The organism is Mesorhizobium sp. M0437 (assembly GCF_040321335.1).
Lineage (GTDB): Bacteria > Pseudomonadota > Alphaproteobacteria > Rhizobiales > Rhizobiaceae > Mesorhizobium.
Genome location: NZ_JAMYRK010000002.1, coordinates 168,891 through 226,561 on the forward strand (window position 1 = coordinate 168,891; position 57,671 = coordinate 226,561).

Consider the following 57,671-nt stretch of genomic DNA (forward strand, 5'->3'; position numbering starts at 1 on the left):
TGGTATCGCTTGTTGAAGTAGACCGGCCCGCCGGTCGGCATCACACTCCAGATGCGGACCGGCACGGCGTCGATCATGTGCTGAAGTTGCTGCTCGCTCTGCCGCAACGCCGCTTCGGCGTGCATCTGATCGTCTATGTCGTGACAGAGGCCGTACCACTGGACGATGCGGCCAGCGCCATCGCGCATCGGCTCCGCCCGGCTCGACATCCAGCGATAGACGCCATCGGCACGGCGCAGGCGATAGCGCATGGCGAAGCTCGCACCGGTAGCGAAGCAACCACGAAGTGCATCGCCGAATGCTGCCGCGTCGTCCGGATGAACGGCGGCCTGTATCATCACCGCCAGCCGGCTCATGCCCGGTCGGTCCAGATCCGCTACATCGAGGCCGAGAAAGTCGACCATGCGCCCATTGAAGAAGATCGGCTCGCCGTCTGGATCGAGCCGCCAGATGTGACTCGGGACCATGTCCACGAACTGCGAAAGTTCCCGCTCCCGGTCACGCAATGCTGACTCGGCCCGTTTCTGGTCCTCAATGTCTATTGTCGTGCCGTACCATTGAACGATGCGCCCCTGACTATCGCGAAATGGTCGTCCTGAGCTTCGAAACCAGCGATAGACGCCATCGGCGCGCCGCAGGCGATGCTCGGTATCATAGGGATCGCCGGTTTCGAGGCAATGCCGCCATCTGGCGGCTACGGGATCATAATCGTCGGGATGGACGGCTCGACGCCAGCCGAAATCATCGTCGTCTTCGGAAGTGTTGAGATCCTCATGCATGTTGCCGAGGAACGTCAGCGTGTTTGGGCTGACATAGGTGAATCTTCCGGCGGCATCGGCTGCCCACGCGTGGCCGGGCATGCTCTCGATGATTTGCAGCGCTAGCGTTGCTTCGGGCTCGATTTCGTCAAGTGAGTTGGACGCTGCTGTCATTGGCTTCTCCTGTCGGACAAAAAAGCCTTGGGACGGTCAGCGCTTGATATAGCACTTGTTTTCAATATCTGGACAGGCGAACTCACCGCCTAAATCTAGTTCCGCCATGCCTCGGCTGCATCTCATGGAAATCCATGCATTGCGCGGAGTTATCGCGCTGCGGGGGCCCCAACGATGGCCTCGCGCGAGGAGCGACGCGGATCGATGCATCAACACCTACCACTGGGAATACGAGCCGGACAGGTAAGACGCTCGGCTGCCTCTTCGTCGGCTGCAGAGTGAAACCGGAAAAACCTCTGCATTCGTCATCCCTGTCTCGTCCGGTTAACACGGCTCATGAGATAATCTGGAAGCCTCTCCCGACCAATACATCTGTTCCAAAGTACAGGGCGTGGACGCGGTTTTAGTTCTGCGGAGCGGCTTGGCGGCCGAGCAATTGTTTGGCGACAATGAGACAGGGCGCAGCGACCGCGAACAGCAGGACGAGCGCGAAGAAAGCTTCGTCGAACGAGATCGTGGCGACCTGCTTCTCAAGCGCGCGCTGCAGCAGCGGCAGGGCGGCCTTTGTCGCCGCAGTGCTGTCGACACTGTTCGCCAGAGCGTTCGCAGTTGCTCTCAAGCGCTGGTCTACGGCTGGATCGCCATTGACGAGGTGGGACGCCAGTATCGTCCGGTTGTGGACATTCTGGTGATCAATATACGTTTGCAAGAGGGCTGTGCCGGTCAGACCGCCCACCTGCTTGCCGAAGTTGAACAGCCCGATGCCAAACGGCAACGCATTGGCGGCAAGGCCCTGCAGCGTAACCAGCGTCAGTGCCACGAACAGAAGGCCGAGGCCGAATCCTCGCAGCAGCAGAGCAAGGGTCAGGTCCGGTGATCCGCTACCGCTCGTCGAAGCGGACAGCAGCCACATGGCACCTGCGAAGAGCAGAATGCCAAATGGCGCAAGCGTGATCGGGCGCATCCCGGTCCTTTGGATGACGAAGCCGGACAACAGAAGTCCAAGCGCGAGCATGGCTCCGCTGGGCAGCAGAAGCACTCCTGCGCCCGTCGCGGTAAAATCGAGCACGTTGAGGGCAAAAGCCGGAATAAGATAGGCGCTGCCTGAAAGGGCAGAGCCGGCGACGAAGCTGACGAGAAGGCCAAAGCGAAAGTCCGGATTGCCAAGGGGCGAGATGGCCAGCAGTGAGCCTTCTGAACGAAAGCGGGTCTCCCAGACGGCCAGGAGGCCGGCAGCCGTCATACCGGTTGCGGCAAGGAAGGTGATGTCGGTGTCGTCGAACCAGTTGAACCTGCTGCCTTGCAGCAGGACGTAGGTCAAAAGCGCGGCGCTGATGCCGAGCAACAATATCCTGACGGCAGGAAACCTGGTTTTCCGCCAAAAGGTCCGATCGCCGTCCGCCGCCAACAGGACAAGGGAGACGATGCCGAGCGGAATGATGCTCAGGAATATCCACTCCCAGGTCAGATGGTCGACAAGCCAGCCCTGCAGGGCCGGCGTGACGGTCGTCGGAGCCATGACGGCGCCTACGGCAAAAACCGCCTGAACGACCGGCTGATGCCGGTGCGGTAACCGAAAGAACAGCAGTGTCTGGCTGGCGACGAGAACTGTGCCGCCAGCCAGCCCTTGGACAATGCGGCAGATGCAAATCCAGGTGAGGTCCACCGACAACGTCAAGGCCGCGGATGCCAGCAGAAGGGTGACAACCGCCGCGCGCAGGCAGGCGGTCGGCCTGGCTGCCGTCACAAGTAGCGGAGCGACAAGGAACGCCGTCAGCTTGGCGGCGATGAAAACAACGTCGATCATCGCCAGTTCGTCCAACGTTGCGTAGGTGTCGCCGAGCATGTCGATCCGGCCGATGGACAGTGCAGTGGATGCGACCGCGTCCATGAAGGCGGCCAGCACGACGCCGGTTGCTATCAAGCAAGCGCGCAATGTACCGGGATGGCGCTGCACAGCCGCCGTTTCGGCGAGGTGCATCATTGTGCTGAGCGCCCGTCCGCAATCCCGCCTGTCTGCATTTCCTGCGCTACAGCCGGAGCATCCCTGGTGCCGACGGTGATGGCAACACGAGCCGAGAGTCCCGGAACCAGGCGGCCGGGCAACGGATTGCGCGTCATCCTGATCTTGACCGGCACACGTTGGACGACGCGGATGAAGTTTCCGGTGGCGTTGTCCGGCGGCAGCAGGCTGAATGCCGCGCCGCTACCGGGAGCGAAGCTGTCGACAAGGCCGTCGATTTGCAGATCTGGATATTCATCAACCATGACGCGGACCCGTTGGCCGATCTCAACCTGCTTCAGCTGTGTTTCCTTGAAGTTGGCAACGATCCAGACATCGTTAACCGGAACGATGTCCAAGGCTGCTGTCCCTGGCGTGACATAGCGGCCGACACGGATCTGGCGATTACCGACGATGCCGCCGACCGGGGCCCTCACGACGGTGTTGGCCAGGTCGAGCATTGCCAGGTCGAGCGCTGCCTGTGCCTGGGACAGGGCTGCCTGCGCACCGGACAACTGTGCATCCAGGACACCGAGCTTCAATTTTTGAGCCAGCAGATTGGCCTCTGCACCGTCCAGCGATGCCTTTGCCTTGTCATGGCCGGCCTGCGCATCCTGCAGCTTCTGATCGCTTGCGGTCCCGTTCTTCTGCAGCGTGACGTAGCGGTTCAGGTTGGCTCGGGCGAATTGCAGGTCGGCTGCGGCAGATTGCTTCTGCGCCTCAGCCTGCGCGATCAATGCGTCCTGCAGTTCACGGGTCGCCTTGATGTTGGCGATTTCCGCCTGCCGGGCGGCGACGTTGGCTTTCGCCTGCTCTGCCTTGGCCTTGTAGTCGCTGTCGTCGATGCGAAACAGGACAGCACCCTTTGACACACTGGCATTGTCGTCTATGTCGACTTCGACGACGTAACCGGCGAGCTTCGGCGCGATGCTGGTAATGTCTCCGCGGAGATAGGCGTTATCGGTCGTTTCCTCGAACCGGCCCCGCGTGAACCATTGCCAGCTCCAAATAGCTGCCATTGGAATCACCATGAGGGCGACGATAGCGATTGCGATCTTGCGGGCTCGGCTCATGATTGCCTCGACACCCGGTCGATGCGCTCGCTATCGAAGGAGGTATCCGCCTCCCGAAGAGCGAGATGTTCGGCAAGGCTGCAAACGCACGGTGCGCAGTACAGGTTCACGAGAACGTCTCCGTCGAGCTGCGGCTCTGCAGCAAAGCAGAACTGCAGAACGATCGCGGATTTCACGCCTCGCCGCTATCACGCGGACGAACATCCCATCTGCCCTGATCGGTAGTTCGTACTGAACCTCAGCACAGGTCGTATTGTCGGTCAGCCGGATTCAGGCGCGCGAACATCCGGCGCGGATCTCCGTAGTGCCGAAGACCGCCCACGAGAAAATTCACTTTGAAGCGTTTCCGGATCATCCTGTGGCAGCAATGATCGCAGAGAGCGCCCTCGCGGCGCGCGCGCCATGCTGGAAACTCTGCATGTTTGCCGAGGGCAGCCGCTACCAGGAGCAACTCTGCGCTGTCGGCGGCGACGGAAAGATCGAATGTCTGGTTCCCGGACCAGGCCGTTTCTGGCCGACCCAGCTTGGCCCTGCGCCAGTGCCCCAGTTGATCGTCAGTCCGCGCAATCCGCCTGGACCACGCCTGCTGGAGATTCCCGTCGACCCCCGGCTGATCGAGGCAGGCGACCCTAGCGGTTCGACTATTTCGAGCACGCCCGCTTCACCGCTGCGGTGCGCGAACAAGGCAAAGTGGAAGTGACCTTGCAAGACGGCTGGTGGGCCGTCGTCATGGGTCTCGGCGCCCAGAGATCGGCCAGCGAAGGCCGCGCCATCGAACTCGCCGGTGAATTCGCGTTGCCGACCTAAGGCCGACCACGCATTCACCAGACCATTGGGTCAGATGCGCCGACCGGTTGCTGCGTCGAACAGATGCGCACATGCGCGGTCGATCTCGATCCCCACCCCTTCGCCCTGCCTGAGCGCAAGCCTTTCTCGGAAAAGGCAGGAAATTTCTTCACCGGAGCAGTCGACCCTGGCGAAGATTTCCGAGCCTGTCGCCTCGAGAAGCGTGATCGTACCCGGCACGCCTTGCCCCGTCGCCCGGATATGTTCCGGTCGAATGCCGTAGACGAGTTCGCGTCCTGCGGCATCCGCGGGCTGGGCGCCTTCCGGCAACGGCAGGACCAACCCGCCGGCGCTGCGGAACACGCCCTCCTCGATGCGGCCGGCAATGAAGTTCATGGCGGGCGAGCCGATGAAACCGGCAACGAAGAGGTTGGCCGGATGGTCGTAGAGGTCCAGCGGCGCGCCGATCTGCTCGACCAGGCCGTCATGCAGCACGACGATCTTGTCGGCCATCGTCATGGCCTCGATCTGGTCGTGCGTGACATAGATCGTCGTGGTACCCAGCCGCTGGTGCAGGGCCTTGATCTCGCCGCGCATCTGGACGCGCAACTTGGCGTCGAGGTTGGAGAGCGGCTCGTCGAACAGAAAGACCTGCGGGTCACGTACGATCGCGCGGCCCATGGCGACGCGCTGGCGCTGGCCGCCCGAAAGCTGGCGCGGATAGCGGTCAAGCAGCTTTTCCAGGCCGAGGATGCCGGCTGCCTTCCGGACCCGGCCAGCGGTGTCGGCCGGGTCGGCTTTCTTGATCTTGAGGGCAAAGCCCATGTTGTCGGCAACGGTCATATGCGGATAGAGCGCATAATTCTGGAACACCATGGCGATGTTCCGGTCCCGCGCGCGCAGATTGTTGACCATGCGTTCGCCGATGGCGATCTTCCCGCCGGAGATCGTCTCAAGGCCTGCGATCATGCGCAGCAGCGTCGATTTTCCGCATCCCGACGGGCCGACCAGGATGACGAATTCGCCGTCGGCGATGTCGACGCTGACGTCGTGAATGATCTTGGTGGCCCGAAGGCCTTCTGCACGTTGTTGATCGTTACCGATGCCATTGGATCTTTCCTGGAAAAAGAGTGATGTCCGGGCGCGCGCTCAACCGCCCTTGACGGCGCCGGCGGTCAGCCCCGCCACGATCTGCCTTTGCGCGAACATGGTCAGGATCAGCACCGGCAACGTCACCACCAGCGCCGCCGCGGCGAGCGGCCCCCAGCTCACCTGCTCGTAGGACAGCATGTTGTAGACGGCGACCGGCAGTGTGCGCGTCTCACGGCTGGCGAGCACGACGCCGAAGACGAAATTGTTCCACGAGAAGATCACGGACAGGATGAAGGCGACGACGATGCCCGGCTTGGCGATGGGCAGGGCAACCAGCCGGAAAACCTGCCAGGAGCTGGCGCCGTCGATGTTGGCCGCCTCTTCCAGTTCCATCGGCGTGGTCTCGAAATAACCGATCATCACCCACACCACGATCGGCACCGTCACCACCAGATGGATGATGATCTGCGGCCACAGCGTGCCGAGTATCCCGATCCATTGGAACAGCAGAAACAGCGGGATGAGATAGGATAGCCCAGGCGTCATGCGGGCGATCATGATGACGACGGCGGATCTCTCGGCCTTGAGCCGCGCGATGCCGTAACCGGCCGGTACGCCGATCAACAGTGCCAGTAAGGTCGCCGTACCGGTCACCAGAACCGAATTCCAGAGATAGAGCAGGAAATTGTTCTCCTCGAACACCTTTACATAGTTCGACCAGGCGAAGCGTTCGGGGATCAGGATCGGCGGATAGGCACCGTTGTCGATCTCGAATTTCAGCGACAGCGAGATCATCCAGAGGAAGAACAGGATCGCCGGCGAGACGAAAACCAGGGCAGCGAAAAACAGACCGATCTGGTTGAGCAGCCGTGAACTCATCTATTTGCCCTCCGTATCGATCCACTGCGAGCGTTGGCGCAGCATCAGCAGGACAAACGACAGGGCCACGATGACAATGAAGAACACCACGGCCATGGCCGAGCCGTAGCCGATATCGTAGTAGGAGAAGGCGGTGTTGTAGAGATAGATGTTGATGGTCTCCGACGCCGTACCCGGCCCGCCCTGGGTCATCGCGTAGATGATGTCGAAACTCTTCAGCGCATCGATGGTGCGGATGATGACCGCGATCATCAGGAACGGCGCGATCATCGGCAGAGTGAGATAGCGGAATTGCTGCCAGGCATTGGCGCCGTCGATCTCGGCGCTTTCGAAGGGCTCGCGCGGCACCGAGGCCAGCCCGCCAAGCACGATCAGCATGACGAGCGGCGTCCACTGCCAGGTCTCGACCGCAACCAGCGACGGGATGACCGTGTTGGCGTTGAATATCCATTCCTGGGCCGGGATGCCGACCAGCGACAGCAGGTAGTTGAGCACGCCAAGCTGAGGATGGAACATCATTGTCCAAACCAGTGCGACGGCAACGGGTGTCGCCATCATCGGCATGACGAAGACGCCGCGCAGCAAGCCGCGCAGCGGAAACCTGGCATCGAAGATCAGGGCGGCCAGGGTGCCCAGCAGCATCGGCGCTGCAACCGAGAGGAAGGTGTAGGTCAACGTATGAACAAGGGATTCCCAGAAACGTGGGTCGCTGGCCAGGCGGAGATAGTTTTCCATCCCGGCAAAACTCCGCGACTGGCCGAGCGTCCAGCGATTGACGCTCATCCACAGGGTGAAAGCCCAGGGGAAAACGATGACGGCGCCGACGACGACGAGTGCGGGGACGACGAATGGCCAGTAGTTGGGAGCCAGCCGGATCGTCTGGCTCCCGTCGATAACCGGCATCGTCACCCCGGTCTGTTCTGGGGTGGTGGCCGACATCAGCCCTGCTCGCTCCTGTCGAGAACCGGCTGGAACTGTTCGGTGGCCTTCTTCAGCTCCGCGGCGGGATCGGCGCCGGCAATCATGTTGGTCAGCGCCACGCCATAGATGTCGCGGAATTCCGTGACCGGGATGATGACCGGCAGTGCCAGCCGACTGATATTGCCCGAGCCGACCACGGCATCAAGCCAGCTTGCCGGCATGGTGACGCCTTCACGCACCTTGGGATCCTCCAGCACGGATTTGCGGAACGGAACACCGGCGCCGGCCTGCAACAGCCGCGCGCCCATGGTTGGCGATACCGCCCACTGGCAGAACAGATAGGCAGCCTCCTTCTTCTCGCTGGCGGCGGTAACGCCAATCCCGTCGCCGAAGGTGCCCGAGGCATGCGCCTTGGGACCCTTGGGCATCACGCCGTAACCGACCTTGCCGACCACCCTCGATTTTTCCGGATTTTCCATCGGCGGGGCAAAACCCACGCCGTCGAGCCACATGCCGATCTTGCCCTGCAGGAAGGCCGACTGTGCTTCGGCCCAGTTGAACCCGGTAACGCCCGGAGGGGCGGACTTGGTCATTAATCTTTGATAGAGCGCGGCAGCCTCGATCGCCTCGGGAGCCTCGGTGCGCAGCTTGCCCTTGTCATCTAGCGGCGTCATGTCGTAGCCGAGCATCAGCGACGTCCACACCGGCGTGTTTGCGTTCTTGAGCCCGCGGGCGACGAAGCCGTATGTATTGGTCGAGTGGTCGGTCAGCGCTTCGGCGGCTGCCACAAGTTGCTCGAAGGTCTCTGGGTATTTGAGGGCCTTGGCCTCGAACAGCTCCTTGTTCCAATACAGGATCCAGTAGTCCACCGAGAACGGTAGCGAGCGCAGCACGCCCTGGCCGTCCTTGGCAAACAGCATGCCGGCTTCGGCGAAGTCGCTTTCGACCAGCGCCGGGTCGGTGAGCGACGGATCGGCGAGATAGCCGGCGATGTCGGCCAGCCAGCCACCCTTCTCGAACTGGCGCTTCTGCACGTGGTAGCTCAGATGCACGACGTCGAAGCTCGGCTTGCCCGAGCTCAACTCGATCACCGTCTTCTGGCGCTGCTGCTGCTCGGGCGTTGCCTCGGCATTGACCTTGATGCCGGTCAGTTCCTCGAACTCGGCGAGATATTTCAGGATGGTGTCGCTGCGCGGGCTTTTCACCAGATTGACGTCAAGCGTCGTCCCGGCAAAGCGTTTCCAGTCAACGCCTGCGGCAAAGCCGGGGCGAAGCCCCACAAGGCCGGCAGCGGTTAGCGCCGCGGTTCCGGCAAGGAGTTGCCTCCTGGTTGGGTTGAACAGATTGGACGACATTTCTTCCTCCCGGTGCTGTCGTTGTGGATGCGCCGCAAACCGCGGCGCGGCTATATTTCCTCAGATCTGGAGCGCCAGCCGGCGCGCATTGTCGATATGCAGACTGATCGCTTCAACCGCTCTTTGCGGATTGCGGCTCTCCATGGCTTCGATGACCGCCAAATGTTCGCGCATCACCGGCACCACACGACCGTCGATGCGGAAACGCTCCTGGTGGATCAGCCGGATTTTCACCGAGTTGACCAGATAGGCCTTGGCGATAATCTCGTTGCCGAGCGCATTGATGAAGGTGTCGTGCATCGCCCAGTCGATGTTCTGGGCCTTGGCTTCCATTTCCGGCGTCGGTGCCTGCCCGAGAGCTTGGGCCAGCATCTCTTCATGTTCGCGCCGCATGCGGGCAAGTTCGGCATCAGAAGCGCTGGTCGTGAATAGCGCCACTGCCTCGCGTTCCATGAACAACCGAAACTGAAACGCCTCGCGGATCAGATTGATATCGATATGCGCGATCTGCATGCCGCGCTGCGGGATGGTGGTCAGCAGTCCCTCGGCCTCGAGACGCGGGACGATCTCGCGAATGGCACCCAGCGGCAGCCCGGTGAAAGCGACCAGTTCGCGCTGTGACACGAACTGCCCCGGCCGCAGATCGCGGGCCAGCAAATGCCGCGTGAAGCTGGCATAGGCCTTCTCCCGGAGAGTGATCGGTTCGCTGCCGTCTTCCACTTCAGCTCGCTTCCTTGTCGGTCAGCCCGGCCTTGTCGGTCAGGCTGCCTCTGTCGCAAACAGCCTGTCGAAGGCAGCGGCAAGCTGCCGCTGTCCCTGCGGATCGATCGGCTCCAGGGGCGGGCGGACCGCCAGCCAGCGCTCGTCGCCGGTCTTGCGCGCGACCATGACCTTCACCGCCGGCGTGACCGGGTATTTGAGCAATTCGAGCACGAAGTCTTCGACGCGTGGGTCGTCGCCCCCGTTTTCGACCATTGCCCGGATTTCGCCGGTAACAAAATTAGCCATGCCGGAAATCGCGCCCTGTCCGCCGCGGCGCACGCTTCTCGCGAGATGCCGTTCGTCGCCGATGAGGATCACCAGATCGACGTGCGCCTCAAGCAGCGCCTCACTGTAGCTCCAGTCCCCGCCGGAATCCTTCACCCCGGCCACCACAGCGGGAAAGGCGGCGCGCAGCCGGCCGATCAGCCCAAGCGGGAGCGGCACCATGGTGACTGAGGGGATGTTATAGAGCAGCACGTCGCGCGCCAGCGGACCGAGTGCGGCGAAGACGGCGGAAAACCATCCGAACAGCCCGTCCTCGCCGACATTCTTGAAGTAGCTCGGCGGAGCGAGCAGAATGTTGCGAACGCCGCGCTGCAAAGCGTGCCGGGCCTGATCGGCGGCATCTTCGGCTGCATCGACCAGCACTGCGGCGACGAGCTGATGTGGCGGAATACCGGCCGCCAGCATGGCCTCGGTGACGATCCGTCGCTCGTCGGTGCCGACCGAGGCTCCTTCGCCGGTGGTGCCGAACAGCGTCGCGCTGCTGCAGCCGGCGCCAAGGCAGGCTCGGGCATGCGCGATCATCGGCGCGAGCGCTATCTGCCCCGACGGGTCGAAGGGTGTGGTCAGGGCAACCGAAAGACCAAAGCGGGAAGCCAATACGATCTCCGTTGAAATCAATGTGGATGTAGCGTTAGCACGCTAACATGTCAGGTGTAAACGGGTGATGTTGCCAACTCGGCATCGCCGAACGGCGCTGCCGCGGCAGCGCCATCGCCGATCATTTTCCTCCGCTCGAACATCACATATGCAGCTGTCCCCGAGCCTCTGCGGGATTGGCTGCACGAGGCAGCCTAAGCTCGATCAAGTGGCGACGAGGTGGCCGTCGCCAACATCTTCGAGCTTGAGTTTCCGGGGCTCGTCACCGATGCGCCGCACAGCGCTTGGAATTTCGCTGTCCAAACGGGCGAACCGGGCGCGGCGCCGGCCTGGATCGGGAACCGGAACGGCTTCGATCAGCCGCTTTGTGTAAGGATGGCGCGGGTTGGAGAAGATCTGGTCGCGGGTGCCCATCTCGACGATCTGCCCCAGATACATTACCGCCACGCGATCGGAGATGTTCTCGACCACCGCCATGTCGTGCGAGATGAAGAGATATGCGACGCCGAATTCGCGCTGCAGCTCCTTCAGCAATCTTAACACGCGCGCCTGCACCGACACGTCGAGAGCAGAGACGCTCTCGTCGGCAATGATCAGCTTTGGTCGCAGCGCCAGCGCCCGCGCAATGCAGATTCGCTGGCGCTGCCCGCCGGAGAATTCGTGGGGATAGCGCTCCATCTGGTCAGCCGAGAGGCCGACGCGTTCGAACAGGGCGGCGATCTGGGCATGCCGTTGCTCTCTGTCGCCGAGGCCGTGGATCAGCAGAGGCTCGGCGACGAGATCGCCGACCCGCATGCGCGGATCGAGGGACGCGAACGGATCCTGAAAGATCATCTGCACATTGCGGCGGACAGCCTTGCGCTCCTTGCGGCTGAGCGCCGACAAGTCCTGGCCGCCGATTAAAATGCTGCCGGTGTAGGGCACCAGCCCGGCGATCGCCTTGGCCGTCGTCGACTTGCCGCAGCCCGATTCGCCGACCAGCGACAGGGTTTCGTGCGGCGCGATCGAGAAACTGACGCCTTCGACCGCGTGCACCCTGCGGTCAACGCGGCCGAAGAAGCCGCCGTGCAGGTCGAAGCGGACGTGAAGATCGCTGACAGATACAAGCTCGGCCGGCATGTTGGCGGCGTCTTGTCGTTCTTCGACGGTCCGTCCGCCGCCAATGCGCGGCACGGCGGCCAGAAGCTCGCGTGTATAGTCGGCCTGCGGGCGATTGAAGATGTCAGCCGCGCTGCCCTGCTCGACCATCCGTCCGTCACGCATGATGATGACGCGGTCCGCCATCTCGGCGACGACGCCCATGTCGTGCGTGATCAGGATAACACTGGTGCCGTGCTCGCGCTGCAGGTCGCGCAGCAGTTCCAGCACCTCACCCTGAACCGTGACATCGAGGGCGGTCGTCGGCTCATCGGCGATCAGCACGTCCGGGTTCAGGGCCAGAGCCATGGCAATCATCACGCGCTGGCGCATGCCGCCTGAGAGTTCGTGCGGATAGTGCTCGAGCCGCCGTTCGGCATCCGGAATTCGGACTGCCTTCAGCGCCTCGAGCGCGCTCAGCCGCGAGTTGGAGCGCGACATCGAGGTGTGTGCATCGATCGCCTCCGTGAGCTGACGGCCGATGGACAGCACCGGATTGAGCGATGTCATCGGTTCCTGAAAGATCATGGCAATACGGTCGCCGCGGATGCGGCGCATGCCGCTCTCGCTGAGAGCCGCGAGGTCCTGATCGCCGAGCCGGATGGAGCCTGATCCGATGCGTGCCGCCGGCTGCGGCAGCAAGCCCATGATGGCCAGCGCCGTCATCGACTTGCCGGAACCGGACTCGCCGGCGATGCAAAGCGTTTCGCCGCGCGTCAGGCCGAATGTCAGGTCGGAAACGACGTCGCGCTCGCCCTCCTCGCCGCGCACGGCGACGCTCAGGCCTGAGACGCTGAGTACCGGCCTGAGAGAGCCACTCTCCGCGGCGGCCTGCCTGGATCGTTTGATGTCCTCCACCTTCATTCAAAGACGCAGCGGGGGAAGTAGAACGAAACCACCCAGTTGGGCATGTCGACGATCTCGCTGATGCGCAGGTCACCGCAAACCGAGACGAGCATATAGGCATCTACCGGATCCATGCCGTAGCGGCCGGAGAGCAGGTCGATCATCTGGGAAACGGCACTCCTGGCGCCGTCCATCAGATCCGGCCCGATACCGGTTGTCACCTCGTAGCCCTTGGCGTCGAGATGCCGCGACACCGGACCGGGCGTTGTGAAACGCGGCGTCCGCAGCCGGGCATCCTTGACCAGATCGAGCGTCAGCACGGCGTTCATGGGGCTCTCGATCGCCGTGCCGCAGACCTCGCCATCGCCTTGCGCGGCGTGCGTGTCGCCGACCGAGAACAACGCGCCCGCGACCTCTACGGGCAGGTAGAGCACCGTGCCGGCGGCGAGATCGCGGATATCCAGGTTGCCGCCCACGCGCCGCGGCGGAACCACCGAATGCAGACCCGGCTCAGCCGGGGCATTGCCGATGGTGCCGGCGAAGGGCTTGAGCGGCACCCGGCCGCTCTTGCCGAACAGCGCCGGTTCGAGCGAGGCGGCGTCGTACTTCCAGATATTCAGTGCCGGTTGGGAGAAGTCATTCGCCAGCAGACCGAATCCCGGGATGTTCGCCGTCCAACCGAAGCCTGATGGCTTGAACGCCTCGATGGTGATTTTCAGGGCATCGCCCGGTTCTGCCCCGTCGACATAGATTGGCCCAGTGACCGGGTTCACCTTGGCAAAGTCGAGCAAAGCAACGTCGTCGATGGTGCTCTCCATCGTCAGCTGCCCGCCGGACGAGTCCAAGCACTGGAACTCGATCGTCGCCCCTGGCGCCACCCGTTCGGCCGGGACAAAGGAATTGTCCCAGCCGAAATGATGGTGGCGCCCGTGGATGGTGTAGTCGCAGTTATTGCACATCGGTCACATACACATTGTCGTAGTTGATCGGGATGTGGACCGGGTCGACATAGAGGTTGTCGGCGCCACCCATGCGGGTTGATTTCATGGTGAAACGCTGCTCGTTGAAGACCGGTGCCCAGGGCGCGTCTTCCATGATCTTGCCGTAGATCTCGCTCCACATCTTGGCGCGTTCGCCAGCCCTGGCCGGGTCGACGATGGAGTCGGCTTCGGCCGCCTTGGCGTCGAGCGCCTTGTTGCAATACCACGACCAGTTCCAGCCGCCCGGGACGGCACCAGCACAGCCGAGGATCGGGCCGTAGAAGTTCGACGGATCGGGGAAGTCGGCGATCCAGGCCATGCCGCCGGACCAGATCATCGGCGCACCGGCCTTGTCGCCGCCGGCGGCGATGACGTTGGCCTGCGCGAGCGACTGGATGCTGGCCTTGATGCCGACCGCCGCCAGATCCTGCTGAATGGCCTGCGCGATGCGCGGGTTGGGATCGGTGTTCATGGCAAACAGCTGCGTGTCAAATCCGTCGGGATGCCCGGCCTCGGCAAGCAAGGCCTTGGCCTTGGCCACGTCATAGGGATAGCCCTTGAATTCCTTGTCATAGCCAGGCATCGACGGCGGCAACGGCTGATTGGCCGGCACCGCACGGTTGTTGATCAGCTGGACGATGCGGTCCTTGTTGATCGCCATGTTGACCGCCTGCCGCACCTTCACGTTGTCGAAGGGCGCCATGGTGGTATTCATGGTGATATAGCCGGTGTGTAACTGGCCGCCCTCGACAACACGGGCCTTCTGCTCGGGATCGGCCATCACCTCCTGGAATTTCGCCGGCGGAATGCCGTCGCCGGGAACGTCGATCTCGCCTTTCTGGAGCCGCAGCAGCGCCACGATCGGCTCCTGGCCGATCTCAAAGGTGATCTTGTCGAGATGCGGCAGACCCTCGTGCCAGTAATCCGGGTTGCGCTCGAATACGACGCGCTGGCCGAGCGTCCATTCGGCGAGCTTGAAGGCGCCGGTTCCGACCGGATGTTTGCCGAAGTCTGCGCCGTATTTTTCGACTTCTTCCTTCGGCACCACATGCGAGAAGTTGATCGCCATGACATGCAGGAAGGTGGCGTCGGGCCGGGTCAGCTCGAACTTGATCGTGTAGGGATCGACGACGGTTATGCCCGCCAGGCTCTCCGCCTTGCCGGCAGCGACGTTGTCATAGCCTTTGATCGAGCCGAAGAAACCGGCACCCGGGCTCTGTGTCTTTGGATTGGTGACCCGGTCGAGCGAATATTTCACGTCGTCGGCGGTCATCTCGCGGCCATTGTGGAACTTCACTCCGTGGCGCAGCTTGAAGGTGAAGGTCTTGCCGTCGGGCGCAATCTCGTAGCTCTCGGCAAGGTCGGGCCGCAGGTTGGTGGTGCCCGGCTCGTAGTCCATCAGCCCGTCGAACAGGCTCTTGATCATCGACCAGTTCTGCCAGTCATAGCCGATGGCCGGATCGAGCGTGGCGACGTCGTCCTTGTAGGTGATGGTGATCGCGCCGCCCTGCTTGGCATTCGGATCGACGGCGTCTTCGGCACGTACGCTTGTCATGCCAAGCACCAGCGCAAGCGCCGATGCCGCCACGGTCGATATTAGATATTTTCTCATGTCATGTTCCCTTTCTCTGGTTTTCTTGGTTTTCATCTGAGCTTGATGCGTGGATCGATGAACGGTGCGACAGTGTCGGCCAGGAGATTGCCGAGCACGATGGCAAAGGCCGAAACCAGGGTGACCCCCATGATGATCGGAATGTCGATGCGCTGAATGGCCTGCCAGGCTAGCTGGCCGATGCCTGGCCAGCCGAACACGCTTTCGACAACCACGATGCCGCCCATGAAGATGCCGATATCGATGCCGATCATGGCGATGACCGGCAGGATGGCGTTGGGCAGCGCGTGCCGGAGGATAATGGCGCTGCGTGCAAGACCCTTGGCACGCGCGGTACGCACGTAGTCCTGGCGCAGCACGTCGATCATCGACGAGCGCATCATGCGGGCGTACCAGCCGGCGCCGAGAATTCCCATGGTCAGCGACGGCAGCACCAGATGACGCCAGGTGCCGTAACCGCCGATCGGGAACCAGCCGAGCCGCACCGCGAACACATAAAGCAGCATCAGGCCGACGACGAATTGCGGCGCCGAGACGCCAACGAAGGAGGCGACCATCAGCGACTGGTCGGTGGCGGTGCCACGCTTGACGGCGGCGATGAGGCCCATCGTCAGCCCGATCACGACTTCGCAGGCAATGGCGCCGACCATCAGCAGCAGGCTTGCCGGCAGCCGCGAGACGATAAGCTCCGTGACCTCCGAGCGCTGAATGTAGGAGCGCCCCAGATCGCCGCTGAGAAGGCTGGTCAGATAGTGCCAATACTGGACGACGAAGGGCTGGTCGAGGCCGAGCTGCCGGCGGATGTTTTCGACCGTCTCGGGTGTGGCGCTGCGGCCGGCGATCTGGCGGACGGGATCGGCGGGCAGCAGGTAGAGCAGCGCAAAGGTGATCAGAGAGACGCCGAGCAAGATGAGCACCGACTGGACAACGCGGCGGCCGAGATAGGCGATCATGCCCGCCCCCTTTGCGTCGGATCGAGGATGTCGCGCAGTGCGTCACCGATCAGGTTGAAGGCCAGCGCCAGTGCCAGGATCGCCGCACCGGGAAAGAAGACCAGCCAGGGCGCGGCCTGGAAATAGGTCTGGTTCTCGAAGATGATGTTGCCCCATGACGCGGTCGGCGGTTGCACGCCGATGCCGAGATAGCTGAGCGTCGCTTCGAGCAGCACCGTGGTCGAAATACCGAGCGTGCCCCAGACGATGATCGTCGGCAAAAGATGTGGCAGGATATGGCGGAACAGGATGCGTGGAGCGCTAGCGCCGATGGTGCGCTCGGCATCGATGAACTCGCGTTCGGAGAGCGAACTTGTCTCGGTGTAGATGACGCGGGCGGTCTGCACCCAGTTCACCAATGCGATCACCATGGCGACGATCCACAGGCTCGGCTGGAGCACCGCCGCCAGGCAGATGGCGAGCAGCAGCGCCGGGAAAGCCATCATCAAATCGGTGAAGCGCATAAGCGCGCTGCCGATCCAGCCGCGGAAATAGCCGGCGGTGATGCCGACCAGCGTGCCGATCAGAAGCGCCACGCCATTGGCGACGATGCCGATGATCAGCGACGTGCGCGCGCCGAATAGGAGACGGGTCAGCAGGTCGCGGCCAAGCAGGTCGGTGCCCAGCCAGAACTGGGCTCCCGGCGGCAGTGGCGCGCCTTCAAGCGTGAGCCCGTCGAACATCTGCTCGTTTGGATCGTAGCCTGTCAGCCACGGTGCAAGAATGGCGCCGGCCAAGACAACGGCAATAATCCCGAGGCCGAGCAAAGCGAGAGGCCGTTTTAGCAGACGTCGCCAGACGCCGGCGCGAGGCTTGGCTGGCATACGCCCGGCGGCCGAAAGCTCAGGCGCGATCGGATTGGTCATCGTCGCCTTCTTCTTGTGTCATCGCCACGATCCTGCGCGCGGCTTCCTCGACACTGATTTGCCAGCTCATCGCCAGCGAGCGGAGCTGCGCATAGGCACGGCCGTCCTCGGCGCCCTTCGACAAGACCTCTACCGCGCGTACGATGGTCTGGCGCTCCGCGACCCGCTGACGAAGCGAGGCAATCTCGCTGGCCAGAAGCTTGCGCGCCTCGAAACTCTGCCTTGCGATTAAAAGTGCGCTATAGACGCCGGCATTGCCGACCGGTTTCAGCAACTGCGCATCGGCCTTGTGCGACAATGCCCATTCGACGCGCCCCGGCGCCTCGGAGCCGATCAGTGCTATCAGCGGCATCGGCGCCTCGCCCGGCTTCCACGGAAATTGCTCGTCAAAGCCGAGATCGACGTCGAAGAAGACGAAGTCCGCCGCCAAGGCTTCGGCCGGCAGTTCCGGCCAGAAGCCAATCGCCTCAAGGCCGATGGCCGACAATTGCCTTGTGATCGCCTGCACGGTCGGATGTGGACGATGCAGGACAAAAGCCCTGGCGCCTCCAAGGTTCGGGATACGCGCCATCTTGCTCACGACACCACCCGCAGGCGTGGCCGCCCGAACGTCTCCGTCCGGTCATAGCGGGAAAGGTAGGGATCGGGTGCCACGCCCTTCGTCAGTGTGACCGTTTTGAACGATGTTCCATCGATACGTCCGATTAGCACCGGCAAGGTAGCATGCTGGGTTTGCTGGTCGATGGCGATGTCGCCCAGCGGCGTTCGAAATGATGTTTCGGAAAAGACCTTGGGAAGGTCCGTCCATTGTGCACCGGGGTTAAGGGTGAGGATCTCGGCGAGCATGCGCACCGAGGCATAAGCCGCCGCCTCGAAGGATGAGGCCGGCATGACGGAAGGCACTGGAACCGCACCGCGATCCGCCCCCGAGATGTCGTGAAAATAGGGCCCAACGGAAAGGTGGCCATCGCCTGCCCCGTTGAGCGCCGGCAATTCGCATTCCGTGAGATTGCAGGACAGGATCGGGCAACGCTCCGGCCTGAAATGCGGGTCGCGCCGGCCAAGCTCCGCATAGGCAGCGATGAAGGCATAAGAAGAAGGGCCGATGAGATTGTTCAGAATGAAATCAGGTCTCGTCGCCTGTATCTCCGCGATCAGCCGCGCAACATCGACCTCGCCGAGCGGCAGATAGCGTTCGCCCAGCACCTTGCCGCCAGCGTCCGCAATCAGGTCGCGCGCCACGCGGTTGGTCTCCCAGCCCCAGATGTAGTTGGAACCGAGCAGGAAGCCATCGGCGCCGAAACGAGGCACGACATAGGCGAGCAGCGGTACGAGATGCTGATTGGGGCAGGCGTGTGTGTAGACGACATGCTCGTTGGCTTCGAAGCCCTCGTACGGGCAGGCGTACCACAGCGTGCCGCCTGCCCTTTCCAGGATTGGAATGACCTCCTTGCGGCTCCACGAGGTGACGCAGCCAATGATGTGACGCGCGCCGCTGTTGGCGAGAATGTCCGCGCAGCCGCTTGCATAGCGATCGATGTTGCCCTGCGGGTCGCTCTCGATCGGGATGAATTCGAATGGGATAGCGAGATCGCCGTTGACGTCGGCGATGGCGTTCATCGCACCCGCACGGCAGGATTCGGACACCAGCCGGTAGTTGCCGGACCGCGAATAGAGAATGCCGATGTCGATATGCCGTTTCAAGCAATGCCTCAAAAATGACAATGCCCCGCAGCCACCGCCGCAGGGCGAGGCATACGAGGCATTCTTGCCGCCCGGCGGTCGGAGCCGGTATTTGTCCTCACCGTATTACGCCCGCGCTCCCAGTCAAGAGCCGCCACGCGAAACTTTGGCCAGCCGAAACGGTTCGGCGCGCAGCACGCAACTCATGCCGCTGGTCGTTTAGAGTCCGCCAGGAACCAAAATTGCTGATGTCCAGCTATGGGGCCCGGACAAACCCGGTTCGCTACCATTCAAAGCAACGGCTTTAATATCGGTTTACCTGAATCTGCTAGCAGCAATGACGCCGGTTTTCGTCGGTCAAGCAAAGGGTTCCACCTTGCCGCAGCAATTCAGCACTCCGTTCGGTCACCGGGGCGATGCCAACTGGCCGAGGTTGCACGGCTTCATGGGCGTCGAGTTGGAACGCGCGCCCGATGTTCTCGTGCCTCGCGTCGCCTTGGCCCGGAAGCTCGGTGGATGGGACTTTGGTGGCGGGAGCCGGGCTTGAGCGTCATTCGCGCCTTGCAAGGCGCCGACCTCCCGGCAGTTGCGAACATGTTTCAGCGCGTGCTGTTGAAGGAGAGGACCGAAGCGCCGGCCTCTCTCGTGGAATACATGCAACGGTTTTATCTGGATGCGCCCGGTTGCGCAGACAACCTCCGGTCGCTTGTCCATGTCAACGACGCCGGTCGCGTCTCCGGATTTGTCGGCGTCCACGTCCTGCCGATGACGTTCAACGGCCGACAACTACGCGCGGCCATCTGTAGCTCGCTCATGGTCGAGGACCATGAGCACGACCCGCTGGCCGGCGCCCGCTTGCTGAAAGCTTACCTGGATGGTCCGCAGGACATCTCCTTCAGCGAGACGGCCAACGATATTTCCGTGAAATTGTGGACCCGGCTGCGCGGCGTGGTCCTGCCGCAATACAGCCTTGACTGGGTCCGTGTGATGCGCCCCGCGGCCTTCATGCTCAGCCTTTCCGCCAATCGCATGGCGCTTGCGCGAATGCTCAATCCGCTGGCGCGTGCAGTCGACCGATTTTACTGCAGAAGGATGACGTCCAGCGAACGACGTTGGTCGGGTGTGGCGGTGGACGGGGCAGGCCACGGAGCATTTCGTACATCCGAAATCGACAGCCATGCATTTGCCAGGCTCATCGAACCGTTTACCGCTCAATTCGCCCTGCGGCCTGACTGGACGGAAGATCAACTCGACCACATCCTGACAGATGCGGCACAAAAGCCGGATCTGGGGGAGCTTGTCTACGTTTGTGTGACGTCGCCAGTCGGCACCAATGTCGGCGCTTTCGCCTACTACGCACGGAAGTATGAAATTGGTCGCGTGCTGCAGATCTTCGCCCTCCCCGGCCAGGCGGGCCCGGTGATTGACTGCCTGATCGATCACGCCGCCGCGCGCGGCGTCAGCGGCCTGCGCGGACGTATTCAACCTGCACTTCTGGAGGCGATGCTTGGACGACGCATTGCTTTCCTGACCGTTGCCTCAACGGTGGTACATTCACGCGATCCAGAGCTTTTGGACGCGATGAAGAACTCGCAAGTCTTCCTGAACGGCCTTGCGGGCGAGCAGTGGAGCCGGCTTATCGGGAGCCGCTTCAGCTAGAGCGGGATGCGTTCAAGTTGAAGCGGGCATCCCGCTCTAACTATTTATTTTAGGCGCGTTTCCACTTGGCTGCAGAGTGCTTGGGTCAAAACCCAATCACTCTGAACGACCGAGTTCGACCCTTTGCCGTCATCCAGTTGGGAGCGTCGCATGACGCTCCGTGACCCAATCACGACGCTCACTCCGGTCAGTGGTAACGTCCGGATTTGGCGCGCGATTCCGACCTCAGCGAACGAAGTTATGACACGCCATTCCAGTGTATGCTTGCTTCGCCAAATTGGGTGTGCGCTGCAATAGCAGCCCGAGACAGTCGCGCTTGCCGAAGGGGCTGTCGGCTTTGACGGGATTGGCGTAAGCTACAGTTAAGGGGGTGCACACATGCACCGCATCATCGCCATACTGATCTTGGTTCTCGCGGCCGTGTTCAGCTCCGCACGGGCGGAGGTGCTGATCGGCGTCTCGGCTGCGATGACGGGACGGCTCGCCTGGATCGGCGAGCAGGGACAGCGCGGCGCGGAGATGGCAGTGGCCGACGTCAACACGGCGGGCGGCGTGCTCGGCCAGAAGGTGAGGCTCATCTCGGTCGACGACTTCTGCGATCCCGAGCAAGCTGTGGCGGCCGCCAAGAAGCTGGTGGCTGACGGGGTCGTGCTCGTCGTCGGGCATTATTGCTCCGGGGCCTCGATCCCCGCATCAAAAGTGTACGAGGAGGCGGGCGTCGTTGAGATATCCCCAGGCTCGACCAATCCGCAGCTGACCGAACAGGGCCGTGCCAATGTCTTTCGCACCATTGGCCGCGACGACGCGCAAGGTTTCATCGCTGGCAACTACCTTGCCGATCACTGGGGCAACAAGAAGATTGCGATCCTCCACGACAACTCGACCTATGGGAAGGGTCTCGCCGACGAGACCAGGAAGCAGCTGCACAAGCGGGGCGTGACTGAGGCCGTTTACGACGCATACATTCCCGGGAAGGACGACTATTCGGCCGAGGTCGCTACGTTGCGGACCGCCGGCGTCTCCGCCTTATATGTGGGTGGGTATCATGCCGAGGTTGCGCTGATTGCTCGCGCTGCACACGACAGTGGCTACACGGTTCAGCTCATATCCGGAGATGCTTTGGCGACCGAGGAATTTGCCCTGATCGCCGGCCCCGCGGCGGAGGGGACCCTCTTCACGTTCCCGGCGGACGCGAGGCGAAGCCCCGAAGCGGCCGCGGTCGTTGAGCAGTTCCGTGCGGAGAATTTCGAACCCGCGGGCTACACGCTGTTGAGCTACTGCGCGGTCCAGGTTTGGGCCCAGGCGGTCTCGAAGGCAGGTTCGCTGGAGCCGAAGGCCGTCATTGCGGCACTGCACGAACAGGAATTCGACACCGTGATCGGCCGGGTCGATTTCGACGACAAGGGCGACCTCACGAAGCAGAGCTGGGTTTGGTACGTCTGGCGCGGCGGAGAGTACGTGCCGGTTGAATAGGGTTCGCTGATCGCCGGCGTGCCGGCTGAGATGTCTAGTCTGATGCAGACCAGTGTGGCCGGACTGTTCCGACTCGCCGAGATGCTTGAACGCCTCGGCATACGTGGCCGGCTGTTGCTCGCCTTTTTCGGGATCAGCGCCCTTGCGGTGCTGGCAACGGCTGCGGCGCTTTATGCCTTCCTCCAGGTTGGCGACGTCGTGGACCGAATTACCACGGATCGAGTGCCGTCGGCGCTCGCCTCCCTCCAGCTGTCGCGCCAGGCCGAACGGGTCGCTGCTGCCGCGCCATCGGTGCTGGCAGCGACAAGCAGGGCTCAGCACAGCGAGGTCTCGGCTGCCGTCGCGCTCGAGATGTCCCGCCTCGAGGCCCTGCGCACGGACCTCCGGGATGCCACGTTGGGCACAGTGCCTTTGGCCGAGATTGAGGAAGCCGCGATTGTTCTGAGGCGCAACCTGAAGGAGCTCGACTCTCTTGTTGTCGCCCGGCTCGACGTGGTCGCCCGCAAGGAGGAGCTCCTGAACCGCCTCGCCGCGACGACAACCGGAAGCCAGCGCCTTGTCGCCACCGGCATCCTAGTGATGGATTCCAGGCTGCCGCAATGGCGGGCGGTCGCGGCCGACACGTCGCTGTCGCCCGATCGACGCGCAGCGGCGATGGCCGACCTGGTCCAGGCGATTGCGGCCTACATCCCCCAGCAGAAGGCGCAGCTGGAGATCTCGGCAGTCAACGACGCGCTGGTGAAGGTCGCGAACGCGCCGACGCCGGGCGACCTGGCGTTGATCCTTTTTCCGCTACGCCGTTCGCTCACTGCTCTTGAAAAGGTTTCCACGGAGATCGACGAAAAGCTGCGGACCCGCTTTCGGCAGCGTGTCGATGAGTTCAAGGGCTTGACCGACGGCGAGGACAGCATCCCCAAGGCGCGGGAGGACGAGTTTGCTGTCCTGGCACAGGGCGAAAGGCTTCTGGCCGAGAACAATCGACTGTCGCGCAATCTCACCGCTGGCGTCGATCGCCTGGTCGCCACGGCAGACCAGGAGATCGCTGCGTCCGGTCGCGAAGCCGCGCTCGTCCAGCGCTACGGCACCGCGGTTGTGCTCGGCTCCGCCTTCCTCAGCCTCCTGAGTTCGGTTCTGGTTGTCTGGCTCTATGTCGACCGCAGCCTCCTCGCCCGACTGGGGGCCGTGAGCCAGGGCATGCTCGCGATTGCGGGGGGCAACCTTCGTGCGCCGCTGCCAGCCGCGGGCAGCGACGAAATCGGGCGCATGGCCGAAGCGCTGAGACTTTTCCGGGATACTGCCGTCGAGGTCGAGGAAAAGAACCTGCGCGACGTTGCGGAAGCTCGTCAGCGGCTCATCGATGCCATCGAAAGCATCTCCGAAGGATTCGCTCTGTACGACGGGGAGGACCGGCTCGTCCTCAGCAACAGCCGCTACCGCGAATTGCTCTACGCCGGTCTGGAGACCGAACTGACGCCCGGCACGATATTCGAGCAAATCATTCGCCGATCCGCTGAGCGCGGCTACATCAGGGACGCCGAGGGGCGGGTCGAGGAGTGGGTCGCCGAGCGCCTCTCGCGGCACCGCAACCCTGGCGAACCTTGGGTGCAGCGGCGAGGCGACGGGCGATGGGTCATGATCAGCGAGCGGCGGATCAGCGCCGGCGGCACGGTCGCCGTCTATTCGGATATCACTGAGCTGAAGCAAAGGGAGGAGAACCTCGCCGAGAAATCCGTGGTTCTGGAGGCGCTTTCCAGCAAGCTGGCGAAGTATCTGGCGCCCCAAGTGTATCGCTCGATATTCACCGGCCGCCAGGAGGTCAGGATCGCCAGCCAGCGGAAGAAACTGACAATATGCTTCTCCGATATCGCGGGCTTTACCGAGACCACTGACAAAATGGAATCCGAGGATCTCACCCAACTCCTCAATCACTATCTGACGGAAATGTCGAAAATTGCTTCGGATCACGGCGCTACGATCGACAAATATGTCGGCGACGCGATCCTGATGTTTTTCGGCGATCCCGAGACTCGCGGCGTCAAGGAGGACGCGCTGGCTTGCGCGCAGATGGCACTTGCAATGCAAAAGCGGATTAGCGAGCTTGCCGAAGTCTGGCGGGACATGGGGATCGAAACACCGCTGCGCTGTCGCATCGGCATCCATACCGACTACTGCACCGTCGGTAACTTCGGCAGCGAGGACCGGATGGACTACACGATAATCGGCGGCGCCGTGAATCTCGCCTCGCGCCTGGAGCAGGAGGCGCCGCCGGGGACAATCCTCATTTCCTACGAGACGTTTGCGCAAGTGAAGGACGCAATCGACTGTGAAGAACTGGGGCAAGTCCAGGTCAAGGGGATCGCCTATCCCGTCGCCACCTACCGCGTCATCGATCTGAAGGCCAATTTGGCGGCCGCTCGTCGTGCTGTTCGGACCGAGCTGCCGCACTTCAGGTTGGAACTTGAACCGGAGCTGATGTCCCCTGACGAGCGTGGCGATGCCGCCAATGCACTTCGAGACGCGCTGGATCGGCTTCGTCACAAGCCTGGGTAGTAGGGCTTGGTCCACAACGACCCCTCCCAATGGACACAAGGAGTGGGATGTGGGACGCCGCTCATTGGCGCTGTCGATGCGAAGGCCGCAGAACGGTCGCGGTCAGTCTTCGAACTCAGGCGGAACGTCGGCATCGGAGCCGAGACTTAACATTCACGGCATCACTGGCATGGGTCCGGATATGGCGCAACGTGCTCGTTCTCGCAGATGAGACGAACGGCAACTTCCCGCCCATCTCGGCCATGACGGCGGCCTGGGACGTGGCCGGTCTCGAAGCAGGTCAGGTACCGAGTTCTTCGACTTCCTCGACGAGTTGCGGACGCATGTGCAGATAACGCGTCGCCTTGCGTTTGGCGATGATATCGGCCCAGACGTGTTCCACTTGTGAGGCGGCCAACCCCGCCGCCTGCCCCACCACCTCAGCCGCCACGCCGTTGTTGAGACCGTAAAGGCAAAGATCCATACGGTCATAGGGAAGCGAGAAGTAGAACTCCTCCTGGGTCTGCGCCAGCGAGTAGGTATCGGTGGTCGGAGGCCGGTTGCGGATTTCTTCCGGAATACCGAGATGGGCCGCAAGCGCATAGACCTGTGTTTTATAGAGGTGGGCAATCGGCTTGACGTCCGCGGCGCCGTCACCGTTCTTCACGAAGAAACCCTGATCGTATTCCAGCCGGTTCGGGGTTCCAAGAACGGCGAAGTTCAGGCGATCCGCATGATAGTATTCAATCTGCTTGCGGGTGCGCTGCTTCATATTGGTAGCGGCGACGACGCCGAGATAGACAGGCAGCGGCATTCTCCGTTTCGTCTGCTTGCCCTCCGGGTCTTGCACCACCAGGGACGAGATATTGTAGCCCCCGCCCTCAAGGGCGTTCGCGATCACGATCTTCGAAGCCCAGCCTTCGCCGTATTCCGGGACCAATTCGCGGATGAAGGCGTCGCGACGCCTGTAGCAGCCCATTGCGCGCAGGATCGGCCCGATATCCTCCGTCACAGCCTCGACACCGAAAGTTTCGGCGACGAGGCGGCCGAGCCGCAGACTTTCAGGATCGGAATCGCTTTCCGGCATGAACAGGCAAAGCACATTCTTGGGGCCAACGGCTCGTACCGCCAACGCGACCGACACGCTCGAATCGATCCCGCCCGAAAGACCGAGCACAAGGCCCCGCTTGCGAAGCCCGCGCAACTGCTGGCGCAAGGCCGTTACGATACGGTCCGTTTCGGTGATCAGGTCGATTGCCAGAGCCTGCGCCAGAAAGGTCCGCGCATCCTCGGTCGGGCGAACATTCATTGCGCGGCCTCCATGGTTTCTGCCGCAAGCCGACGGCTGACCTTGCCGGTATCGGTCTTCGGCAGCTCGCGGCGGAACTCGACGACCTTGGGGACCATGAAGTCCTCAAGGTGGCGTGCACAGTGACGTATGATATCCTTTTCGGTAAGCGCCGGGTCGGACCGTACTATAACTGCGCCGATCGCATGCCCGAGCACGGGATCCGGCACACCGACAACCACCGCTTCCGCGATGCCCGGATGAGCGTGAAGCACGGCTTCCACTTCCTTGGGCGCCACCTTCTCTCCCCGCGACTTTATGATGTCGTCCTTGCGGCCGACGAAATAAAGAAAGCCTTCCTCATCGGCCCTGAAAAGATCGCCGGTGTAGAGAACCTTCTCCCAAGGGTTCGGACCCCGGCGCAGGGCTCGTGCCGTCGCAGCTTGGTTTCGCCAATAACCCTGCATGACGTGCGGCCCGCGAATGACCAGCTCACCCGCTACGCCCGGCGGCACCCGTTGCCCCTCGTCGTCGACGACAAAGGCTTCGGTGTTCGGAATGGCTATTCCGACCGAGCCCGGCCGGCGGTCGAGCTCCTCGGGCGGCAGATAGGTGCAGCGCTTGCATTCCGTCAGGCCATACATCGAATAGAGCCTGACACCGGGGAAAAGGAACCGAAGGCGTTCTATGTGAGGCGGCGGCAAGGCAGCCGCCGTGTTGGAAATATAGCGAAGGCTGGGCAGGAAGCCCGGCGCCAGGTCCCTCAACTGCAGGATCATCGCTGCCATCGTGGGCACGAGCGGAAGCCCGGTGACGCCTTCCTGGCGGATGCGTTCAAAGACCGCCTGGGGAAAAGCGAAGGACTTCTCGAGCACGAGCGTGGCGCCGAGCCTGACGGCCATCAGCAATTGATAGAGGCCGTAGTCGAAAGCGAGGGGCAGAACATTCAAGATGATATCGTCGGGCGAGTTGCGCAGGTAGTTGGTGATGGAGTCGGCCGCCGCGTCGCAATTGCGGTGCGTCATCATCACACCCTTGGGCCGGCCGGTCGAGCCCGAGGTGTAGATCAACATCGCAAGATCGACGTCAACGCCGCGATGGTCAATCTCCCTGACTTGGACCGTCAAGCACTCCGCCAGGGATGTGGCCCCTGCCGGGCATTGGCTATCGGCAGCAACGGTGGAAGCCACGAAGATGCCGGTCTTGCCGGAGGACGTCTCGCCGGAGTATCCGGACGCCTCGGCGACCACGGGCATCAGTCTTGCTTGCGTGAGGATCGCGGCGGCATCGCAATCGGCGATGATGTAGGCTAGCTTTTCGGCCTTGGTGGATGCGTTGATCGGACTGAAAGTCGCGCCTGCTTTAAGAACTGCGAAAATCGAAACCGCAGCCTCCCAGCAATTGTCCATGAAGATCAGCACCCGGTCGTCGCGCCTGACGCCATTCAAAAAAAGGGCGGCGGCCAAGCGGCTCGAGAGATCGTCCAGCTCTTTGTAGCACAGCCTTTTGTGCTCGGTGATCAATGCCGTTTTGGCTGGATGGGCAGCGGCCTTCGCCGTCAGAAAATGTTCGATCCGCACGGACGCTCCTCACCGATGGCGCCTATGCTGCCAGCGCTTCTGCTTTTGCCTTGACGAAGGCTGAGATACGGTCAATCGAATCCAGATTGGCCGGTACGATGTCGGCATCGACCATCGCTATGCCAAAATCATCCTCTATGAATGCCACTAGCTCCAACACGGCCGTCGAGTCGATGATGCCGTTCTCGATCAGTGATGCGGTGTCTGCAAGCTCGTAGGACGTGTCGCCGAACAGGAAGTTGTCGACGATAAAGGTTTTGACCTTGTCCTTGATTGCTACCATGATTTTTCATTCCCTCGATTTCTCAGGCCGCTCGTGCTTCACCGACCTTTTCGCCGGTGAAAATCTTCTGCCATAGTTGCGCCGACAAAATGCCGACGAAAGCCGCATTGTCGCGGAATCCGGACGCTGGCTGCAAGCGGCATTTCTCGTGCAGGTTCGCCACCGCCTTGGCGTTGAATAGTCCTCCGGAGGCGATACTCGCCTCGCTCAGCGAGTCGCGTACGTAGTCCAATTCTCCGGCTCCCACGAAGGAGCGGGCTTCCGGCGCCCGGTAAGGCTGTTTGGTGCGCTCGCGGATGGCCGTCGGAAGCAGGTGCTTGGCAGCTTTGCGCAATATGTGTTTTTCCACCAGTCCCTTCAGCTTCATCTCCGGCGGAAGTCTTGCCGCAAACTCCACCAAGCGATGGTCAAGGAAGGGGAACCGCCCTTCGATACCGTGCGCCATGGCCATGCGATCGCCCTGGCTGGAGAGGATGTAGCCCGGCAGGAGGAAGCGGGTTTCTAGATATTGCGCCTGATGCAGCGGATGCCACCGGGAAAACGCCTCAGGCAACCGGCTGGCCAGGTCCTCGGCTGCGTCATACCCCTTCAATGTCGCGCGCAGGTCACCGGAAAAGAACATCTTCGCCGCTGATGTGGTCTTGAAACGCGGCCGATGCGAGAACAGCGGATCGTCCAGGGCAGCGCTGCCGGTTCCGAAGAACGCAGCCAGGTACTCCACGGACTGCTGTTGCAGGCCCGGCAGATAGGGATAAAGCTTGCGGAACAGTTGTGGCCTTATGCGCGATGCCGGCTGTCGCGCGCAGAAACGGCGAACCCGCGCTTCCTTGAAGACATCATAGCCGGCAAAGACCTCGTCGGCGCCTTCGCCTGTCAGCACTACTTTCAAACCGGCCTGGCGAACGAGGCCGGACAGTTGATAGAGGGGGGCTGGGGCCGTGCGGATGATCGGCCGCTCGGTAAAGCGGATGACTTCGGGAAACGCACCGGCGATATCGCCGGCACGACACGCAATGGTTCGATGGCGTGTGCCAAGTGCTGACGCCATTTCGGTCTGGAAGGCGCTTTCGTCATGCTCGCCGCTGTCGAAGGTCACGGAAAATGTCTGCAGCTTAAGAGGAGTCATGCCGGCCGCGAGTGCCGAAACGAGGGATGAATCGAGCCCGCCCGAAAGGTAAGAACCGACCGGCACGTCGGCGCGCATGCGAAGCCTCACCGCGTCGGTCAACAGGGCCTGCAGTTCCTCGGCCGCGTCGTCCTCATTGGTGATCTTCGATGGCCTATCCGGATACGGGTAGTCTAGGTGCCAATATGGTTTGACCGTGACTTGCCCCTGTGTCGCGATCATCACGCTTGCCGGCTCCAGCTCGTGGATGTTGCGGAAAGCCGTGCGTGGAGCGATCGGCGCCCACAGCGTAAAGATCTGGTCGAGTGCAATTGGATCGATTTCGGCCGAGACGCCGGGTACCGTCAGCAGGGCCTTTATCTCCGACGCAAAGTAGAGCACCCCGTCCTTGCTGGTGTAGAACAGCGGCCGAACACCCATGCGGTCTCTTGCAAGCACCATCCGCCGCCGCCGGTTATCCCAAATCGCGAAGGCGAAATCACCGTTCAGGAGCGACAGACAGTCTTCGCCCATCTCGTCATACAGCTGCAGGAGAACCTCTGTGTCGCTCGACGTGCGGAAGCGTCGGCCCTTGGCCAGCAGCCCTTCGCGCAATTCCACGTAGTTGAAGATCTCGCCGTTGAACGCAACCGTCAAATCGCCGGTTTCGTCGGACATCGGCTGCTGGCCATCACCAATCCCAATCACCGACAGCCGCGCATGCCCAAGTCCAGCCTCGGGCGCTACGAATTTCCCTTGTTCATCCGGCCCGCGATGGGCGATCGCAGACGTCATGCGCGCAAGCAAAGCTTCCGCATCCCGGACTGAACCGAAATAGCCCCCGAATCCGCACATCCACACAGCTCATACTGAACAGCAAGCCACGAAACATAGCGGTCATAAGCGCCTCAAAGGTTAATCGGATACGTTTCAGCGAGCATGTGGTTAACAGGATGTTAGGACAAAATGATGCTTTTTGCGGACCGACTTGCGCCCCACTTCAGATGTCAGCTTGAAGGCATCACGGCGAGCGGTGCAAATCACTGCTTCGAGTACGGCCGGTACCAGTCGACAAACTTCTTCAGCCCGTCCTCTATCGAAACGCTAGGCCTGAAGCCGAAATCCCGCTCCAGCGCGGTCATGTCGGCGTAGGTCTTCTCGACGTCGCTCGCCTGCATCGGCTCGTTGTGGCGGATTGCCTTGACCTTGAGCAGCCTTTCCAGAATGTCGATGAAGTCGCCCAGACGCACCGGCCGGTTGTTGCCGACATTGTAGAGCCTGTTCGGCGGAACGTCAGCCGCCGGCGGCTTGTCGAGCACGGCGACAACCGCCTTCACAACATCGTCTATGTAGGTGAAATCGCGCCACATTTCGCCATTGTTGAAGACCCGGATCGGCTTGCCCTTGAGCATCGCCTGGGTGAACATCCAATAGGCCATGTCGGGACGGCCCCAGGGACCGTAGACCGTGAAAAACCGCAGGCCGGTCTGCGGTATGCCGAACAGATGGGCGTAGGTGTGGCTCATCAACTCATCGGTTTTCTTGGTGGCGGCGTAAAGCGAAACGGGCTTGTCGACCTGATCGGCTTCGCTGAACGGCACGCTGCGGTTGCCGCCATACACCGAGCTCGACGAGGCATAGACCAGATGCTCGAATGCCGGTTCGGCGCGACAGAATTCGAGCACTTCGAGGTGGCCCATGACATTGGAGCGGATATAGAGCCGCGGATTGTCGAGTGAGTGGCGCACGCCCGCCTGCGCGGCAAGGTGCACGATCCTAACGATGCCTTGCCCGGCCAAAGCGGCTGCAAGCGCGCCCTGTTCGGCAATATCGATCTGGTGGAACGAAAAATCCTTATGGGGCAGAAGGCCGGCAAGCCGCCCCTTTTTGAGCGCCAGGTCGTAATAGTCGTTCATGTTGTCGACGCCGACGACCGCTTCTCCCCGGTCGAGCAGATGGTGGCAAACGTGGCTGCCAATGAACCCCGCGGCTCCGGTGACAAGTATAGGCAACAAGCTTCTCCACGCGCATAGCCGGGCCGGTATCTGGAGCGGCAGATCCGGCCCATTTTGTCGTGCTATAGTCGAAAGCCGAGGTGGAGACCACCATTAAGCTGATGCGTCAGCTTGCCTCGCGCATGGCTTCGGCCGCCTGCAGGTCAACCGACACCAGTTGGCTGACGCCTTGCTCGGCCATGGTCACCCCAAACAGCCGGTCCATGCGCGCCATGGTGATCGGGTTGTGTGTGATGATGACGAAGCGCGTTTCGGTGGTTGCGGCCATTTCGTCCATCAGATTGCAGAAACGCTCGACATTGTGGTCATCGAGCGGCGCGTCGACTTCGTCGAGCACGCAGATCGGCGCCGGGTTGGTCAGGAACACGGCGAAGATCAGCGACATCGCCGTCAACGCCTGCTCGCCGCCGGACAGCAGCGTCATCGTCTGCGGCTTCTTGCCGGGCGGACGCGCCAGGATCTCGAGCCCCGCTTCGAGCGGATCGTCGGACTCGATCAGTTGCAGCTCGGCGGTGCCGCCGCCGAACAGATGCGAAAACAGCCGTTGAAAATGGCCGTTGACCACCTCGAAGGCGGCGAGCAGCCGCTCGCGGCCTTCGCGGTTCAGGCTATGGATCGCCTGCCGCAGCTTGCGGATCGCCTCGATGATGTCGTCGCGCTCGGAGACGATGGTCTCCAGCCGGTCCGACAGTTCCTTCTGCTCCTCCTCGGCGCGCAGATTGACGGCACCGAGCCGTTCGCGTTCGACCTTCAGCCGGTCGAGCTGACGCTCGATCTCGGCCATTTCGGGCATCGGGCTGTCGGGTTCGAGGCCGGTGTGGCGGATCACCAGATGCGGCGGCGTGTTCAGCGGTTCCTGGATGCGCGCCTCGACTTCCAGCCGACGCTCGTCGGCGGCGGTCAGCCGCTCTTCGGCGCGAACGCGGGATTCGCGCGCCTCGGCCAGCGACTGGATGGCAGCAGTCGCAGCCTTGTCCAGCTCGGACTGGCGGTTCTCCGCTTCCTGCAAGCGGTCGCCCGCCGCCTTGCGCAGGCTTTCGGCCTCGGCGAGTTGCGACAGCAGGGCGCGCCGCTTGGCGTCGATCTCGTCGGGGGCGTCGGCCAGTTGCTCGCGCTCGGCCTCGGCCTCCGCCTTGCGTTCGCCGAGCGCCGCGATCTGTGTCGAGGCGTTTTCGGCTCGCTCCACCCAGTTGCACCGTTCCGCGCCGATGGCATCGAGCCGACGCGCACGTGCCTCGGCTTCCCGCCTCAGGCCCTCGTGAACGGCACGCGCATCGGCAAGGGCGGCGCGGTCGCGGGCGACGTTGGCCGCCGACTGCTCGAGCTGCAATTGCAGATCGCCGAGATCGGGCGCGTCCTGCAGCAGCATTTCCGCCTCGACGAATGCCGCCGCCGTTTCCTCATGGCTGTCGACAATGCGTGCGCGCGCCTCGTCAAGTGCTGCACGCCGGCTCGACAGCTCGCCGCCGGCTCTTTCGGCCTCGGCCAGCGTATTGCGGGCAGCATCGAGCCCGTGCTGGGCATCGCGTCCGGCCTGTCGGGCGTTGCGTTCGGCCTCGCTCGCCTGGGCACGCGCCTGTTCGGCCCGGGCAAGGGCTTGTTCAGCTTCGCGCAGGGCGCGCGTGGCATGGACTACTTCGGCATCGAGCTCGGCCAGCCGGTTTTTCTGCGCCAGCCGCTGCGCGGCGGCGGTCGGGGCATCGGCGCTGGCGGTGAAGCCGTCCCAACGCCAGAGCGCGCCTTCGCGGCTGACCAGCCGTTGACCGGGAGCAAGCAGCGTCTGCAGCCGTCTTCCGTCGGCGGCTTCGACAATGCCGATCTGGGCCAGCCTGCGGGCCAGCTGTGCCGGCGCACGCACAACGCTGGCGAGGCTCCTCATGCCTTCGGGCAATGCGGCGTCGGCAGGCTGGATTTCGCTCTGGCCCCAATGCACCGGCGCACTGCGGTCGAGCGGCACGTCGAGATCTTCGCCAAGCGCGGCACCCAGCGCCGTCTCGTAGCCACGCTCGACGCTGATCTGCTCCAGCACCGAGGGAAATAGATCGCCGCTGGCGGCGTTGAGGATCTTGGCCAGCGTGCGGGCCTCGGTTTCGATCCGCGCCAGCTCGGCCTTTGTGTCCTGAACCGGTGGGCGGGCAGCACTTTCGTCTGCACGCGCCTCGGCGACCGCCTGTTCGGCGGCAATGGCGGCTGCCTCGGCCTTTTCGAGCAGCGCCAGCGCCTGATCGACCAGTAGCCGCTTCTCGGCGGGATCGGGCAGGCCGGCGACCCTGGAGACGATCTCCGACAGTTCGCGGTCGACATCGGCAAGCTGGCGGGCAAAGCGGTCGCGGCGCTCAGCGGTGTCGCGCAGCGTCCGTTCGATCTGGTTGCGCGAGGCGGCAGCCTCCGCCCGTTCGGCGGTCAGCGCGGCGAGCCTGACCTCGCTCGAGGCAAGCGTCGATGCCGCCTGCTCGAAAGCCGCGCGGGTGCTGGCCTCGCGCTCGGCGGCGCCGGCGTTTTCGGCATTGAGCGCGGCTTCTTCGGCGGCGAGGCGTTCGAGGATATCCGCATTATCGCGGACCATGCGCTCCTCACGGGCAAGGTCGCCATCGAGCTGTTGCAGTCGGCGGTCGAGCTCTGCCTGGCGGGCGCGGATGCGGCCCGCCTCTTCCTCGATCTGCGCCTTGGCGATCGACAGACGCTGGAAGGCGGCGGCGGCAGCGGCTTCCGCATCGCGCAAGTCCGGCAGCCGGTGGGCGTTGATACCTTGTTCCCTGGCGGCAGCCATCTGGGCGGCGGCACGGTCGCCGACCAGCGCGGTGGCAATCGCCAGCGCCGAACGCGCTTCCCCTTCCTGCGTCTTGGCCAGCGTCCAGCGCAGATGCAGCAGCGTCGCTTCGGCCTTGCGGATGTCGGCCGACAGGTTCTTGAAGCGCGAGGCCTGGCGGGCCTGGCGTTTCAGGCTTTCAATCTGGCTTTCCAGCTCGCCGACGACGTCGTCCAGCCTTTCGAGGTTCTGTTCCGCCGCCTTCAGCCGCAGCTCGGCTTCGTGGCGGCGCGTATGCAGGCCGGAAATTCCGGCCGCCTCTTCCAGCAGCGCGCGGCGCGCCTGCGGCTTTGCCTGGATCAGCTCGCCTATGCGGCCTTGGCCGACCATCGAGGGCGAGCGGGCGCCGGTCGACTGGTCGGCGAACAGCAGCTGAACGTCCTTGGCGCGAGCCTCCTTGCCGTTGATGCGGTAGAGCGAGCCGGCCTCGCGCTCGATGCGGCGCGAGACCTGCAACTCATCGGCGTCGTTGAAGGCGGACGGCGCGGTGCGGTCGCTATTGTCGAGGAACAGCGTGACTTCGGCGGTGTTGCGGGCCGGACGCGTTCCCGAGCCGGAAAAGATGACGTCGTCCATGCCGGACGCACGCATGTTCTTGTAGGAGCTTTCGCCCATAACCCAGCGCAGCGCCTCGACCAGGTTCGACTTGCCGCAGCCGTTCGGCCCGACTATGCCGGTCAGGCCGCGTTCGATGACGAACTCGCCGGGTTCGACGAAGGATTTGAAGCCGAGCAGGCGAAGGCGCGAGAACTTCATTCGCGCCGGCCCATAGCCAAGTTTCGCAACGCTGTTCCGCGGTTTTGCAAGGAGACCCCGCGGCAAGACAAAGAAGTGCGCACGCCGAAGCGACGCCGCTTCGGCGCTGCCGAAACGTCAGAGCAGAGGGTCGATGATGGCCGACATTTCCGCAATCGACATCGCCCCTTTGTAGGTCTTTCCGTTGATGAAAAAGGTCGGTGTGGAATCGACCTTGAATTCGTCGGCGCCGCGCTTCTGGACGGATCTCACATCGTCCAGAAGTTTCTGGTCCGTCAAGCAGGCCTCGAAGGACTCCTGTGTAAAACCGGCAAGCTTGGCGATTTGCAGCAGTGCGTCCTTGGTATTGTTCACACCAACCCAGTTCGCCTGCTGCCTGAACAGCACGTCGACCATCGGGAAATAGTTGTCCTTGGAGCAGCGCGCCAGCATGAAACCGGCCTCGGCGCTGGGATCGAACGGAAACTCGCGCAGTATGTAACGGGCCTTGCCGGTGTCGATATATTTCGTCTTCAGCTCCGGAAAAGTGGTCTCGGCGAAATGCGCGCAATGCGGGCAGGTCATCGATGCATATTCGACTATGGTGACCTTTGCATCGTCCTTGCCGAGTTGCATGTCGGGCAATGCGCCGGGCTTCAGCAGTGCCGCCATATCGACCGTGCCCTGAGCCTCCGGCGCCGCCGCGGCGGCCGGAGCGGCCGGCTTCGCAGGTTCCGGAGCCGCAGGCTTCACATCCTGCGCCTCGGCTTTCTCGCCCGAGTCGCTGCAGGCGGCAAGCAGCGCCACCGCTGGTATTGCGGCCAGCGAAGTCAAAAGGTTTCTGCGGGACAAGGAACGGATCATACGAATCACCTGGCAATAGTTGGATTTTGCAATGCAAAGTCTACAAAAAGCGAGAGTTGGCGCGAATTAAGGCATTACCGCCCCTATTCCAATCGCCAAATCCGGGCATACCATCACGATAGCGCGAGATCACGGTTTCTTTTGACCGAGAATGGTGGCGCCAAGCCGCTCTAGCGAGGCGCGCAGCCCGCCGTCCTCGATCAAACCAACGGTGCCCGACAGCTTCGCTTTCTCGGCCGCAGTCAATGGCCGCAAACTGGGTTTCGGCTTGTCCTTGCCCGCCATTACCGGCTTCTGCACGATCCTGATCCGACCGATCGCATTGAAACCGAGGAAGGCGTTGACCCGGTTGATGATCTGGCCGGTCTCGTGCTGCAGATGCAGCGCCGCCACACCCTCGCAGGCAATCACCAGCACCGCCGGTTCGAAAGGATCGTCCTCATGTATGCGGCGCGGCCACTGGATCTTTTCCGGGCGCGAGCGGCCGGCAAGCCGCGGCCCGGCAATTTCTTCCCATGACTGGACCAGTCCGATCGACATACCGGCCCGTTTGCGCAGCACTGGGTCGAGGATCTCGGTTGCGAGATCGCTCACCGGAACGGGATTGCCGAAGGGCCTTTTCCCTGCCATGTGCGTTCTCCAGCTTCAGCACCAGTGGATTAGGGCCGACCCTCGATCAATGGCACTGCACGACCAGACCCGCAAGGCCGTATCCGGAGACAATGTCGAGATCGCCTCCCGGCTGCTTGCCTGGTACGACACGCATCACCGCGACTTGCCCTGGCGCGTTTCGCCGCGCGCGCTGGCGGGCGGAGCGCGGCCCGATCCCTATCTGGTCTGGCTTTCCGAGGTGATGCTGCAGCAAACCACGGTCGAGGCGGTAAAATCCTATTTTCGGGCGTTCGCAGAGAAATGGCCAACGGTCCAGGCGCTGGCGGCGGCACCGACCGAAGACGTCATGAAGGCCTGGGCCGGGCTCGGCTATTATTCCCGCGCTCGTAACCTCAAAGCCTGTGCCGATCTCGTCGCGCGGCAAGGCGGCCGCTTTCCTGACAGCGAGTCCGGCTTGAAGGAACTGCCCGGCATCGGCGCCTATACGGCGGCGGCGATCGCAGCGATCGCCTTCGACCGACCAGCCGCGGTCGTCGACGGCAATGTCGAACGGGTCGTCTCACGGCTGTTTTCGATCGCCACGCCGCTGGGCGAAGCCAAGGGCGAGATACGCGGCCAGGTCGAACGCATGGTTCCCCCGACAAGGCCCGGCGACTTCGCGCAGGCGATGATGGACCTGGGCGCGACGATCTGCACGCCGCGCCGGCCCCGCTGCATTCTGTGCCCTGTTCGGGTGGACTGCAGCGCCACGATTTCGGGCGACCCCGAACGCTTTCCGGTCCGCCTGCCCAAGGCCGAAAGACCCTTACGCCGCGGTGCCGCCTTCGTTGCCGTCAGGTGCGACGGCGCCATCCTTCTGCGCAAGCGCGCGGACAAAGGCCTGCTCGGCGGCATGACTGAGGTGCCGACGACCGGCTGGACGGCGCGCATAGACGGCGCTACCACGGAAGCGGCGGCCCCGCTCCCCGGCAACTGGCAGCAGGCCGGACGCATCGGCCATATCTTTACCCATTTTGCGCTTGAACTCGACGTGTTCAAGGCGGAGACCGACGTTGCCGCCCCGGTCGGGCATTTCTGGTCGCTGGCCCATGAAATTTCCGGGGAAGCGCTGCCGAGCGTCATGAAAAAGGTAATCGAAGCGGCGATACCGGGCGCGACGAAAAAGCAGCGGCCGCGTTGAAAGAGAGAAGAATGACTGAAATCCGCCACATCGTTTTCGACATCGGCAAAGTGCTGATCCACTATGATCCGGACCTGCCCTTCAGTCGCTTGATCCCCGATCCCGACGAACGGAAATGGTTCTTCGACAATGTCTGCACGCATGATTGGAACATCGAGCAGGATCGCGGCCGCAGTTGGGAAGAGGCCGAAGCGCTGGCGATCGCGCAATATCCCGAGCACGCCGAAAATATCCGCAATTTCCGCCGGCACTGGCACGAGATGGTGCCTCACGCCTATGAGGACAGCGTCGCCATCATGATCGGCCTGATCGACAGCGGCCATGACGTGACGATGCTCACCAATTTCGCTGCAGATACGCTCGCCGAGGCCCGCGAGCGCTTCGATTTCCTCAATCGGCCGCGCGGCGTCACCGTTTCCGGCGACATCCGCCAGATCAAGCCGGATCGCGCCATCTATGACCACCACGTCGCCGCGTTCAGCCTCGAGCCGTCAGCGACGCTGTTCATCGACGACAGCCAGAAGAACGTCGACGGCGCCAAGGCGGCGGGCTGGCAGTCGGTGCTGTTCACCGATGCAAAGACGCTCAGGGCGGACCTTGAGAGTCTTGGGATCAAAGTGTGATTTGAATCGGTTCCAGGAGTTGGTTGAGCCTTCGCATTAACCGATCTGCCGCAACTCGGAAGCCGTCAGGCGCCCGCCCGCTCCATGCCTAGCCGAGCAATGCGGCGAAGCTCGTCGATCGGGGTCAGGCCGCCGCTGCGCTCATAATGCCAGAAGGTCCATCCGTTGCAGGCGTCCAGCCCCTGGACCTCGGCGCCGATCTTGTGGATCGACCCGGCACTGTCGCCGATGGCCAGCGTGCCGTCGGCGCGCACTTTTGCCGCCCAGCGCTTCTTGGCGTCGTAGAGCGTGGCGCCTGGCGCCACCAGGCCATTGTCGAGAAGGGTGACGAAGGCGACGCGCGGCTCGGCGCGCTTGCCGGTCAGTACCGTCAAATTGGCGCCTTCCAGCGGCCGGACCGCATCGATACGTTCCATGGCGGCATCGATATAGGTTTGTTCGCGCTCGATGCCGACGAAGTGGCGGCCAAGCCGCTTGGCCACAGCCCCGGTGGTGCCTGAACCGAAGAACGGGTCGAGCACGATGTCGCCCGGCCTGGTCGATGCCGTCATGACGCGGGCAAGCAACGCTTCCGGCTTCTGCGTCGGATGCAATTTGTCACCATTGTCGTTCTTCAGGCGCTCGCCGCCGGTGCAGATCGGAAACAGCCAGTCCGAGCGCATCTGGACGTCGTCGTTCGACGCCTTCAGCGCCTCGTAGTTGAATGTGTAACCCTTGCCCTTCTGGTCGCGCGATGCCCAGATCATCGTCTCATGCGCGTTCTGGAAACGGCGGCCACGGAAATTCGGCATTGGATTGGTCTTGCGCCAGACGACGTCGTTGAGGATCCAGAAGCCCAGGTCCTGCATCTTGGCGCCGACCCTGAAAATATTGTGGTAGGAGCCGATAACCCAGATCGTGCCGTTGGGCTTCAACACACGGCGCGCCGCCAGCAGCCAGGCGCGGGTGAAGGCGTCGTAGGCCTCAAAACTGTCGAACTGGTCCCAATGGTCGTCGACGGCATCGACCTTGGATTGATCGGGCCGGTGCAGATCGCCATCGAGCTGCAAATTATAGGGCGGATCGGCGAAGATCACGTCGATCGACTTTTCCGGCAGCCGTTCGAGCGCGGCGACGCAGTCGCCCTTCAGGATCGTATCCAGCCACTCGGATTGCTGGGGAACATCGGAAAGCTCGTCGAGAAGACGCACGGCAGACATTGTGACACCCAAGGCACGCGTTACTGTTTACTGTCCGTTATGGTTACCGATCAGCGTAAATATTCAGTGAAGCAGCCCGCCGAATTTGCGAAGCCCGGCCTGTTGGTGTATGCCGCGCCGCCTGAGCCGTTTCGACCAAAAAGCCCTCGGCATTCCCTTCATCCCGCTTTCCGGATCACCATGCCCCAGCCAGACCTTGTCATCTTCGATTGCGACGGCGTGCTCGTCGATTCCGAAATCATCGCCGCGCGGATCGATGCCGAGCTGTTGACCTCGGCCGGCTACGAGATATCGGCCGAGGAGATTTCCGAGGTCTATGCCGGGTTGACTTTCAAGGACATCATGATGCGGGTCGAGGAAAAGTCCCGGATCCCGTTCCAGGCCTCGCTGATCGACAAGGAGGAACAGCTGGTCGATCGTAGGCTGCGCAGCGACGTGCGTGCCATCGACGGGGCGCACGAGGCTGTCGCCGCGGTAGCAGTGCCGCGCTGCGTCTGTTCGAATTCGCGCTCGGAGCGGATCGAATTCATGCTGGAGAAGGTGCAGCTTTTGCCGTTCTTTGCCGGCCGTATCTTTTCCTCGCTGGAAACCCCGACCGGGAAATCCAAGCCGGCGCCGGACGTGTTTCGGTTCGCCGCGGAAAAGCTCAAGGCCGATCCTGCGAACACCTTTGTCATCGAGGATTCGGTGCATGGCGTCACCGGCGCCAAGACGGCGGGAATGCGCGTCATCGGCTTCACCGGCGCGGCGCACAGCTATCCCGGCCACGCCGATGCGCTGACCGAGGCCGGCGCGGAAACGGTCATCCGCCGCTGGGCGGAGCTGAAAAGCGTGATCGCCGCGCTGTCGGAATGGTCGGCGGACGCCTGAGAGGCCGCCTCCAACCGCCGTGGCACGAATGCAGCGGCTTAGTTGGTCGCGGCGGCTTTCTTCTTCCTCGGCTTGTCTGTCGCTACTTTCGAAGCGCCCTCGTCATACCCGGCATATGCCTGGTAGTCCTTCGCCGTCGGCTCCGGAACGACGACGTTGGAATCGGTGAAGACGAACTGCGTGGCACTCGAAGGATCGGTAACCTGGACCTGATAGGAGTGAAGCTGCGAATAGAGAACTTCGGTGCCGTGCATCACCGCGATGCGGATCGGCATGGTGATGGTCCCGGGGGTGAACATCGGGCCAGGCACGACCTTGCCGGCGACGGCTATCTTCATCGACAAGGAGCCGTTGGCGCGGCTGCAGTCGCGGGTCACATCGGTGATCGAAGCCTGATAGATGATCTTGGCGGAATCGTCCGGCTGATCGACGCCTGCCGCGTCCACTGCCGGCTGGGCGGCTTCCTCGGCGGCAACATCGGGTTTTTTCTTCGGCTTCGGACCGCTCTTGGCGTAGGTATTGAAGAAGGCGGTGCCGTCACGCAACGTCACTTTCGGGCAATAGGCCTGCAACTGGCTGGAAAGCACCTTTGGATCGGGTGGCGGTGGCGGCGTCGCATCCTTTTTGCCGAAGCCGAGAATTCCATTGTCGCTCGATTGGCAACCTGCGGCGGCAAGCATAAAGCCGGTGAGCGCCACACCCGCGACAAAACGACCGTTGAATGAATGAAACGCCATGAACTGCACTTCCCTCTCGCAAAGCCGGTGACGTATATCAACCGCGCGGCAAAAATGCGACTGATCCAGCGCAGAAATCCACCACCTCGCGGCGGGCGAAAATTCCCGGCAGCAATGGAAACGTGACGATGCAATATGTGAGTACCCGCGGGGAAGCGCCCGCGCTTGGATTTTCCGACGCGGTGCTGGCCGGACTGGCGCGCGACGGCGGGCTCTACCTGCCGAGCGCCTGGCCGCATTTTTCCGCAGCCGAGATCCGCGCCATGCGCGGCCTTGCCTATCCCGATCTTGCCATCCGCGTGCTGTCGCCGTTCCTCGGCGGCGAGATCGCGGCGCCGGTGTTCGAACGGCTGGTGCGCGAAGCCTATGCAACCTTCCGCCATGAGGCCGTCTGCCCGCTGGTGCAGACCGGGCCGAACAGCTTCGTGCTCGAGCTCTTCCACGGCCCGACGCTCGCTTTCAAGGACGTGGCGATGCAGCTTCTTGCACGGCTGATGGACCATGTGCTGGCCGAGCGTGACCAGCGCGCCACCATTGTCGGCGCCACCTCCGGCGACACCGGAGGGGCCGCCATCGATGCCTTTGCCGGGCGCAACCGCACCGACATCTTCGTGCTTTTCCCGCACGGCCGCGTCTCGCCGGTACAGCAGCGGCAGATGACGACCTCGACCGCCGCAAACGTCCATGCGTTGGCCATCGAAGGCAATTTCGACGACTGCCAGAGCCTGGTAAAGGACATGTTCAACGACCACGGTTTTCGTGACCGGGTATCGCTGTCCGGCGTCAACTCGATCAACTGGGCCCGCATCATGGCCCAGATCGTCTATTATTTCTCCTCCGCGCTGTCGCTCGGCGCGCCCGACAGGCCGGTTTCCTTCACCGTGCCGACCGGCAATTTCGGCGACATCTTCGCCGGCTATGCCGCCAAGAAGATGGGGCTGCCGATCGAACGGCTGATCATCGCCACCAACGACAACGATATTCTGGCGCGCACGCTGGCAACCGGCGAATACCGCATGAAGGGGGTCTTTTCGACCACGTCCCCCTCGATGGACATCCAGGTGTCTTCGAACTTCGAACGCTTGCTGTTCGAAGCGTCCGGCCGCGATGCCTCGGCCGTGCGGCGCTACATGAACGGGCTCAAGCAGTCCGGCGCCTTCACCATCGAGGCCGGCGAAATCGCCAAGATCCGGTCCGAATTCGACGCCGGCCGCGCCACCATGGACGAGGTCGCCGCCACCATCCGCACCACACTTGCGGCGAGCGGCTATCTGCTCGACCCGCATACCGCCGCGGCCGTGCATGTGGCCGCCGGCAAGGCTGCGGGTGAGGTGCCGATGGTGGTGCTGGGCACTGCGCACCCGGCAAAGTTTCCCGCCGCCGTCGAAGCCGCCAGCGGCGTGTCGCCTGCCCTGCCTGCATGGCTAGGCGGGTTGATGAGTGCCGAGGAAAAATACACGGTACTTCCATCCGACCTGAAAATGGTGGAAGATTATGTCGGCCGCCACACGCGGGCGGCGCGTTAGGGAGTAATTGCCATATGGGTGTTGAGGTAAGCCGTCTGTCGAACGGCCTGACAGTCGCCACCGAAACCCTTCCAAGCCTCGAATCTGTTGCCCTTGGCGCCTGGGTCAAGTCGGGCGCACGCAACGAGCGTGACGAAGAGCACGGAATGGCGCACTTGCTCGAGCACATGGCTTTCAAGGGCACCAGTCGGCGAAGCGCCTTCGAGATCGCCTCGGAGATCGAGGACGTCGGCGGCGAGATCAATGCCGCCACCAGCGTCGAGACGACCTCCTATTATGCAAGGGTTCTGAGCGACGACGTGCCGCTGGCCGTCGATATCCTTTCCGACATCCTGCAGGAATCCGAATTCGATCCGCAGGAGTTGGAACGAGAGCAGCATGTGATTCTGCAGGAGATCGGCGCCGCGCACGATACGCCCGACGACGTCGTTTTCGATCACTTTACCGAGACCGCCTTCCGCCACCAGACTATCGGCCGCTCGATTCTTGGCACGCCGGAAACCGTCAAATCCTTCACTTCGAAGCAGCTGCACGACTTCATCGAACGACAGTACGGCGCCGAGAACATGGTGATGGTGGCGGCCGGCGATATCAAGCACGACGATTTCGTGCGGGAGGTCGAAAAGCGTCTCGGCAGCTTCCGCGGCAAGGCCGACGGCACCATCCCGCAATATGCGCAGTATGTCGGCGGCGATTTTCGCGAGGACCGCGACCTGATGGACGCGCAGATCGTGCTGGGTTTCGAGGGCCGCGCCTATCACGTCCGCGATTTCTACGCCTCCCAGGTCCTGTCGATGATCCTGGGCGGCGGCATGTCGTCGCGGCTTTTCCAGGAAGTCCGCGAGAAACGCGGCCTGTGCTATTCGGTCTACGCCTTCCATTGGGGTTTTTCCGACACGGGCGTCTTCGGGGTCCATGCGGCGACCGGACAAAGCGATATTGCCGAGCTGGTGCCTGTGATCATCGACGAGCTGCAAAAGGCCGGTGAAAACATCCTGCAGGAGGAGCTCGACCGGGCGCGTGCGCAGTACCGCGCCGGGCTGATCATGTCGGCCGAGAGCCCGGCCAGCCGCGCCTCGCAGATCGCCAGGCAGTTGCTTCTGTTCGGCAGGCCGATAGCCAAGGAAGAGTTGATGGAGCGGCTGTCGGCGCTGACGGTCGAGCGGCTGACGGACCTGTCGTCGCGGCTTTTTTCGACCAAGCCGACGCTTACAGCCGTCGGGCCGGTGGGTACGCTCGCGCCCTATGAGGCGATCCTCGATTCGCTTTCGGGCACGCAGACCACTGCCCGCAAGCTCGCCGTCTAAGCCTACTCGAGCGTCGTGTTCGCGCTCCCTTTCTTTCGCCGCGACCTGCCGGCACTGAAGGGCGAGCTTGTCACGCTGCGCGTACCGCTGACCAACGACTATCGCGAGTGGTCGGTGCTGCGCAGTGAAAGCCGCGCCTTCCTTGAGCCGTGGGAGCCGCGATGGACCCCTGACGAACTCGACCGCACGGCGTGGCGGCATCGTATCGGGCGCTACCGCGAGGACTACGCGCAGGGGACGGCGATCGCCTTCTTCATCTTCGAGAAAAGCAGCGGCAAGCTGGCCGGCGGTATCACCCTCGGCAATATCCGCCACGGGGTCGCCCAAAGCGGCCATATCGGCTACTGGATCGGCGAGCGCTTCAGCGGACGCGGCCTGATGACCGATGCCGTAAGAGTGGTGACGCGTTTCGCCTTCGAAACGCTGCGATTGCACCGGATCGAAGCTGCCTGTATTCCCGACAACGCCCGGTCGATCCGCGTGCTTGAAAAAGCCGGATTCCGGCGCGAAGGACTGCTACGATCCTATCTCAGGATCAACGGCATCTGGCAGGACCATTACCTATACGCCCGAATCGCGGACGATCCGCCGGGCGTTGGAACAAAGGGCTGATTTTGACGAATTTTCTGCGCAAGGGGTCGCTGCTTGCCTTTATGCTGGCGGCAATCGTCACGCTCTGCGCGGCGTCCTCGGCCTTTGCCGTAGAACCGATCAAGATCGCCCGCGACGACGTTGCGCTCGATCTTTCGGGGGCCGTCTTGATCTACCGGAACCAGGGCGAGAATTTTCAGGTGTCGACCGCGCCAGGCCCGGACGGCATCGTGCGGCGCATCGAGGTCGAGGCAAATGATGCGCGCTCGAGCGGTGACTGGGCGGTGTTCGCGCTGGCCAATACCACCGACCAGCAGCTCGACAGGCTGATTGTCGCACCGCATTTCCGGCTGGTGAATTCCGGCCTGTTCTGGCCGGATCTCGGCTCGACCCGTATCGCCGCGATCACGCCCAGCGAAGGCTTTGCGCTCGACCGCCAGACCAGCCCCGACGCCGACGTGTTCCGGGTGACGTTGAACCCCGGAACGGTGATTACCTTCATCGCCGAGCTCGCCTCGCCCAAGCTGCCGCAGGTCTATCTGTGGGACCCTGAATCCTACAAGGACTCGGTCAATTCCTACACGCTGTTTCGTGGCATCGTCATCGGCATTGCCGGCCTGCTGGCGCTGTTCCTGACCATTCTTTTCGTCGTCAAGGGGACCTCGATGTTCCCGGCAACGGCGGCCCTAGCCTGGGCGGTGCTTGCCTATATCTGCGTCGATTTCGGCTTTCTCAACAAGATCATAGAGATCTCACCCGGCAATGAGCAGATGTGGCGCGCCGGAACGGAGGTGGCGCTCGCGGCGACCTTCGTGGTGTTCCTGTTTGCCTATCTCAACCTCAACCGGTGGCACGGCCATTTCAGCTACGGCGCGCTGGTCTGGATTCTCGGGCTGGTGCTGATCGCCGGTGTCGCCATCATCGATCCGGCGGTCGCCGCCGGCATTGCCAGGCTGTCCTTCGCCGCCACCGCGCTGACCGGGCTCGGCCTGATCATCTTCCTCGGTATCCGCGGTTACGACCGCGCCATCATGCTGGTGCCCAGTTGGGTGATGGTTCTGCTGTGGCTATGCGGATCGTGGATGGCAATCACCGGCATGCTGGACAACGATATCGCCCAGCCGGCGCTGGGCGGCGGGCTGATCCTCATCATCCTGCTGATCGGCTTCACGGTGATGCAGCACGCTTTTGCCGGCGGCGCCCTGCATCAGGGCCTGTTCTCCGATCTCGAGCGGCAGGCGCTGGCGGTTGCCGGATCGGGCGATACCGTGTGGGACTGGGACGTGCTGCGCGACCGCGTCGTCACTCGTCCCGACGTCAGCAGTCAGCTCGGCCTTGCCCCCAACAGTCTCGGCGGGCCCGCCCGCAACTGGCTGCCGGTGCTGCATGCCGACGACCGCGACACGTTTCGCACGACACTCGACGTGGTGCTCGAGCACCGGCGCGGCCGGGTGTCGCAAAACTTCCGCCTGCGCGGCGCCGACGGGCACTATCACTGGTTTTCGCTGCGCGCCCGGCCGGTGATCGGCTCGGACGGCGAGGTCATCCGCTGCGTCGGCACCATGGTCGACGTGACGGAGCAGAAGAAGTCCGAGGAACGGCTGCTGCATGACGCCGTGCACGACAATCTGACCGGCCTGCCCAACCGCGAGTTGTTCATGAACCGGCTGGAGGCGATCATTTCGATCGCCCGCACCGAAGAGAAGGTGCGCCCGACCGTCTTCGTCATCGACATAGACCGCTTCAAGCAGGTCAATGACGGGCTCGGCATCTCGGCCGGCGATACCATCCTTTTGACTATCGCGCGGCGGCTGCACCGACTGCTCAAGCCGAAGGATTCGCTGTCGCGCTTTGCCGGCGACCAGTTCGCGCTGATGCTTTTGTCGGAGCAGGATCCGGCCCGCATCGCGGCCATTGCCGATGCCATCAAGCACGCCATCAACAACCCGATCACCTTCGCCAAGCGCGAGATCGTGCTGACGGCCTCGATCGGGCTGATCACCTGGACCGCCACGCAGACCTCGGCCGAGGACATGGTCAAGGATGCCGAGCTTGCCATGCATCAGGCCAAGCGCTTCGGCGGCGACCGGATCGAGCCGTTCCGTCCCGCCTTCCGCACCGTCGGCACCGACCGGCTGCAGTTCGAGTCCGATCTGCGCCGCGCCATCGAACGACGCGAATTCACGCTTGCCTACCAGCCGATCGTGCGGCTGGAGGACGGCAGCGTGGCAGGCTTCGAAGCGCTGCTGCGCTGGGACCATCCGCGTCGCGGCATGATCCCGCCGGCTGATTTCATTCCGGTCGCCGAAAACTGCGGCCTGATCGTGCAGCTTGGGCTGTTCGCCATGCAACAGGCTGCCGAAGACCTGGCGGGATGGCAAAAGCAGATCGGCGATGCGCCGCTGTCGGTCTCGGTCAATCTGTCCAGCCGTCAGCTCATCCGCCGCGACCTGGTCAGCGACGTCCGCTCGGTGATCGCGCGAGCCAACCTGAAACCGCGCTGCTTCCGGCTCGAACTCACCGAATCGCTGGTGATGGACAATCCCGAGCAGACCGCCCATGTGCTGACCAAGCTGAAGCAGCTTGGCATCGGCCTGTCGCTGGATGATTTCGGCACCGGCTATTCATCGCTGGCCTATCTGACGCGCTTTCCATTCGACACCATCAAGATCGACAAGAGCTTCGTCGACGACGCGACGCCGAAACGTGCGGTGCTGCTCAAATCCATGGTCAATATGGCGCATGAACTCGGCCTGTCGGTTGTCGCCGAAGGCATTTCGGACGAGAGCGATGCGCTGGAGTTGCGGCAGATGGGCTGCGAGTACGTGCAGAGCTTCATGTTCGGCGCGCCGATGCCGGGCGACCAGGTGCTGAAGACGCTGAAGGAACAGTATCCGTTGACCCAAGCGTGACAAGTTTCAGGACGTAATGAGGTTCAGGCGTGACCGGCAGCCAGGCTGAGATGCGCGAGATCAATGCCGATCGAGGCGAGGATCCGGTCATATTTGCGATCGATGTCGGCGTCGAACAGAAGCTCGGCACTTGCCGGGCAAGTCAGCCAGCCATTCTCGACGATCTCGTTTTCAAGCTGGCCCGCACCCCAGCCGGCATAGCCAAGCGCCATCAGAGCCCGCCGGGGTCCGCGGCCGGAGGAGATGGCGCGCAATATGTCGACGGTCGCGGTCAGACAGACATCGTCGGACACGGCGAGCGAGGATTCCACCCGGTAGTCGCCCGAATGCAGAACGAAGCCGCGGCTACGATCCACCGGTCCGCCATTGCGCACGACGAAGTCGCGCGCCGGTGGCGGCAGGCGAATTGCCTCCAGCTCGTTCATGATGCCGAGTTGCACGAGCAGGTCCGGAAACAGCATCTGCTGCGTCTGGTTGATGATCAGCCCCATCGCGCCTTCGTCGCTGTGCGCGCAAATGTAGATGACAGAGCGCGTGAAGCGGTCATCCTTCATGCCGGGCATGGCAATCAGGAACTGATCGTCGAGAAAGCCGGGTCCTGCGGCCGTCCTTTTATGGCGCAACAAATCCATGGCCACAGCGTAACGCGTTTCCGGGGCGTCGAAAAGATGGGCGGCGCCCGATTTGATCAGGCTCGTAAATCGAAGGTCACGCAAATATGATGCCGGCGGCGTCATGAAATCATTGTGCGGCCATCAACAGACGATCAAATCATTGCCATGCAAAGCTTGAAAATCCTGCTGCTTGGCGTAGCCATTGGATCGGCGACCGGCCTCCCCGCCTCAGCCTCCTCATCGGCCTGGTACAACAGCGAAGGCGGCAGGGTGCGGCTGGTAACGAGCGGCAAGGCCGATGAGGCCGGGCGTCTCCAGGGCGTCCTCGACATTGCGCTGAAGCCCGGCTGGAAGACCTATTGGCGCGATCCGGGCGATGCGGGCGTGCCGCCACAGATCGACGTCTCGGCCAGCACCAACATTGCCGACGCGACGCTTTCGTTTCCGCCGCCGCAGCGCCACGACGACGGCTACGGCAAATGGGCCGGCTACGACCACCCCGTTTCGTTGCCGGTGACGTTCACGCTTGCCGCGCCCGGCCAGCCGGCCGTCATCGATGCGGACATTTTCCTCGGCATCTGCGAAACCATCTGCATCCCGGTGCAGACAAGGCTGACCGTCGATCCCGGCGCCGATCCGGACAACGCCGGGGACGCGGCACTGGTCAAGGCAGGCCTTGCCACCCTGCCTGCCACGGCAACGCCCGATTTCGGCATAAACGTACTGCCGGGCGACCACGAAACGCTGATTGTCGAAGCGAGCTTTCCGGGCAGCCCCGAGGGCGCCGACTTCTTCGTTGCCGGCGAACGCGACTACATGTTCGGTGCCCCGGCACGCAGCGAAAAGGATGGCAAGCTGATCTTTACTGTGCCGATCCTCGACAGGCCGTCGACAACGCCAACCGATGGCGGCCTGCACTACACACTGACAAGTGCCGCAGGCGCGGTCGAAGGCCTGTTGCCATTCCCGTGATGCCAACGTCTGGACGGTTGCCGGGCGCGCCTTAATTCGCTATCGCAAGGACACTCCCTTCCATTTCCAAGCGAGGACCATCATGACGATCTCCGTTGGCGACAAACTGCCCGATGCGACCTTCAAGACAATGACCGCCGACGGTGCAAAGCCGATAACGACGGGCGAGATATTCTCAGGAAAGAAGGTCGTGCTGTTTGGCGTTCCAGGCGCCTTCACGCCGACCTGCAGCAACAATCATCTGCCCGGCTACCTGGACAATTACGACGCCATCCTGGCGCGCGGCGTCGACACTATCGCCGTTGTCTCGGTCAACGATGTTCACGTTATGGGGGCCTGGGCCCGCTTCAGCGGCGGTGAAGGCAAAATCCTTTATCTTGCCGATGGCAATGGCGATTTCGCCAAATCCGTCGGCCTCGACGCCGACCTCTCCAGCGGCGGCATGGGGCTACGCTCGAAGCGTTTTTCGATGATCGTCGATGACGGCAAGGTCACCGCACTCAATGTCGAGACAAAGCCCGGCGTCGACGAATCCGGTGCGGCTCACATTCTCGGACAGCTTTCCGTCCTGGCGACAGCCTAGGCCAGGCACGGCAAAGGGCGCCTTCGAGCGCTCAACGTCCAAAGGACGCTGACTTTGCATCGGCGCATGATCCTTCCGAAAGCCGACCCGGTTTTTCGGGACCATGCGTCGGCCCTTCGGGACTGCTTGCTTCTGGGGACCTCGATTATGTCTGACATCGTCTGGCGCAGCGTCGCGATCGGCATCGGCGCAACCGCGCTTATGGATGTCTGGGCGATTTTCCTGAACAAGGCGTTTGCTCAGCCGCGGCCGAACTGGGGGCTGGTCGGCCGCTGGGTCTGGCATCTCAGGGAAGGCAAGGTCTTCCATGACGACATTGGCGAGGCCTCGCCCTACCCGCATGAATCAGTACTTGGCTGGGCCTTTCATTATGCTGTCGGCATCGTCTACGGCGTCATACTGGTCGTGCTGGCCGGAACGGCCTGGCTCACCGCGCCGACCTTCCTGCCGGCTTTTATGCTCGGCATCGTCACCGTCGGCGCCGGGTGGTTTCTGCTGGCGCCCGGCCTGGGCGCCGGCTGGGCCGCTTCGAAGCGGCCCAATCCGATGCAGGTCCGCGCCCTCAATCTTGTGTCGCATACGGTGTTTGCCATCGGACTGTTCGGCACCGCCCTTCTGATCCGCTGACACGCCAGTTCAACCGGATCAATAACTCTGGGTCGAGCGCCGAACCTTCTTGGCCGCCGATTGCCTGGACTGGGTGCCTTCCTCCGGCGGCACGGACGCGAGCACGGGTTTCGCCGACTTCGTCTTGAATGGCGCCATGCCGAGCCGCGCCAATTCGTCGGCGCGCTCGTTCTCGGGATGGCCGGCATGGCCCTTGACCCAATGCCAGGTGACCTGGTGGCGGTTGCGCGCAGCGTCGAGCTGCTGCCACAGCTCGGCATTCTTCACCGGCTGCCTGGCGGCGGTCTTCCAGCCGTTGCGCTTCCAGCCGTCGATCCAGCCGAAAATACCGTCCTTGACGTAGTTGCTGTCGGTATAAAGATCGACGACGCAAGGCTCCTTGAGCGCATTGAGCGCCGAGATGGCCGCCAACAACTCCATGCGGTTGTTGGTGGTCAGAGCCTCGCCACCATGGAGCTCCTTGATTGCGCCGTTGAAGCGCAGGATTGCGCCCCAGCCGCCAGGCCCGGGATTGCCCGAACAGGCACCATCGGTGAAGATTTCAACGCGCTTGGTCATGTCAGTCCATATTCGGAAGGAGAGTTGATCGCCCGGTGGAAGCGCATCCGGCGGATATACTCGGTCGGGTCGCGTTTCATCACCAGGCCGCCGTCCGGGACCGTCAGCCAGTCGTAGAGCCGGGTCAGCATGAAGCGCAGCGCCGAACCGCGCGCCAGCATCGGCAGCGCAGCTTTCTCGTCACTGCTCAACGGCCGCACGCTTTGGTAGCCGGCAAGCAGCGCCGTGCCCTTGGTCAGATTGAAGGAAAAATCCTTCTCGAAGCACCAGGCGTTCAGGCACGTGGCAACGTCATAGGCATAGAGGTCGTTGCAGGCGAAATAGAAGTCGATCAGCCCGGACAGTTTCTCGCCGAGGAAAAACACATTGTCCGGGAAAAGATCAGCATGGATGATGCCTTGCGGCAGACCGTTCGGCCAGTTCCGCTCGAAATCGGCGAAATCGGCATCGACCTCGGCCGCCAGTCCCGGCTCGACCTCGTCGGCGCGGGCGCGGGCGGCATTCCACAGCTTGCGCCAGCCATCGATGGCAAGGGCGTTGGGGCGGGTCATCGGAAAATCCGCGCCGGCGAGATGCAGTGCCGCCAGCGCCTTGCCGACCTCGCCGCAATGTGCAGCCGTCGGCCGCCGCAGCGACAGGCCTTCGAGAAAGGTGATGATGACCGCCGGCCGGCCGGCAAGTGTTCCGATCACACCGCCATCATGTGCGGTGACCGGGAGCGGGCACGAAATGCCCTTTCTGGCGAGGTGGGCCATGAGGCCGAGAAAGAACGGCAGGTCAGCCTTGTCGACGCGCTTCTCGTAAAGCGTCAGGATGTAGGAGCCGCTGCTGGTGTGCAGCAGAAAATTCGAGTTTTCGGTGCCTTCGGCGATGCCCTTGTAGGACAAGAGGTCGCCGACCGGATAGTTCCTGAGGAATGCGCCGAGCTCGCCCTCGTTGACGTCGGTGTAAACCGCCATCGTTGCTACGCGGCCCCGTTGACGAAGGCCATGTCGGCAGCCGTCAGTTCGACATCGCGCAACACCCGCATCACCGGAAAGTCCTCCGTCTCCGTCGCCGTCACGGCCAGCTCGATGGTCACGTCGAAGCGCTGCCTGAACGCATCGACGATCTCGTCGACGATGATCTCCGGCGCCGAGGCGCCCGCCGACAGGCCGAGCGTCGAAATGCCGGCAATCTCATTCCACGGAATTTCGGAGGCGCGCTGCACGAGAAGCGACATCGAGGCGCCGGCGCGCTCGGCCACTTCGACCAGGCGCCGCGAGTTGGACGAGTTAGGTGCGCCGACAACCAGGAAGAGATCGGCGCCGGCCGCTGTTTCCTTGACCGCTTCCTGGCGATTGGTGGTGGCATAACAGATCGATTCCGCCGCCGGCGCGTGCAGCTCGGGAAAACGCTGCTGCAGGGCGCGGATGATACCGGCGGTATCCTCGACCGACAGCGTCGTCTGGGTGACGAAGCCGAGCGCTTGTGGGTCTGCGGGCACGAAGCTTGCGGCGTCGGCCTCGGTCTCGATCAGAGTTACCGCGCCGTCCGGCAACTGGCCCATTGTGCCGATCACCTCCGGATGCCCGGCATGGCCGATCAAGAGCACGTGGCGGCCAAGCCGCTGATGGCGCATCGCCTGCTTGTGGACTTTCGAGACCAGCGGGCAAGTCGCGTCGAGATAGAACAGGTTGCGGGACTGGGCGTCGGCCGGCACAGATTTCGGCACGCCATGCGCCGAAAAGACGACCGGGCTCTGGCGATGCTCGGGCGGGATCTCGGAGAGCTCCTCGATGAACACCGCGCCGAGGCTTTGCAGCCCTTCGACGACGTAGCGGTTGTGCACGATCTCGTGGCGGACATAGACCGGCGCGCCGTATTTCTTCAGCGCCAGCACGACGATCTGGATGGCACGGTCAACGCCCGCACAGAAACCGCGGGGCTGGCAGAGCCGGATGGTCAGCGGCGGCTTTGTGTGAAGCATGATTGCATCTTACGCTGATTGTAGGCCGGTTGATCGGACTATGACTTCTGAGCTCAAGGCGCGAAATGAGGTGCGCGGCCCTGCCCTGTCAAGGGTAATGGCGGCGATCATTGGTCTTTCGCCGGGCGGCGGAGCCAGGAGATCAGGACGCCGGCAAGGGCGGCGGCAAGGCCGTACCAGGTTATCGCATATTGCAGATGGCTGTTCGGCAGGTCGATGACGGTGACACCGCCAACCGGCAGCCCGCCGGGGTTGGGCGTGGCGTTCGCATCGATGAAGATCGGCACCAGCGCCGCACCTGTCGGCAGGCCGGCGCTCGAGGCCATCGCGTCACGATCTTTCCAGTAGAAGATATTCTTCTGCGGATCATTGTCGGGAAGCATCATCGAGGGCTTGGCCGGCAGCGGGTTACGGGCGAGCCCCGTCACCGTCACTTTGCCCGTTACCTGTTCCTGCGGCCGCTTGGCTGGATCCTTGAAATCGTAAGGCACGAAGCCACGGTTGATCAGCACGAAACGGCCATCGTCGAGCTGTAGCGGCGTGAAGACGTCGAAACCGGACTGGCCTTCCCAGGTGGCGAGGAAATGCCGCTCGTCTTGATGCAGGAAAGTGCCGGTCACTATCACCGGCGTGTAGTCCACGTCGCCGGCGGCAGCAAACCGCTTTTCGACCTCGGCCAATGGTACAGGCGCCGAATGCGTACGCTGGTCGATCGTCTGGAGAAGGCCCTCTTTCCAGTGCAGGCGCTGAACCTGCCAGGTGCCGAGCGCCAGCAGGATCAAAAACACGACGATACCCAGGCCGAGCGCCAATGCGCGCTTGGGCCGCGACCGGCCGGCCACCGAACCTGATGCCTCGCTCATTCGCCGCGGTCCAGCCGGCCCTCGGCCGCCTTGTTGCGGTATTGCAGCGTCAGCAGCACGCCCTTGATCAGCCGGAGCGCCGCCAGGCAAAGCACCAGCGTCAGCGGAATCCACAGCAGCAGATGCAGCCAAAGCGGTGGATTGAGCGTCACCTCCATCCACAACGCCAGGCCGACGACGATGAAGCCGATGATCAGGATAACGAACACCGCCGGCCCGTCACCAGCATCGGCGAAAGAATAATCGAGGCCGCAATTGCTGCAGCGATTGCCGACCGTGAGGAACCCGGAGAACAGCTTGCCCTCGCCACAGCGGGGGCAGCGGCCATGCAAGCCGGCCGAGATCGGATCGATTGGTGGCCAGATCGCCTTGTCGTCGCTCATGGGATCATCCTAGGAGCATTTGCCGCAAAAGATAAGGCGGCCACGTCGCCGCAGCCGCCTTGTCGATTTCCTCAGTTCGATCTCAGTGCGGTTCGATCATCGCGCCGTTCGATGCCCAGACGTAGATCGAGGCAAACAGGAACAGCCACACCACGTCCACGAAGTGCCAGTACCAGGCGGCGGCCTCGAAGCCGAAATGCTGCTTGGGCGTGAAATCGCCCTTTATGGCGCGGATCAGGCAGACCAACAGGAAGATCGTGCCGATGATGACGTGGAAACCATGGAAGCCGGTCGCCATGAAGAAGGTGGCGCCGTAGATCGAATCCCTGAAGCCGAACGGCGCGTGCATGTACTCGTAGGCCTGCACCATCGTGAACAGCATGCCGAGGCCGACGGTCAGCACCAAGCCATTGATCAGGCCCTTGCGGTCGCCGTGGATGAGCGAGTGGTGCGCCCAGGTCACCGTGGTACCCGACAGAAGCAGGATGACGGTGTTGTAGAGCGGCAGATGGAAAGGGTCGAGAACTTCGAGGCCCTTGGGTGGCCAGACGCCGCCGGTGAAGGCAGTACGGGCGTATTGATGGACCTCGCCCGGAAACAGGCTGGCGTCGAAGAAGGCCCAGAACCAGGCGACGAAGAACATCACCTCGGAGGCGATGAACATGATCATGCCGTAGCGCAGATGCAGCGACACGACACGGGTGTGGTGTCCCTCATGCGCCTCCTTGATCGTATCCGACCACCAGGCGAACATCGTGTAGATGACGATCAGCAGGCCGATGAAGAACAGCCATGGATTGGCGACATTGAAACCGAAGATCGGGAAATCGCCGCCCTTGAGGTATTGCATGTAACAGACGCCGCCGAACGCGGTCACCAGCGCCCCGACGGAGCCCAGGAACGGCCACGGGCTCGGGTCGACGAGGTGGTAGTCATGTTGTGGTTTTGCGTGTGCGTCTGCCATATCAACCCCCGAGGCTTGCTTCGGTATCTGAAATCTTGTTGCGGCGGCCGTCGGCCGGCACCGATGATGCGACCGGCTTGGTCTTGTCGACCGGGAACATCGTGTAGGACAGGGTAATCGTCGTCAGATCCTTCAATTCCGGCGCGTTGACGATGTCGGGATCGACATAGAAGACGACCGGCATGTCCAGTGTCTCGCCCGGCTTCAGCGTCGTGTCGGTGAAGCAGAAACACTCGACCTTGTTGAAGTAAGGTCCGGCCAGTTCCGGCTGCACGTTGAAGGTGGCGCGTCCAGTGATGGGACGGCTGAATTTGTTGGTCGCGCTGAAATGCGCCTCGGCGGTTTCGCCGATCTTGATGGTGATCGAGCGAGCGACCGGCTGGAATTGCCAGGGAACGCCGGCGGTGTTGGCGTCGAAGCGGATGGTGATGTCGCGATCGAGCACCCGATCGGCATATTGCTGGGTCGCCCGTTTGACGGTGCCGCCGTAGCCTGTCGCCTGGCAGAACATCGCGTAGAGCGGCACCGCGGCGTAGGCCATGCCGATCATGCCGCCGAAGAACGCGATGCAGACGCCGGCGACGACGCGGTTCGTATTCTTCTTCTTAGGATCGGTGACTGTTTGCCTGGTCATGTTAAGCTCACATCGAGCCGGGGAAACTGTGACCAAATTTCACGATGGTCGCGACGTAGAATATGACGACCAGCGCCGCCAGCGCGAAACCGATTGCGGCCGAGCGATTGCGGCGGGCCTTCTGCTGACGTTCGGTCAACGTGACCAGTTCAAGCTTCTTTTCGGCCATGCTCATGCTCCACCAATGGTCAGCGCGCGCGCGACGACACAATCGCCAAGGTAGGCGGCGAAGATGGCGAAGAGATAGAGCAGCGAATAGCCGAACAAGGCCTTGGCCGGCTTCATCGCCCGGTCGTCATCGGCCATTTGCAGCACCCTCCACGCATACCAGACGAAGCCGGCGCCGAGCAGCAATGCAACGATGCCATAGACCGGCGTGGTGAACCCGAGAACCCAGGGCAGCACGCCAACCGGCGCGAGGACCAGCGCATAGGCAAAGATCTGGCGTCTGGTCGAGGCCTGGCCGGCGACATTCGGCATCATCGGAATGCCTGCCTTGGCGTAGTCCTCCGACTTGAACAGCGCGAGCGCCCAGAAATGTGGCGGCGTCCACAGGAAGATGACCAGGAACAGCACCAAGCTTTCGAGGCTGACCGATCCGGTTACCGCCGCCCAGCCTATGACCGGCGGAATGGCACCGGCAGCCCCGCCGATGACGATGTTCTGCGGCGTCCAGCGCTTCAGCCACATCGTATAGATGACGGCATAGAAAAAGATGGTGAAGGCCAGAAGCGATGCTGCCAACCAGTTGACCAGCACGCCGAGCGTCATCACCGACAGAACCGACAGCACCAGCCCGAAACTCAATGCCTCGCCTGGCCGGATACGGCCGGCCGGCACGGGACGGCCGGCGGTGCGCGTCATCACCGCATCGATGTCTGCGTCATACCACATGTTGAGCGCACCGGAGGCGCCGGCGCCGATGGCAATAGCTAGGATCGCGATCACCGCCAGCAGCGGATTGATGGTCACCGGAGCGGCGACCATGCCGACAAACGCAGTGAACACCACCAGCGACATGACGCGCGGCTTCAGCAGGGCGAAGAAATCGCCCGCTGTCGCTTCCGACATGCGGAAGCCCGGCTCGTCAATCAGTCTGTCTTCGGCAAGGGCCATGCGTACTTAAAGTCCATCATTCCGTTGGCCAAAACCGCCGGTCGGCCGGCGGTTCCGTATTAAAGGAGGCAACCGCCTACTTGATCTTCGGCAACTGTTCCCACTGGTGGAACGGCGGCGGCGAAGGCAGCTGCCATTCCAGCGTGGTCGCACCCTCGCCCCAAGGATTGGCGCCGGCGACCCGCTTCTTCTGGAACGCCTCGAAGACGCCGAACAGGAAGATGACGACGCCGATAGCCGAGATGTACGAGCCGTAGGACGACACCATATTCCAGCCGGCGAAGGCATCCGGATAGTCGATATAGCGACGCGGCATACCGGAAAGACCGAGGAAGTGCTGCGGGAAAAAGACCAGGTTGACGCCGACGAAAGTGACCCAGAAGTGGGTGTTGGCGATCACGGGCGAATACATGTAGCCGGTCATTTTCGGGAACCAGTAGTACCAGCCGGCGAAGATCGCGAAGACCGCGCCCAGCGACAGCACGTAGTGGAAGTGCGCGACCACGAAATAGGTATCGTGCAGCGGGCGGTCGAGGCCGGCATTGGCCAACTGCACACCGGTGACGCCGCCAACAGTGAACAGGAAGATGAAGCCGATCGCCCACAGCATCGGGGTCTTGAGCGAAATCGACCCGCCCCACATAGTGGCGATCCACGAGAAGATCTTCACACCCGTCGGCACCGCGATGACCATGGTGGCGAAGACGAAATAGCGCTGGGTGTCGAGCGATAGGCCCGTCGTGTACATGTGGTGGGCCCAGACGATGAAGCCCACCGCGCCGATGGCAACCATCGCATAGGCCATGCCGAGATAGCCAAACACCGGCTTCCTCGAAAAGGTCGAGATGATATGGCTGATGATACCGAAACCCGGCAGGATCAGAATGTAGACCTCCGGATGGCCGAAGAACCAGAACAGGTGCTGGAACAGGATCGGATCACCGCCACCGTCCGGGGCGAAGAAGGTGGTGCCGAAATTGCGGTCGGTCAAGAGCATGGTGATGCCGCCGGCCAACACCGGAAGCGACAGCAGCAGCAGGAAGGCGGTAATCAGCACAGACCAGGCGAAAAGCGGCATCTTGTGCATGGTCATGCCGGGCGCGCGCATGTTGAAGATGGTGGTGATGAAGTTGATAGCGCCAAGAATCGAGGAGGCGCCGGCGATGTGGATTGACAGGATCGCCAGGTCCATGGCCGGTCCGGGCTGGCCCGATGTCGACAGCGGCGGATAAAGCGTCCAGCCGCCGCCGACGCCGTAGGCGCCGGGCGCACTCGGGACGAAGGCCGAGAAAATCAGCAGGATGAAAGCCGGCGGCAGCAGCCAGAACGAGACGTTGTTCATGCGCGGGAAGGCCATATCCGGCGCGCCGATCATGATCGGCACCATCCAGTTGGCAAAGCCGCCGATCAGCGCCGGCATCACCATGAAGAAGATCATGATCAGCGCATGCGCGGTGGTGAAAGCATTGTACATGCTCTTGCCCCCGTCGATGGCGGCGTCGCCATTCATGCCGTAGACCATCTGCGCCAGGCCAGTGAATATCTGGATGCCCGGCTCCTGCAATTCCATGCGCATGACGACCGACAAGGCGCCACCGATGCAGCCCGCCATGATCGCGAAGATCAGATAAAGCGTGCCGATGTCCTTGTGGTTGGTCGAATACACCCACCGGACCCAGCCATGATACGGC

The 57,671-nt window shown here is 62.7% G+C and carries 50 protein-coding genes and 1 pseudogene (2 of these 51 cut by a window edge); 14 read left to right on the top strand and 37 right to left on the bottom strand.

The window, feature by feature from the left end:
* From NKI72_RS02145 to NKI72_RS02155, 3 genes are all read right to left on the bottom strand, one after another.
* Window positions 1-932, bottom strand: the 5' end (the start) of a protein-coding gene (locus NKI72_RS02145; protein ID WP_352849862.1) for a PAS domain-containing protein. It extends 2,197 nt beyond the left edge of the window; 932 of the gene's 3,129 nt are visible here — the first part of the coding sequence; the start codon lies at window positions 930-932; its stop codon lies beyond the left edge, outside the window.
* Between the two features lie 403 nt (window positions 933-1,335).
* Complete coding sequence (locus tag NKI72_RS02150; protein WP_352612454.1) at window positions 1,336-2,916, bottom strand: MFS transporter; 1,581 nt, start codon at window positions 2,914-2,916, stop codon at window positions 1,336-1,338.
* On the bottom strand, window positions 2,913-4,007 hold the full coding sequence (locus NKI72_RS02155) for an HlyD family secretion protein (RefSeq protein WP_352470621.1): 1,095 nt from the start codon (window positions 4,005-4,007) through the stop codon (window positions 2,913-2,915). Before NKI72_RS02155 ends, NKI72_RS02150 begins: the two co-directional genes overlap by 4 nt.
* A gap of 304 nt (window positions 4,008-4,311) precedes the next feature.
* On the opposite strand from NKI72_RS02155, the gene NKI72_RS02160 reads away from it, so the two are divergent.
* Complete coding sequence (locus tag NKI72_RS02160) at window positions 4,312-4,707, top strand: hypothetical protein (RefSeq protein WP_352612452.1); 396 nt, start codon at window positions 4,312-4,314, stop codon at window positions 4,705-4,707.
* A 137-nt stretch (window positions 4,708-4,844) separates the two neighbouring features.
* Here NKI72_RS02160 and NKI72_RS02165 read toward each other — a convergent pair.
* The 13 genes and pseudogenes from NKI72_RS02165 to NKI72_RS02225 all read right to left on the bottom strand — a co-directional run bounded on the left by NKI72_RS02165 (window position 4,845) and on the right by NKI72_RS02225 (window position 18,821).
* Window positions 4,845-5,902 (bottom strand): annotated as a pseudogene (locus NKI72_RS02165) (ABC transporter ATP-binding protein).
* A gap of 40 nt (window positions 5,903-5,942) precedes the next feature.
* On the bottom strand, window positions 5,943-6,764 hold the full coding sequence (locus NKI72_RS02170) for a carbohydrate ABC transporter permease (RefSeq protein WP_023674179.1): 822 nt from the start codon (window positions 6,762-6,764) through the stop codon (window positions 5,943-5,945).
* Window positions 6,765-7,667 (bottom strand): carbohydrate ABC transporter permease, encoded by a 903-nt coding sequence (locus tag NKI72_RS02175; RefSeq protein WP_245274609.1) that lies wholly within the window; start codon window positions 7,665-7,667, stop codon window positions 6,765-6,767. It lies immediately after the preceding gene.
* 35 nt (window positions 7,668-7,702) lie between these two features.
* Window positions 7,703-9,040 (bottom strand): extracellular solute-binding protein, encoded by a 1,338-nt coding sequence (locus tag NKI72_RS02180; protein ID WP_352470624.1) that lies wholly within the window; start codon window positions 9,038-9,040, stop codon window positions 7,703-7,705.
* A gap of 60 nt (window positions 9,041-9,100) precedes the next feature.
* Window positions 9,101-9,760: a GntR family transcriptional regulator gene (locus NKI72_RS02185; protein ID WP_352470625.1), complete on the bottom strand. Its 660-nt coding sequence runs from the start codon at window positions 9,758-9,760 to the stop codon at window positions 9,101-9,103.
* A 39-nt stretch (window positions 9,761-9,799) separates the two neighbouring features.
* On the bottom strand, window positions 9,800-10,684 hold the full coding sequence (locus NKI72_RS02190; protein ID WP_352849863.1) for a dihydrodipicolinate synthase family protein: 885 nt from the start codon (window positions 10,682-10,684) through the stop codon (window positions 9,800-9,802).
* Window positions 10,685-10,888: 204 nt separating this feature from the next.
* A complete protein-coding gene (locus tag NKI72_RS02195; RefSeq protein WP_352849864.1) occupies window positions 10,889-12,685 on the bottom strand; it encodes an ABC transporter ATP-binding protein in 1,797 nt (598 codons plus the stop codon).
* Window positions 12,682-13,626, bottom strand: a complete 945-nt coding sequence (locus NKI72_RS02200) for an acetamidase/formamidase family protein (protein ID WP_352470628.1) — start codon at window positions 13,624-13,626, stop codon at window positions 12,682-12,684. The genes NKI72_RS02195 and NKI72_RS02200 overlap by 4 nt, the downstream gene beginning before the upstream one ends.
* Window positions 13,616-15,259 carry an ABC transporter substrate-binding protein gene (locus NKI72_RS02205; protein WP_352470629.1) on the bottom strand — a complete coding sequence of 548 codons (1,644 nt, stop codon included), beginning with the start codon at window positions 15,257-15,259 and terminating at the stop codon, window positions 13,616-13,618. Before NKI72_RS02205 ends, NKI72_RS02200 begins: the two co-directional genes overlap by 11 nt.
* A gap of 32 nt (window positions 15,260-15,291) precedes the next feature.
* On the bottom strand, window positions 15,292-16,212 hold the full coding sequence (locus NKI72_RS02210; RefSeq protein WP_352470630.1) for an ABC transporter permease: 921 nt from the start codon (window positions 16,210-16,212) through the stop codon (window positions 15,292-15,294).
* Entirely contained in the window at window positions 16,209-17,075 is an 867-nt protein-coding gene (locus NKI72_RS02215; protein WP_352470704.1) for an ABC transporter permease, read from the bottom strand. Before NKI72_RS02215 ends, NKI72_RS02210 begins: the two co-directional genes overlap by 4 nt.
* Window positions 17,076-17,094: 19 nt before the next feature.
* Window positions 17,095-17,697 (bottom strand): ANTAR domain-containing response regulator, encoded by a 603-nt coding sequence (locus tag NKI72_RS02220; protein ID WP_352455770.1) that lies wholly within the window; start codon window positions 17,695-17,697, stop codon window positions 17,095-17,097.
* Window positions 17,694-18,821 (bottom strand): transporter substrate-binding protein, encoded by a 1,128-nt coding sequence (locus tag NKI72_RS02225; RefSeq protein WP_352849865.1) that lies wholly within the window; start codon window positions 18,819-18,821, stop codon window positions 17,694-17,696. Before NKI72_RS02225 ends, NKI72_RS02220 begins: the two co-directional genes overlap by 4 nt.
* Window positions 18,822-19,343: 522 nt before the next feature.
* Here NKI72_RS02225 and NKI72_RS02230 point away from each other — a divergent pair.
* The 3 genes from NKI72_RS02230 (at window position 19,344) to NKI72_RS02240 (ending at window position 24,482) form a co-directional block, all read left to right on the top strand.
* On the top strand, window positions 19,344-20,459 hold the full coding sequence (locus NKI72_RS02230; RefSeq protein ID WP_352470632.1) for a hypothetical protein: 1,116 nt from the start codon (window positions 19,344-19,346) through the stop codon (window positions 20,457-20,459).
* Window positions 20,460-20,837: 378 nt separating this feature from the next.
* Window positions 20,838-21,932 (top strand): branched-chain amino acid ABC transporter substrate-binding protein, encoded by a 1,095-nt coding sequence (locus NKI72_RS02235; RefSeq protein WP_352849866.1) that lies wholly within the window; start codon window positions 20,838-20,840, stop codon window positions 21,930-21,932.
* Window positions 21,933-22,013: 81 nt separating this feature from the next.
* Window positions 22,014-24,482: an adenylate/guanylate cyclase domain-containing protein gene (locus NKI72_RS02240; protein WP_352470705.1), complete on the top strand. Its 2,469-nt coding sequence runs from the start codon at window positions 22,014-22,016 to the stop codon at window positions 24,480-24,482.
* 280 nt (window positions 24,483-24,762) lie between these two features.
* Here the strand turns inward: NKI72_RS02240 and nadE are convergent, their stop codons facing one another.
* From nadE to NKI72_RS02280, 8 genes are all read right to left on the bottom strand, one after another.
* Window positions 24,763-25,770, bottom strand: coding sequence for an NAD(+) synthase (nadE, locus tag NKI72_RS02245; protein WP_352470634.1), 1,008 nt, complete (start codon window positions 25,768-25,770; stop codon window positions 24,763-24,765).
* Window positions 25,767-27,329, bottom strand: a complete 1,563-nt coding sequence (locus NKI72_RS02250) for a class I adenylate-forming enzyme family protein (protein ID WP_352849867.1) — start codon at window positions 27,327-27,329, stop codon at window positions 25,767-25,769. The genes nadE and NKI72_RS02250 overlap by 4 nt, the downstream gene beginning before the upstream one ends.
* A 22-nt stretch (window positions 27,330-27,351) precedes the next feature.
* Complete coding sequence (locus NKI72_RS02255) at window positions 27,352-27,615, bottom strand: acyl carrier protein (RefSeq protein ID WP_352470706.1); 264 nt, start codon at window positions 27,613-27,615, stop codon at window positions 27,352-27,354.
* A gap of 19 nt (window positions 27,616-27,634) precedes the next feature.
* The gene (gene asnB, locus NKI72_RS02260; RefSeq protein ID WP_352470636.1) at window positions 27,635-29,572 is read right to left on the bottom strand and encodes an asparagine synthase (glutamine-hydrolyzing); all 1,938 of its coding nucleotides are present in this window, start codon (window positions 29,570-29,572) and stop codon (window positions 27,635-27,637) included.
* A gap of 185 nt (window positions 29,573-29,757) precedes the next feature.
* The gene (locus tag NKI72_RS02265) at window positions 29,758-30,729 is read right to left on the bottom strand and encodes an NAD-dependent epimerase/dehydratase family protein (RefSeq protein WP_352470637.1); all 972 of its coding nucleotides are present in this window, start codon (window positions 30,727-30,729) and stop codon (window positions 29,758-29,760) included.
* Window positions 30,730-30,838: 109 nt separating this feature from the next.
* Entirely contained in the window at window positions 30,839-34,297 is a 3,459-nt protein-coding gene (gene smc / locus NKI72_RS02270) for a chromosome segregation protein SMC (protein WP_352849868.1), read from the bottom strand.
* Between the two features lie 117 nt (window positions 34,298-34,414).
* A complete protein-coding gene (locus NKI72_RS02275; RefSeq protein ID WP_023674158.1) occupies window positions 34,415-35,140 on the bottom strand; it encodes a DsbA family protein in 726 nt (241 codons plus the stop codon).
* Window positions 35,141-35,269: 129 nt separating this feature from the next.
* A complete protein-coding gene (locus NKI72_RS02280) occupies window positions 35,270-35,770 on the bottom strand; it encodes a DUF721 domain-containing protein (RefSeq protein WP_352612433.1) in 501 nt (166 codons plus the stop codon).
* Window positions 35,771-35,819: 49 nt separating this feature from the next.
* Between NKI72_RS02280 and mutY the strand changes: the two genes are divergently transcribed.
* Together mutY and NKI72_RS02290 are read left to right on the top strand one after the other, a co-directional pair.
* Window positions 35,820-36,932 carry an A/G-specific adenine glycosylase gene (gene mutY, locus NKI72_RS02285; RefSeq protein WP_352612431.1) on the top strand — a complete coding sequence of 371 codons (1,113 nt, stop codon included), beginning with the start codon at window positions 35,820-35,822 and terminating at the stop codon, window positions 36,930-36,932.
* A gap of 11 nt (window positions 36,933-36,943) precedes the next feature.
* Window positions 36,944-37,555 carry an HAD family hydrolase gene (locus NKI72_RS02290; protein ID WP_352470642.1) on the top strand — a complete coding sequence of 204 codons (612 nt, stop codon included), beginning with the start codon at window positions 36,944-36,946 and terminating at the stop codon, window positions 37,553-37,555.
* Between the two features lie 65 nt (window positions 37,556-37,620).
* On the opposite strand, the gene NKI72_RS02295 is transcribed toward NKI72_RS02290, so the two are convergent.
* Entirely contained in the window at window positions 37,621-38,754 is a 1,134-nt protein-coding gene (locus NKI72_RS02295) for a site-specific DNA-methyltransferase (RefSeq protein ID WP_352470643.1), read from the bottom strand.
* Between the two features lie 180 nt (window positions 38,755-38,934).
* On the opposite strand from NKI72_RS02295, the gene NKI72_RS02300 reads away from it, so the two are divergent.
* A complete protein-coding gene (locus NKI72_RS02300; RefSeq protein ID WP_023674153.1) occupies window positions 38,935-39,624 on the top strand; it encodes an HAD family hydrolase in 690 nt (229 codons plus the stop codon).
* Window positions 39,625-39,662: 38 nt separating this feature from the next.
* Here NKI72_RS02300 and NKI72_RS02305 read toward each other — a convergent pair whose 3' ends face one another.
* Window positions 39,663-40,361, bottom strand: coding sequence for a hypothetical protein (locus tag NKI72_RS02305; protein ID WP_352612429.1), 699 nt, complete (start codon window positions 40,359-40,361; stop codon window positions 39,663-39,665).
* A 128-nt stretch (window positions 40,362-40,489) separates the two neighbouring features.
* On the opposite strand from NKI72_RS02305, the gene thrC reads away from it, so the two are divergent.
* Genes thrC through NKI72_RS02325 form a run of 4 tightly spaced genes read left to right on the top strand, consistent with a single transcriptional unit; the run spans window position 40,490 to window position 46,697 of the window.
* Complete coding sequence (gene thrC, locus NKI72_RS02310) at window positions 40,490-41,887, top strand: threonine synthase (RefSeq protein ID WP_352501950.1); 1,398 nt, start codon at window positions 40,490-40,492, stop codon at window positions 41,885-41,887.
* A gap of 14 nt (window positions 41,888-41,901) precedes the next feature.
* Window positions 41,902-43,194 carry a M16 family metallopeptidase gene (locus tag NKI72_RS02315; RefSeq protein WP_352470646.1) on the top strand — a complete coding sequence of 431 codons (1,293 nt, stop codon included), beginning with the start codon at window positions 41,902-41,904 and terminating at the stop codon, window positions 43,192-43,194.
* 15 nt (window positions 43,195-43,209) lie between these two features.
* On the top strand, window positions 43,210-43,806 hold the full coding sequence (locus NKI72_RS02320; protein ID WP_352470647.1) for a GNAT family N-acetyltransferase: 597 nt from the start codon (window positions 43,210-43,212) through the stop codon (window positions 43,804-43,806).
* A gap of 2 nt (window positions 43,807-43,808) precedes the next feature.
* Entirely contained in the window at window positions 43,809-46,697 is a 2,889-nt protein-coding gene (locus NKI72_RS02325) for an EAL domain-containing protein (RefSeq protein WP_352612424.1), read from the top strand.
* Between the two features lie 23 nt (window positions 46,698-46,720).
* Here the strand turns inward: NKI72_RS02325 and NKI72_RS02330 are convergent, their stop codons facing one another.
* Window positions 46,721-47,329, bottom strand: a complete 609-nt coding sequence (locus tag NKI72_RS02330) for a YqgE/AlgH family protein (protein ID WP_031211061.1) — start codon at window positions 47,327-47,329, stop codon at window positions 46,721-46,723.
* A 147-nt stretch (window positions 47,330-47,476) separates the two neighbouring features.
* Here NKI72_RS02330 and NKI72_RS02335 point away from each other — a divergent pair, with 147 nt between their 5' ends.
* From NKI72_RS02335 to NKI72_RS02345, 3 genes are all read left to right on the top strand, one after another.
* A complete protein-coding gene (locus NKI72_RS02335; RefSeq protein WP_352612422.1) occupies window positions 47,477-48,283 on the top strand; it encodes a protein-disulfide reductase DsbD domain-containing protein in 807 nt (268 codons plus the stop codon).
* 82 nt (window positions 48,284-48,365) lie between these two features.
* Window positions 48,366-48,866 carry a peroxiredoxin gene (locus NKI72_RS02340; protein ID WP_352612420.1) on the top strand — a complete coding sequence of 167 codons (501 nt, stop codon included), beginning with the start codon at window positions 48,366-48,368 and terminating at the stop codon, window positions 48,864-48,866.
* 147 nt (window positions 48,867-49,013) lie between these two features.
* Window positions 49,014-49,493, top strand: coding sequence for a DUF2938 domain-containing protein (locus NKI72_RS02345; RefSeq protein WP_352612418.1), 480 nt, complete (start codon window positions 49,014-49,016; stop codon window positions 49,491-49,493).
* A gap of 18 nt (window positions 49,494-49,511) precedes the next feature.
* On the opposite strand, the gene rnhA is transcribed toward NKI72_RS02345, so the two are convergent.
* The 10 genes from rnhA to ctaD form a co-directional block, all read right to left on the bottom strand.
* The gene (gene rnhA, locus NKI72_RS02350) at window positions 49,512-50,051 is read right to left on the bottom strand and encodes a ribonuclease HI (RefSeq protein ID WP_352501954.1); all 540 of its coding nucleotides are present in this window, start codon (window positions 50,049-50,051) and stop codon (window positions 49,512-49,514) included.
* The gene (locus NKI72_RS02355; protein WP_352456890.1) at window positions 50,048-51,010 is read right to left on the bottom strand and encodes a homoserine kinase; all 963 of its coding nucleotides are present in this window, start codon (window positions 51,008-51,010) and stop codon (window positions 50,048-50,050) included. The genes rnhA and NKI72_RS02355 overlap by 4 nt, the downstream gene beginning before the upstream one ends.
* Before the next feature lie 5 nt (window positions 51,011-51,015).
* Window positions 51,016-52,020, bottom strand: coding sequence for a 4-hydroxy-3-methylbut-2-enyl diphosphate reductase (gene ispH / locus NKI72_RS02360; RefSeq protein WP_254818458.1), 1,005 nt, complete (start codon window positions 52,018-52,020; stop codon window positions 51,016-51,018).
* 107 nt (window positions 52,021-52,127) lie between these two features.
* The gene (locus tag NKI72_RS02365) at window positions 52,128-52,883 is read right to left on the bottom strand and encodes an SURF1 family protein (RefSeq protein ID WP_352612413.1); all 756 of its coding nucleotides are present in this window, start codon (window positions 52,881-52,883) and stop codon (window positions 52,128-52,130) included.
* Window positions 52,880-53,266: a DUF983 domain-containing protein gene (locus NKI72_RS02370; protein ID WP_352449882.1), complete on the bottom strand. Its 387-nt coding sequence runs from the start codon at window positions 53,264-53,266 to the stop codon at window positions 52,880-52,882. Before NKI72_RS02370 ends, NKI72_RS02365 begins: the two co-directional genes overlap by 4 nt.
* An 82-nt stretch (window positions 53,267-53,348) precedes the next feature.
* Entirely contained in the window at window positions 53,349-54,230 is an 882-nt protein-coding gene (locus NKI72_RS02375) for a cytochrome c oxidase subunit 3 (RefSeq protein WP_352449883.1), read from the bottom strand.
* Between the two features lies 1 nt (window position 54,231).
* Window positions 54,232-54,864: a cytochrome c oxidase assembly protein gene (locus tag NKI72_RS02380; protein ID WP_352593359.1), complete on the bottom strand. Its 633-nt coding sequence runs from the start codon at window positions 54,862-54,864 to the stop codon at window positions 54,232-54,234.
* Between the two features lie 7 nt (window positions 54,865-54,871).
* Entirely contained in the window at window positions 54,872-55,039 is a 168-nt protein-coding gene (locus NKI72_RS02385; RefSeq protein WP_023674135.1) for a cytochrome c oxidase system small membrane protein, read from the bottom strand.
* Window positions 55,036-55,980 carry a heme o synthase gene (locus NKI72_RS02390; RefSeq protein ID WP_352470654.1) on the bottom strand — a complete coding sequence of 315 codons (945 nt, stop codon included), beginning with the start codon at window positions 55,978-55,980 and terminating at the stop codon, window positions 55,036-55,038. Before NKI72_RS02390 ends, NKI72_RS02385 begins: the two co-directional genes overlap by 4 nt.
* Window positions 55,981-56,056: 76 nt before the next feature.
* A protein-coding gene (gene ctaD, locus NKI72_RS02395) for a cytochrome c oxidase subunit I (RefSeq protein ID WP_352470655.1) crosses the window boundary here: on the bottom strand, window positions 56,057-57,671 show its 3' portion. 38 nt of this gene lie beyond the right edge of the window; 1,615 of the gene's 1,653 nt are visible here — the last part of the coding sequence; the start codon falls outside the window, past its right edge; it ends in the stop codon at window positions 56,057-56,059.

What these genes read in the sequence shown, in the direction of transcription:
- NKI72_RS02380 (WP_352593359.1), bottom strand. Translation starts at nt 54,864, where the DNA reads ATGACCAGGCAAACAGTCACCGATCCTAAGAAGAAGAATACGAACCGC.
- NKI72_RS02315 (WP_352470646.1), top strand. Translation starts at nt 41,902, where the DNA reads ATGGGTGTTGAGGTAAGCCGTCTGTCGAACGGCCTGACAGTCGCCACC.
- NKI72_RS02235 (WP_352849866.1), top strand. Translation starts at nt 20,838, where the DNA reads ATGCACCGCATCATCGCCATACTGATCTTGGTTCTCGCGGCCGTGTTC.
- NKI72_RS02385 (WP_023674135.1), bottom strand. Translation starts at nt 55,039, where the DNA reads ATGAGCATGGCCGAAAAGAAGCTTGAACTGGTCACGTTGACCGAACGT.
- smc (WP_352849868.1), bottom strand. Translation starts at nt 34,297, where the DNA reads ATGAAGTTCTCGCGCCTTCGCCTGCTCGGCTTCAAATCCTTCGTCGAA.
- NKI72_RS02205 (WP_352470629.1), bottom strand. Translation starts at nt 15,259, where the DNA reads ATGAGAAAATATCTAATATCGACCGTGGCGGCATCGGCGCTTGCGCTG.
- NKI72_RS02175 (WP_245274609.1), bottom strand. Translation starts at nt 7,667, where the DNA reads ATGCCGGTTATCGACGGGAGCCAGACGATCCGGCTGGCTCCCAACTAC.
- NKI72_RS02275 (WP_023674158.1), bottom strand. Translation starts at nt 35,140, where the DNA reads ATGATCCGTTCCTTGTCCCGCAGAAACCTTTTGACTTCGCTGGCCGCA.
- nadE (WP_352470634.1), bottom strand. Translation starts at nt 25,770, where the DNA reads ATGAATGTTCGCCCGACCGAGGATGCGCGGACCTTTCTGGCGCAGGCT.
- NKI72_RS02170 (WP_023674179.1), bottom strand. Translation starts at nt 6,764, where the DNA reads ATGAGTTCACGGCTGCTCAACCAGATCGGTCTGTTTTTCGCTGCCCTG.
- NKI72_RS02200 (WP_352470628.1), bottom strand. Translation starts at nt 13,626, where the DNA reads ATGTGCAATAACTGCGACTACACCATCCACGGGCGCCACCATCATTTC.
- NKI72_RS02195 (WP_352849864.1), bottom strand. Translation starts at nt 12,685, where the DNA reads ATGAAGGTGGAGGACATCAAACGATCCAGGCAGGCCGCCGCGGAGAGT.
- ispH (WP_254818458.1), bottom strand. Translation starts at nt 52,020, where the DNA reads ATGCTTCACACAAAGCCGCCGCTGACCATCCGGCTCTGCCAGCCCCGC.
- NKI72_RS02305 (WP_352612429.1), bottom strand. Translation starts at nt 40,361, where the DNA reads ATGGCGTTTCATTCATTCAACGGTCGTTTTGTCGCGGGTGTGGCGCTC.
- NKI72_RS02155 (WP_352470621.1), bottom strand. Translation starts at nt 4,007, where the DNA reads ATGAGCCGAGCCCGCAAGATCGCAATCGCTATCGTCGCCCTCATGGTG.
- NKI72_RS02370 (WP_352449882.1), bottom strand. Translation starts at nt 53,266, where the DNA reads ATGAGCGACGACAAGGCGATCTGGCCACCAATCGATCCGATCTCGGCC.
- NKI72_RS02345 (WP_352612418.1), top strand. Translation starts at nt 49,014, where the DNA reads ATGTCTGACATCGTCTGGCGCAGCGTCGCGATCGGCATCGGCGCAACC.
- NKI72_RS02340 (WP_352612420.1), top strand. Translation starts at nt 48,366, where the DNA reads ATGACGATCTCCGTTGGCGACAAACTGCCCGATGCGACCTTCAAGACA.
- mutY (WP_352612431.1), top strand. Translation starts at nt 35,820, where the DNA reads ATGGCACTGCACGACCAGACCCGCAAGGCCGTATCCGGAGACAATGTC.
- thrC (WP_352501950.1), top strand. Translation starts at nt 40,490, where the DNA reads ATGCAATATGTGAGTACCCGCGGGGAAGCGCCCGCGCTTGGATTTTCC.
- NKI72_RS02210 (WP_352470630.1), bottom strand. Translation starts at nt 16,212, where the DNA reads ATGATCGCCTATCTCGGCCGCCGCGTTGTCCAGTCGGTGCTCATCTTG.
- NKI72_RS02300 (WP_023674153.1), top strand. Translation starts at nt 38,935, where the DNA reads ATGCCCCAGCCAGACCTTGTCATCTTCGATTGCGACGGCGTGCTCGTC.
- NKI72_RS02355 (WP_352456890.1), bottom strand. Translation starts at nt 51,010, where the DNA reads ATGGCGGTTTACACCGACGTCAACGAGGGCGAGCTCGGCGCATTCCTC.
- asnB (WP_352470636.1), bottom strand. Translation starts at nt 29,572, where the DNA reads ATGTGCGGATTCGGGGGCTATTTCGGTTCAGTCCGGGATGCGGAAGCT.
- NKI72_RS02295 (WP_352470643.1), bottom strand. Translation starts at nt 38,754, where the DNA reads ATGTCTGCCGTGCGTCTTCTCGACGAGCTTTCCGATGTTCCCCAGCAA.
- NKI72_RS02375 (WP_352449883.1), bottom strand. Translation starts at nt 54,230, where the DNA reads ATGGCAGACGCACACGCAAAACCACAACATGACTACCACCTCGTCGAC.
- rnhA (WP_352501954.1), bottom strand. Translation starts at nt 50,051, where the DNA reads ATGACCAAGCGCGTTGAAATCTTCACCGATGGTGCCTGTTCGGGCAAT.
- NKI72_RS02365 (WP_352612413.1), bottom strand. Translation starts at nt 52,883, where the DNA reads ATGAGCGAGGCATCAGGTTCGGTGGCCGGCCGGTCGCGGCCCAAGCGC.
- NKI72_RS02330 (WP_031211061.1), bottom strand. Translation starts at nt 47,329, where the DNA reads ATGGATTTGTTGCGCCATAAAAGGACGGCCGCAGGACCCGGCTTTCTC.
- NKI72_RS02215 (WP_352470704.1), bottom strand. Translation starts at nt 17,075, where the DNA reads ATGCCAGCCAAGCCTCGCGCCGGCGTCTGGCGACGTCTGCTAAAACGG.
- NKI72_RS02150 (WP_352612454.1), bottom strand. Translation starts at nt 2,916, where the DNA reads ATGATGCACCTCGCCGAAACGGCGGCTGTGCAGCGCCATCCCGGTACA.
- NKI72_RS02290 (WP_352470642.1), top strand. Translation starts at nt 36,944, where the DNA reads ATGACTGAAATCCGCCACATCGTTTTCGACATCGGCAAAGTGCTGATC.
- NKI72_RS02335 (WP_352612422.1), top strand. Translation starts at nt 47,477, where the DNA reads ATGCAAAGCTTGAAAATCCTGCTGCTTGGCGTAGCCATTGGATCGGCG.
- NKI72_RS02280 (WP_352612433.1), bottom strand. Translation starts at nt 35,770, where the DNA reads ATGGCAGGGAAAAGGCCCTTCGGCAATCCCGTTCCGGTGAGCGATCTC.
- NKI72_RS02180 (WP_352470624.1), bottom strand. Translation starts at nt 9,040, where the DNA reads ATGTCGTCCAATCTGTTCAACCCAACCAGGAGGCAACTCCTTGCCGGA.
- NKI72_RS02390 (WP_352470654.1), bottom strand. Translation starts at nt 55,980, where the DNA reads ATGGCCCTTGCCGAAGACAGACTGATTGACGAGCCGGGCTTCCGCATG.
- NKI72_RS02240 (WP_352470705.1), top strand. Translation starts at nt 22,014, where the DNA reads ATGCTTGAACGCCTCGGCATACGTGGCCGGCTGTTGCTCGCCTTTTTC.